Here is a 54,369-nt window from a genome sequence, read left to right as displayed (position 1 = left end):
CTGCTGCTCGCCATGGGCAAGCCCGCGGCCGGGCGGCTCATCAAGTATTTCGAGCCGGACGAACTCAAGCGCATCACCCGCTCGGCCTCGAATCTCGGCGCGGTCAGCCCCGAGCAGCTCGACACGGTGGTGGAGCATTTCTCCGCCGAATTCTCCGCCGGCAACAGCCTGATCGGCACGGCCAGCGAAGTCGAGAAGCTGCTCACCGGCCTGCTGCCGGCCGACCAGATCGCCGATATCCTCGCCGACGTGCGCGGCGGGGCCACCCGCTCGGTGTGGGAACGGCTCGGCACCGTGCAGGAGAGCGTGCTGGCGAGCTACCTCGTCAAGGAGCACCCGCAAACCGCCGCGCTGATCCTGTCGAAGGTGAAGCCCGCCACCGCCGCCAAGGTGATGGGCCATCTGCCCGCGCCGGTGCGCAACACGGTGATGCGGCGGATGCTGAGCTTCAAGCCGATCGTCGACGATGTGCTGCACGCGATCGAGAAGACGCTGCACGAGGACTTCATGATCAACGGCGCGCGTAATTCCGGTGCCGACACGCATGCCAAGATGGCCGACATCATCAACAAGATGGAGCGCCAGCAGATGGACGACGTGCTCTCCAGCCTCGGCGAGTCGCGTCCGAAATCGGTCGAGATCCTCAAGGGTCTGCTCTTCACCTTCGACGACATCGTCAAGCTGGCGCCGCGCGCCCGCACCACCCTGTTCGACGCCGTGCCCAACGACCGGCTGGTGCTGGCGCTGAAGGGGACGGAGGTCGAGTTCCGCACCACGGTGCTCAGCGCCCTCTCGGCGCGGGTGCGCCGCATGGTCGAGCACGAGCTGAACGGCGGCGAGCCGGCGGCCCAGCGCGACGTGCTGGAGGCGCGCCGCACCATCACCGATCTGGCGATGGAGATGGCCGGGCGCGGCGAGATCGAGATCAATCCGGGAGGCGAGGATGAAGCGCTCATCCGCTGATCCGCGCCCCCGGCGTCACCTTCGGCGGGGCTGATGCGTGGCGGACGACGACAAGGAGAGCAAGACCGAAGCCGCCACCGAGCGGCGGGTGCGCGACGCGATCGAGAAGGGCGACATCCCGTTCTCGCGCGAGGCGCCGGTCTTCGCCTCGACGCTCGGCCTGCTCATCGCGCTGGCCCTGTTCGCGCGGGGACAGGCGGCGCAGCTCGCGGGCGATTTCAAGCCGCTCTTCGACGATCCGCGCGGCTTCTCCCTGGAGACCGGCGGCGACGCGATGCTGCTCCTCAGCCGCGTGGCGCTGGCGGCGGGCCGCTTCCTGCTGCCGATCCTGCTGATCCTGGCGGTCTGCAGTCTCACCGCCTCGCTTCTGCAGAACCTGCCGCGCTTCGTTCTCGACCGGATCACGCCGAAATGGTCACGGGTGTCGCCGATGGCGGGTTTCGCGCGGATCTTCGGAACTTCGGGTCAAGTCGAGTTCCTGAAATCCGTCGTTAAATTCCTTTCGGTCAGTGTCGTCGCCCTTCTGCTCCTCCGCTCGGAGCGGACAAGAGCCGTGAACGCCATGTTCGTCGATCCGAGCCAACTGCCCGAACTGATCCTGACGGTCTCGATCCGCCTCGTCTCGGCGGTGGCCATCGCCACCATCGTGATCGTCGCGGGCGATCTCGTCTGGGCGCGGCTGCGCTGGCAGCGCTCGCTCCGGATGTCGCGCCAGGACATCAAGGACGAGCACAAGCAGACCGAGGGCGATCCCTCGGTCAAGGCGCGGCTGCGCTCGCTCGCCCAGGACCGCGCCCGCAACCGGATGCTCGCCAATGTCGACCGGGCGACCGTGGTGATCGCCAATCCGACGCATTTCGCGGTGGCGCTCCGCTACGAGCCCTCCGAGAACCCGGCGCCGATGGTGCTCGCCAAGGGGCAGGATCTCATCGCCCTGCGCATCCGGGCGATCGCCGAGGAAAAAGGCATCGCCGTGATCGAGGACAAGCCTCTCGCAAGGTCGCTGTACGATGCTGTGCAGGTCGATCAGACGATTCCGGCCGAATTTTACCGCGCTGTGGCGCAGATCCTTTTCTTCCTTTTCGCGAGAGCCCGATGACCCCTCAGGTCCAACGTTTCGCGCCAGGACCGTCGGCCGTCCCGCATAGCCATGCGGCGGCCGAACAGATCTTCGCCGAAGCGCTGCGCGACTTCATCGCCGAGCTGTGCCTGCTCGATGGCGGCGTGCTCATCGGCTGGATCCGCGGCGAGCGGCACGGCAACATCGCCGACATCGTCTCCTCCTCGGCCGAATTGTTTTTCAAGGAATCGGTGCTGACCTACGCCGACGCGGCCGATGTGTGCCTCGATTGGGGCCGCTCCATGCAGGTGGTCCTCGATCTCGAATTCGCCGCCGAGCCGGTGACGGTGTTCTTCAAGCTCGTGCTCGATGAGGTGTTCGCGGGCGTCGCGATCCAGCGCATCGTCGCGGAGGAGACGGCGGCGCTCTCCCTCGAAGGCTTCGCACACGCCCTCCGTCAGGCCCGGGTCGGGCACGCCTGAAGCGGCGCGAATGCCACGCGCCCTCGACGAACATCGTCACCGTCTGAAAATATACATTGCAGCAGATTGACCCCCTCGCAGCTGCGCTCCATGACTTGGCTGCGGCAGCGTCTCGAAGCGTTGCGGAGGGCGGCGGAGAGGGTCTTCCGGGGACGCCCAGAACCTGCCCAGATCGCGGCGCAGTGGCAGGCCGATACGGCGGGATCAAGGGGATGGTCGTCGATGTATTTCCTGGTCGATCCGCGCGATACCGTGAACGCGGGTTACAAGGCCAGCTTCGAGCGTGAGGGCATCTCCTCGTTCGCGCTCATCCCCGAAGAGTTCCTGAGTTGGCTCCGCGCGGCCTCTCCCGCCGATCTCGAAGCGATCCAGGGCTTCCTCCTGGGCGATTTCGCGGAGCGGGCGAAATGCGCCGGCGTCATCCGCAAGCAGTCCCGCGCACCGATCATCGCCCTGGCCGATCTGCGCTCGCTCGAACAGACCGTCGAACTGCTGGAAGCCGGCATCGACGACGTGCTGCCCAAGCCCGTCCATGTCCGCGAGATTTTGGCCCGCTCCGAAGCGATCTGGCGCCGGGTCAACGGAGCCGTTCAACGGAGCGAGGCGGAGGGCGAGACCGAGGGCGAGGCGCGGGGGCCGGACCGGCTCAAGGTCTTCCACGATGGGCGCGACCCCGAGATCGACGGCGTGCCGCTGTCCCTGCCGCGGCGCGAGCGGCACATTCTCGAATATCTCGTACGCAACCGCGGGCGCCGGCTCACCAAGACCCAGGTCTTCAACGTGGTCTACGGCGTCTACAGCAACGGCGTCGAGGAGAGCGTGATCGAGGGCCACGTGAGCAAGCTGCGCAAGAAGCTCGCCGAGCGGCTCGGCTACGATCCGATCGAGGCCAAGCGCTATATGGGCTACACCTACGTCGGGTAAGAGTGCCTCACAAAACTCTCGATCTCTGACCGTTCTCCCGTTGGCGAGGACGGCGCAGCGGGAGTGTTGTGAGAGACACGAGAGTCGTATTCGACCTGATTGCATCAGGCCGGCGTCTCTATCCTCTCGTTTCGACGCGCCTTCTTTCGCCGAACCGGCGTCCACTTCGTCGCAAAGCGCTCTAAGCCAGATCTACTGGCAGAACGTCTTCGCACCCGGCGTCCAGTTGCCGAAGCCGGTCGCGACCATGTTGGTGATGACCCGGCAGACATAGACCTTCTGCGCCGGGTTGTTGTTCGGCCCGGCATGGTAGCGCGCCACGGCGAGCGTCCAGCTTCCCTCGCGCTCCTTCAGCTCCTTCAGGAAGCGCGTCGCGTATTCGACGTTCTGGGCCGGGTCGATCATCGCCTCCAGCGAGGCGAATTTCGCCCGGTGATAGTGATGGTTGATCTGCATGCAGCCGAGATCGACCAGGCGCACGCCCTCCTGCTGCGCCTGGGCGAGGCGCTGCATCACGTCGGCGGCGCCGCTGCCGAAATAGGCCTTGCCCCCGATGTTCATGGCGTAGGGCTGGAGCGAGCCGCGGTTGCCGCTCTCCGTCAGTCCGACCGCGTAGAGCATGCCGAGCGGCACGCCGTGCTTGGCCGCTGCCTGCGCCATCTGGCGCTCGCAGATACGCGAGGCGCCGGCCATCGAGGGACGTTTGGAGCCGCCTCGCGCGTCGCCGCCCCGTGTGCCCGTCGGCGCGGAGGCGGCCTCTGCGGCGCCCTCGGCAGCGGTGGAATGCGCGGCCGCCGCAATCGGGACGACGGCGCTAGAGATACAGGCTGCCGCGATCGCGCCCGCGAGAATCCGTCTCATGGTCCTGTTCCTCCGTGGGCGTGGCGGCCGCGTCCGCGCGCGGGGACGGGCGCCGGCCCGATTGGTCGGGCGTCGCTGCGCCCGGCTGTCTGTCGTGCTGCCCGCCCTGCGATCCGCCGAAGGACGCCAAGCCCTGACCGCGCGGCCCGGATTCGCCCGCGCCGGGGCCGCCCGATTGAATCGTCACGGCCTCGGGCTCGTAGCCGGCCTCGCGCAGCAGGCCGGAGAGCAGATCGCCCTCCTTGCGCAGGCGCTCGGCGGTCTCCTCGCGGCTGGTGCGCAGGCTCATTTCCAGCCGCCCGTCCTGCAGGCGCATCCGCACCAGCACCGAGCCGAGGTCGGCCGGATGGAGCTGGAGCGTGAGGATCTTCAGCGGCCCGGCCTCGGTCGAAGCCGGAACGGGACGGGCCGATTGGGTCGCCATCGCCGCGGGTGCCGCCGGCAACTGGGCGGCGACCGCATCGACGATCTGGCGCAGCGGCGAGGCCGGCGCGGGCGTCGGCAGGGCGGCGGTCTCCTGCGGAACGGATGGCGCCAGCGGCATGTCCGGGCGCGGCGCTTCGATCGTCACCGCGTCGATTCCGGCGCTCTCGGTGCGCGCGCCACCTTCGGCCTGCGGCCGCGGCACCGCCACGGCTTCATGCTCCGGTGTCGCATCGGGGCGTGCGATGGCGGCCGGGCGATCCTGCCTCGACTCCGAGTCACGTCGGGTCTGCCCCGGCGTGCCGGGTTGGGTGACGGCAGTCGGCTCGGGGAGGCTTGTGCCCTCCGCTTGGTCGAGGAGCGCAGCGTTGTCCGCCGTGCCGGACGGCTCGGCGCGATCGCTCCGGGGCGCCACGCGTCCACGGGCCGAGAGGCTTCGCGCAGCTTCGGCGCTCGCAGCTTGCGTCGGGGGAGCACCTGCGGCTCGCCGAACGGGCTCGTCCGGTGCCGGCGCAGCGCTCGCCGGGGTCGATTCGGCGGGGCGGTCGGGGCCTGGAACGGGCGAGGCCGGTCGCGCGGGTGTCGTGGCGGCCGGTACCGTCAGCTCGTTCGCAGGCCCGTTCGGTGCCGGCCGATCGGACGGAACGGCCGGCTCGCGAGCGTCATTGCGGGATGGCGGGGACTGCGTCGCGACCGATTCCGGCGCGCGCTGTCCGTCCGGTCCGCCGGCCGGCAATGCCGACGGCACGGTCGCATCGGACGCCGTCGCGGTTCGCGGGGCACCGGGAAGGAGGGCCGTTCCCGGGGGCAGCGGAGCGACCGGTGCGGCGCCGCTGCTGGCGGATGTCGGGACGGTCGGCGGAGCGGATGGCTCGTTCAGGCCCTGCTTGATGGCGGTTTCCGTCGAGGCGGCGGCGGCGGCCTGCGGCCGGACCGGCGCGAAATGCGTTTCCAGGCCGACCATCGAGATCTGCAAGGCCGGCTCTGCCGGGGCCGGGCCGGGCCCTGATCCGGCGCGTGCGGCGGCTCGCTGCACCATGGCCTCCAGGCTAGAATTCGGAGGAGCCGCGATAGCCGGCGTAGCGGGACCGGTGAGCGCCATCAGCGCCTGCAAGGCCGAGCCGCCGATGGTCGTTACCGGCAATGCCTCGGCGGGGAGGGTGGGCGGCATGTCCGTCCCGGCCTCCAGCTGTTCCACCGCGGCCTCTCCGGTCCGTGCCGTTCCGATGTCCGCCGTTCCGCTCTCCGCCGCCCCGTTCTCGAAGGCGCCGAGCATCGCCTCGAAGCCGGGGGGCACGCCCGTGCGCGAGTCCTCGCCCGAAGGGGCGCGACCGGTCTCGGACTTCGGCCGCAGAAGGGGGAGGGTGTCGAGGGACCGCATCACGGGTCGATCGTCCGATGGTTGGAGCGCGGGGAGATTTCAGGGGGTGCGGGTGGTGGCATCCATGGCGCGCTCGGCGCGGGCCAGGGCCTCCTGCGCCCGCAGGAGCGAACCGGATTCCGGAATCGGCCGGCTCGCCGAGGGCGGCGGGGCCGGGGCGGCCTCGGCGACGGGGGAGGGCGTGCGGATCTGCCGGGCGGTTGAGAGCGCGGCGTCGAGCAGTTCGGCGTCGGTCGGCACGAAATCGGCGCGGTCGAGGCCGCGCAGCGCCTCGTAGCCCTCTTCGAAACGCCCCTCGGCGACAATCAGCGCCGCGCCGCGGTAGAGCCGCGCCTGCGCGGCCGGCTGCGAATCCGGCGCGGCGAGCCCCATGGCCCGCTCGGCGGAGAACAGGGCGGTCTCGCGGCGGCCCTGTTCCAGCCCGGCGCGCGCCACCAGCAGGTAGAGGTCGCGCCGGCTCTCCGGCTCGATCTCGTCGAGCATCCGCTCCAGGCTGGCGATGCGGGTGCGGTCGCTGTCGAAATCGAGGCGGGTGAGCGCTCCGGCGAAGCGCTGGCGGAAGTTGCCGGCATAGACCGAGCGGCGGAACCGGCGCAGATACTGGATCGCCAGCGCCTCGAAGCGGCGCGCATCGCCGCCCTGCGCCACGACGAAGATCTGGCGGCGCAGCGCCCCTTCCTCGACCAGCGTGCCGGGCGCCAGAAGCCGGGCGAGGTCGAGGAGTTCGAGCGACTTGACCGGCGCGTCGCGCACCATCAGCGCCGATTGCGTCAGCGCGAGCTGCCCGGCGAGGCCCGCGGGCATCGTACGCGGGTCGATGCCGGCGAGCTTGGCCCGCGCCTCGCGTTCGCGCCCTTCCAGATAGGCCAGCGCCCCGAGCGCCAGGGGCTGCTCCGCCTCCGGCGTCTTGCCGGATCGGAGGATTGCCCGCAGGGCCCCCGGCCCACCACCTGCCAGCGCGAAGGTCACGGCGGCGCGCACGTTCTCCGCTTCGGTCCAGGCCTCGGGATCGAGGGCGATCAGCCGCTGCTCGATATGGCCGAGGAGCTGACGCTGCGCGACATGCGCCTGAGTCGAGCCGCGGGCGATGCGGTCCTGAAGGAGCTGGAGCGTGCGCGTCAGTTCGACCGGCAGGCCGTGCGCCTTCACCGGCAGCGGTTCGATCGGCTTGGCCGGGGCGCCATGGCCGCCATGATCGTCGGCGGCGTGGGCTTCCGCGGGGGGCGCGTGGGTGTCGCCGTGCTCGGCGGCCTTCGCCGGAGCGATGACGAGGCAGAGGGCGAGCGCGGCGGCCGTGAGGGCAGGCCGGGATGCCCCTCCCATGCCCGTCACGGTGCGGGATGGCTTCGCCGGACGCCTCGCGATGACGGCGGTGCGGCCGAACCGGGCGAGAGGGCGCCTCGGAAGCATCCGGAGCGTCATTCCGGCAGCCCCCGCAGCAGGATTTCGATGCGGCGGTTCTCGGCGGCCTTGGGATTGCCGGCGATGCGGGGCTGGCGGTCGGCATAGCCCTCGATGCGGTCGATGCGGGCCTCGTCGAGGCCGCCGCGCACGAGCATGTAGGAGGCCATCTGAGCCCGCGCCGACGACAGACGCCAGTTGTCGTAGGTTTCCGAGCGGAACGGGCGACCGTCGGTATGGCCGCGCACGACGACGCGGCCGGGCCGGCCGTTGAGGATCTTGGCGATGCGCTCCAGCGCCTTGACCACTTTCGGCGTCGGCTCGGCCGATCCGAGCCCGAACATGCTGTAATTGATCTCGTCGGTGATGCTGATGAGCACGCCCTCGCCGGTCCGGCGTACCTCGACCTGCGGGGCGGGCGCGCCGTTGGGCAGCGACGGCACGGCCCGCGCGATCTCGGCCTTCAGCGCCGAGAGCGCCGCGGTCTCGGCCGCCTTCGCGGCTTGATCGGCAGGCGTCGCCGATTCCTTCGCAGGAGGTGCTTCGGCTTTCGCCAGAAGCGTCGGTTCGGGCGGGGCCGGCTTGGCTTCGGCCGGGGACGGGTGCGGTGCGGTCTCTGCCGAGGGCTTGGGGGGCTCGGTGCTCGGAACCACCAGCGCCATCGGCTCGGCCGAGGCAAGCTTGACGCCGGCCTGACGCATGGCATCGCTCAGGCTCTGGCGGGCGATGTCCTTGGCCGTCTCCTTCTGCGGTTCCTTTTGCGGTTCCTTGGGCTTGGAACCGGCGGTCTGGGCACGCGCGTCGAGGCGGGCCTCGGCCGGTGCGGCGGCGGCGGTGTCGAGGGCGCCGGGATTGTCGGTGCGGCGACGCGGCAGGGCGGCGACCTGCCAGTAGAGCGGGTCGAACGGGTCGCGTCCGGTCTCGCCGCCGGCCACGCCCGGCTGTCCGGCTTCGAGGGCGGAGGCATCCGCACTCGCGGCTTCCGGCCCGGCGGCCTCGGCCTCCGCGGCGAGTTTGGCGAGCACCGCGTAGGGGTCCTGGAACAGGGCGGATTCGCGGGCGCGGCTGCCCGGTGCGCCGGCGGCGTCGCCCTTGCCCTCGGCGTTGCCGCCGTCGCCTTTGCCCTTGCCGGACGGGGCGGGGTCGTTGGGCGTGTCCTGCGGGTCGTTCACGCCCTTGCGGTCGTGGGTGACCTCGGCGAGCTTCACCGGGTTGAAGTATTCGGCGATGGTCTGCTTCTGCTCCTTGCTGGTGGAGTTGATCAGCCACATCACCAGGAACAGCGCCATCATCGCCGTCATGAAGTCGGCGAGCGCGATCTTCCAGGCGCCGCCGTGATGGCCGTCCTCGTGGTCGCCGTGGCGCTTGATGATGATGATTTCGTGGGGGCGGTCCGACATCTTACGCCTCCGCGATCGCGGCGGTGATCAGGCGGCTCCAGGCCGCGAGTTCGGTCTCGATCACGGTCTCGCCGGCGCGCACCGTCACCTCCGGCCCCTCGGCCGCCTCAAAAGCGATCCCGGTCGAGCCGCCGAACCGTGCGGCGAGCGCCGCGATCAGATCGTCCGGCCCGCGCACCTGCACCGCGGCCTGCTGCGGCTCGGCCAGGATGCGCTTGAGGGCGGCGCCGAGTTCATCCAGCGCCTGCCGCTGCAGCGCCTGGCCCAGGACCGGCGCGATCAGCCGCGCGACCCGGTCCGAGAGCGTGGCGTCGAGCGCCTGCATGGCCGCGACGAAGCCTTGCGCCAGGATCTCGCCCTGCGCCTCGGTCCAGTCGCGGCGGGCTTGCGCCAATCCCTCCTCGAAGAGGGCCTGCTGCGCCGCGCGCTCGAGCGCAGCTTGCGCCGACCACTCTTCCAGCGCCTCGGCCCGGCCCTGTTCGCGCCCGCGTACCTCGGCGGCGGCGATCAGCGCCTCGCGATCCTCTGCCGGCCGCAGGGTGGCCGCGGCGGTGCGGGGCAGGAAGGGTTCGAGCGCGGCCTGGATTTCGGCCGGAGCCGGTGCGATGGGCTCCGCGGCGGCGGGCGCGCGGAACCACGCCCCCGAAAAATCCGGCTCGCCCGAGAGCGCCGAGAGCGCCGCGGGCGGCGGGGGAGGGGCGGAGAAGTCCGGCAGGTAGCGGGCGAGCACCGCGTCCATCACGCCGCCTCCTCACGCATGAGCCAGCGCTTGAGCACGGCCGCGACCTGCTCCTCGTCGATGTCGATGAGCTGCTCCAGCCGCTTCTGCGGCGAGCGGGCCATCTTGTCCTCCAGTTCCTCCAGCAGGCCGGCGACGCCCGGCGCGGGGAGCTTGGCCGCCTCGCCGGAGCCGGGAAGCGCTGCACCCGGTGCGGCCAGGGCCATCGTGCCGTCGGCCGCCATGCCGGCCGCGAGCGCGGGCACGCCCTCGGGGCCGGCGAGCGCCGCGACTTCGCTCTGAGCGGTCTCGGGCGTCGCCAGGATCGCGCGCAGGGCCGGGCGAAGGCCGAACCAGATCAGCAGGCCCGCCACGACGAGGATCGTCGCCGCGTTGATGAGCGTGCCCGACTGCTTCATCATCACGTCGCTGAGCGAGAGCGGCGGCACCGGCTCCATCGCCTGACCGTCGTTGACGAAGCCGACCGCCGCGACCTTGATCGTGTCGCCGCGCTCCTTGCTGAAGCCCGCGGCCGAGCCCACCAGTTCCTCGATCTCGGCGATCTGCTTGTCGAGGCTGGCCTTGTCGTCGGGCCCGGCAAGCGCGGTCAGCCGCGAGCGGTTGACCAGCACCGCGACCGAGAGGCGGCGGATGGCGTAGCCGTCGCTCACCGTCTGGACCGTCTTCTGGGAGATCTCGTAATTGGTGAGATCCTCCTTCTTCGAGGTTTCGTTGCTCGACTGGTCGTTGCCGTCCGAGCGGGTGCGCTGGTCGGGCAGGTTCTCCTGCGCGCTGGTCGGGCGCTGGCTGTTGCGGTTCTGCGCGTTCTCGCTCTCGCGCACCGAGCGCACCGAGCGCTCCACCCGCTGGTCGGGGTTGAAGATCGTCTCGTTGGTGCTCGTCTTGTCGGTGTTGAGCTGGGTCGCGACGCTGATCTCGAAATTGCCGACGCCGAGATAGGGCGCGAGCGTGCGCCGGATGTTGTCCTGCATCTCGCGGCTCACCGACTTCTCCAGCGTCGCCATCTTGCCGGTGGGCGCCGTGCCGGCGTCGTCGCCCGCCAGCAGCACCGTGCCCTCCGAGCCGATCACGGTGACGCGGTCGGGCTTCATGCCGGGGATCGCCGAGGCGACGAGCTGGCGGATCGCCTGCGCGCCGGAGACGTCGTCGGCGGGCTCGGTGCGCACCACCACGGAGGCGGAGGCCGGCTGCTGATCGCGGCGGAACGAGCCGCGGTCGGGAAGCACCAAGTGGACGCGGGCGGCGCGCACGCCCTTCATGCCCTGGATGGTGCGAGCGATCTCGCCTTCGAGCGCCCGCACGCGGGTCACCTCCTGCATGAAGGAGGTCATGCCGAGCGAGCCGAGATCGTTGAACAGCTCGTAGCCGGACTTGGAGCTCTGCGGCAGGCCCTTCTCGGCGAGCAGCATCCGCGCCTGCGCGGTGTGACCGAAGGAGACCAGCACCGCCGTGCCGTCGGAGGACACGTCGAAGGGGATGCCGTTGTCCTTGAGCACGCCGCCGATGCGCCCGACGTCCTCGCGCGACAGCCCCGTATAGAGCGTCTCCTGCGCCGGACGGCTGAGATAGTAGGCGCCGACACCGACGCCGAGAAACACCAGAAGGCCGACCAGCCCGAGGGCGATCAGCCGCCTCGCGCCGAGATCGACGATGTTGTTCCACAATCTTTCGGCTTGCTCGCGACCGAACATCCCTGGACCAATCCCGCCCGCGACCTGACACGCGTCGCCAGCCTGAATGAGGGCTCAGCCTTGCGCGGGGATTGCGACGCGACACGTCCGCGTGCGGTGCCGGGATCCCGTGAGGTGGACGTGCTCGATGCGAGGCTACGCCTCGCCGACGCCATCGCTGCGATGGAGGCCGGGCGGCATCAGGCCTATCCGGTGCTCGACGCCGCGCACCGCCCCGTCCGCCTCGCCACGCGCGGGCAGGGCCCGCACTGGGCTCTGGAAGGGGGCCGCGGCGAGGAAAGGCTCGGGCGTCGGGAGGGCGCGCCGCTCGCGGCCGTCCATCCCGGCGACGTGGTGGCCCACGCCCTCGACGTCATGACCGAGAAGGGCCAGGGCCGTCTCGTCGTCACCGATCCGGAGAGCGGCGCCCTGGTCGGGCTGCTGACGCGCCGCGACCTGCTGCAGGTGCGCGCCACGACGGTCCGGGCCGAGACCGAACGGCGGGCCTACCGCGCCTTGCTCCGCTTCAGAAGAACGATCGGACCAGCCCACTCACCAAGAGGTTCCAGCCGTCGATCAGGATGAAGAACAGCACCTTGAACGGCAGCGAGATCACCGTCGGCGGCAGCATCATCATGCCCATCGACATCACGATGGTGGAGACGATGATGTCGATCACGAGGAAGGGCAGCACGATCAGGAAGCCGATCTCGAAGCCCCGGCGCAGCTCGGAGATCATGAAGGCGGGGATCAGGATGCGCAGGTCGATCTTCTCGCCGGCCTCGGCCTTGGGGAAATTGCGGCTCGCCAGATCCGTGAAGGTCTGAAGGTCCTTCGGGCGCACATGCTGGGTCATGAACTCGCGGAACGGCTCGACGATCTTGCCGAACGCCTCCTCCTCGCCGATGCGGTTCTCCTGGAGCGGCTTCACGCCCTCGTTCCAGGCGCGGTCGAAGGTCGGCGCCATGACGTAGAAGGTCATGAACAGGGCGAGCGAGACGAGGAACAGGTTGGCCGGCGTGCTCTGCAGGCCCAGCCCCGAGCGCAGGAACGAGAACGCGACGGCGAAACGCGTGAAGCTCGTCACCATCACGAGCAGGCCCGGCGCCAGCGACAGGACGGTGAGCAGCGCGACGAGCTGGATGATGCGCCCGGACGCCGCCCCGTTGCCGGGCGGCAGCAGCGCGTCGAGGCCGGGCACGCCGGTGACGCCGCCGGGCGAGGCACCCTGCGCCAGGGCCGCGGTGGCGGTGAGAGCCAGGACGACCCCGGTCAGCCCGAGGCGCCGAACCATCCGACCGCTCATTGCACCACCAGCGATTCGACGATGAACTCGCGCACCGCCCCCTTGGTGCGGATCGCAACGCGCTCGTTCAGATCCTCGCGCAGGTGCTGGAGGCCGCTTGCGCCCTCGATCTGCGCCATCGACAGGGTGCGCAGATAGGCCAGCGCGTCGGCTCGGATCTCGGCGAGCGTCACATCCGGGTTCGGCAGCGCCCCGGCCTGAAACACGACCGAGGATTCGATGCGCACCCAGGAATCAGCCGGCTCGGCGAGGTTGGCCACCACCGAGCCGACGCTGCGCAAGGACAGGTCGCCGGTGTAGTTGAGCACCTTCACCGCCTTGCCGGCCTCCTCGCGTTGCTTGAGGTCGACCGACTTCTCGACGCTGCCGAGCAGGTAGACGCCGAGCCCGCCCCCGGTGCCGACGGCGACCAGCGTGACGAGGGCGAGCGCCCCGATCCAGCCCTTGCCGCCCTTCTTGGAGTCCTTGGCGTCTGCCATCTCGATTCTCCTGGGTTCGCTCTCATCGCTTCGCGGTGAGAGCGGTTCGCCGCATCGGTGGCGGCGCGCGGTCGCGCTCGTCGCGAACGGGGGCGTTCGCGCAGGCGCGCTCGGGGCGTGCCGTCAGAACGGCGCGACGGTCTCGAAGACCCGCTGGCCCAGGCTCGGGCCCTGCACGTCGGTGATGCGCCCGCGCCCGCCGTAGGAGATGCGCGCCTCGGCGATCTTGTCGTAATCGATGGTGTTCTTGCGCGAGATGTCCCGCGGGCGGACGATGCCGGCGACTTCGAGCACACGGACCTCGTTGTTGACCCGCACTTCCTGCGAGCCCGAGATCAACACGTTGCCGTTGGGCAGCACCTCGGTGACCACCGCCGCAACCGAGAGGCTGAGTGATTCCTTGCGGTCGATCGAGCCCTGACCCTTGGTCTCGGTGCCGGAGCGGATGCCGGTATCGGCGGTCGCCGTGTCCTTGAGGCCCGAGATGCCGTAGCCGAAATCGAAGCCGAGGCTGCTCTTCTGGCTGCGGCCGCGTTCGCTCGCGTTGTCGAACTGCGCCTTGTCGTTGATGGCGATGCTGACCGTGATGACGTCGCCGACGTCGCGGGCGCGCGGATCCTGGTAGAGCGCGGCGCTCGCCGGGCTCCAGGTCGAGTGGTAGCTGTGGCGCGGGCCGAGCGCGCCGAAGGAGGTCGGCAGCGGCTCGCGCGGCGCGTTCAGCCCGGTGCCGATCGGCGTCAGCAGCGGCGGGCGGCCGAGGCGGTCGAGATCGCTCTGGCAGGCGCCGAGCGAGAGGGCCAGCACGGCCACGGCGGCGGAGGAGGGGCGCATCACGACCTCTGGTTCTTCTTGACGGCCGGAGCGGTCGCGTCCTTGCGGCCCGATTCCGACATCGCACGGGCGAGACCGGCGGCACGGGCCGCCTCCATCTCGGAGAGGATGGCGCTCGCGGTGCGGGCGTTGAGCTTGGTCAGAAGGGCGGCAGCCGCCTCGTCGGGCATGTTGGCGAGCTGGAGCGCCGCCGCGTCAGGCCGCATCTTGGCGTAGACCGCGACCACGCTCTCGTCGGCCTTGGCCAGGAACTCGTTGCGGCGCTTGAGCCACGCCTCGTACTCGGCCCGCTTCTCTTCGAGGAGCTTGATGCGCTCCTCGACCTGCCGCTCCATGGTCGCGAGCTGTTCCTTCTGCCACGCGAAGCGGGCATCGGCGGCAGCGTCCGCGATGTTGGCGCAGTAGCCGGACTTGGCCGGCTCCTTGGCGACGAAGTCCTGGGCCGTGACCTCCCTCGGTGCGTCGCGGGTGGCGAGCGCCCGCATCGCGGCGTCCTTGGCCGGGTCGGCATGCTCGCCGCCGGCCGCGAGTGCGGTTCCACCGAGCGCGAGCCAGCACAGGGCGATGCGCAGCGTCCCGTTCATCACTGCACCACAAGCTCCGCCTGGAGGGCGCCGGCGGTCTTCACCGCCTGCAGGATCGCGATGATGTCGGTCGGCTTCAGCCCGACCTGATTGAGCCCGCGCACCAGCGTCTGGAGATCGGAGCCGCCGAGGATGGCGAGCTTGCCGCGCTCCTCGCGCGCCGAGACCTCCGTGCGCGGCACCACCGTGGTCTGGCCGTTGGAGAAGGGCTCGGGCTGCGACACCTCCGGCGCCTCGGTGACCCGCACCGTGAGGTTGCCGTGGGTGACCGCGACCGTGGAGATCGTCACGTTGCGCCCGATCACGACGGTGCCGGTGCGCTGGTCCACGACGACGCGGGCCGGCGTGTCGGGCTGGATCGTCAGATCGCCGATCTGCGCCACGAGCCGGGTTTGGGCCATCTGGCGCCCGCGCATCACCACCACAGCGCGCTGGTCCCGCGCGCTGGCGATGCGACGGCCGAAGGCGCCGAGCGACCAGGCGTTGATCGCGTCGGAGATCTGTGTCGCGGTCTTGAAGTCGGGGTTCTTCAGCTCGAACACGAGTTCGGGCAGATCGCGGAAGGTGCCGGGCACCTCGCGCTCGATCATCGCGCCGTTCGGGATGCGGCCCGCGGTCGGCACGCCTTGCGTCAGCTGCTCGGCCTGGCCCTGCACCGAGAAGCCGGAGACCGCGAGCGGCCCCTGCGCCGCCGCGTAGACGAGGCCGTCGCCGCCGGTGAGCGAAGTCATCAGCAGGGTGCCGCCGCGCAGCGAGGTGGCGTCGCCCATGGAGGTCACGGTCACGTCGATGCGCGAGCCGGTGCCGGTATAGGGCGGCAGGTCGGCGGTGACCATCACGGCCGCGATGTTGCGGGTGCGCAGGCGGGCGTCGCGCACGTTGATGCCGAGCCGGTCGAGCAGCGATTGCAGCGATTGCTCGGTGAACTGCGCGTTGCGCAGGGTGTCGCCGGTGCCCTGGAGGCCGGTGACGAGGCCGTAGCCGAAGAGCTGGTTGTCGCGCACGCCCTTGAGCGTCGCGATGTCCTTGATGCGGGTGCCGGCGGCGAAAACCGGGCCGGTCATGACGGCAAAGCCAAGGCCGGTGAGCAGTCCGAGCAGCACAGCGAGGAGCAGGCGGCGGGTCATTGCGCGCCGATCCGGATGCGGCCGTCGGCCATCACCGTGCCGAGGATGATGCGGTTGGTGTCGGTGTTGCGCACGCGGATCGTCTCGCCGAGGCCGCCGTTCTGAAGCGGCGCTCCGACCGCGGTGATGACGAGGCCGTTCTCCTCGAAGATCATCTGCGTCGGCGCGCCCCGGCTCACGAGGCGGGGATCGTCCACGGCGTTGACCGGCACCGGCTCACCCGGCAGCAGCATCCGCCGGGCGACCCGGCCGGCGATCGCGGCGGAGGCATCGATGACCGCCGTGCGCGCCCGGTAGGTCGCGGGATAAGCCTGCATCCGCAGCATCGAGTCCTTGATCGTGTCGCCGGGATAGATCGTGACGGTCGGCACCGGCAGCATGAGTTCGGCATTCGCCATGCCCTCGACCGCCATGCCCTCGACGGCCTGTGCCGGAGCGATGGGTTGCGCCGAGCCGGCCGCGAGGGCGACGAGCACGAGGCCGCGGACGAAGGTCTTGCGGGGCATGGGGGGCTCGCGCCGAAGGAGGAGGGGAAGACGCGCAAGAGGATGCGCAAAGGGACGCCGACTTGGACGCCGCGCGTGTCAGCGGATGCCCTTGGAGACCGTTCCGGCCATCTCGTCGGCGGCCTGGATCACCTTCGAGTTCATCTCGAAGGCGCGCTGGGCCGTGATGAGGCTGGTGATCTCTTTCACCGGATCGACGTTCGATCCTTCGAGATAGCCCTGCTGCAGTTTGCCGTAGCTCACGTCGCCGGGATTGCCGACCACGGGCGCGCCGGAGGCCGGGGTCTCGCGGTAGAGACCGTTGCCGAGCGGTTCGAGGCCCGAATCGTTGGCGAAGTTGGCCAGCGTCAACTGGCCGACATTCTGCAACGCGACCTGCCCGTCGATCTTGGCGAAGACCTGACCGGACTCGTTGATCGTCACCTGCGTGGTGTTCTGAGGGATCAGGATCGCGGGATCGACCGCGTAACCTTCCATGGTCACGAGCTGGCCGGCGTTGTTCTTGTTGAACGAGCCTGCGCGGGTGTAATGGATCTCGCCCGCCGGGCTGGTGATCTGGAAGTAGCCGCGCCCGTTCACCGCCAGATCGAGCTGGTTGCCGGTGTTGGCCAGCGAGCCCTGCCGGTGGAGGTTGCGGATCGCGGCGGCGCGGACCCCGAGGCCGAGCATCGCGCCCTCCGGCACCGCCTCCTGGCCCGCTTGGTTCGGCACGCCCTGCTGCCGCTCGGCCTGATAGAGCAGATCGGTGAACTCGGCCCGCGCGCCCTTGAACCCGGTGGTGTTCAGGTTGGCGATGTTGTTGGCGATGACTTCGAGGTTGAGCTGCTGGGCGGACATGCCCGTGGCGGCGATGGCGAGCGCGCGCATGGCGAGGGATCCTTCGGGCTAGCGCTCTCCGCCGGAGTGGAGGCCTGTTCGGCGTGAGAGAGCGCGTTGAAACGGAAGCGGCTCGGCCGATCACATCGGCATGCGGCTGAGTTCGAGGTAGGCGGCGACCACCTTGTCGCGGATCGCCACCACGGTCTGGAGGCTCTGCTCGGCGGACATCACCGCCTCGACCACCTGCTGGGCGGTGGCTTTGCCCTGGATGCCGGAGATCGCCGTCGCCTCGCCGGTGCGCAGCGCATCGCGGGCGCTGGACGCGACCTGGGCCATCACGTCACCGAAATCGGTGGGCGCGGGCGGGGCGGTCCCGGCGATGCCCGAGAGGGCGGCCGGGCTGAACATGGCCTTCTGGGTCGGCGCGGCCCCGGCGAAGGAGGTGCCGGCGACCTTGTCGAAGGCGGCGAGCGAGTTGAGGGCTTCGATCATCGCGGGCGGCTCTTCAGGACTTCAGGAGATCGATGACGCTGGCGACCATGGCCCGGGCCTGTTTGATGACCTGGAGGTTCGCCTCGTAGGAGCGGTTGGCCTCGCGCATGTCGGCCATCTCGACGAGCATGTTCACGTTGGGCAGCTTGACGTTGCCGTTCGCATCGGCCGCCGCGTTGGCGGGGTCGTGCTCGGTGCGGAACGGGGCATCGTCGGTGCCGATCTCGCGCAGGCGCACCGAGGCGATGCCCGCCGCCCGGTCGAGTTCGGCCCGGAACGTCACGGTCTTGCGGGCATAGGGGTCTGCGCCCGGGGTCGCGCCCGTCGATTGCGCGTTGGCGAGGTTCTCGGAGACGACCCGCATGCGCAGCGATTGCGCTTCGAGGCCGGCGCTCGCGAGCCGCGAGGCGGAGAGCAGGGGATCGATCATGCGCCGCCCTTCACTGCGGCCATCAGCATGCGATGGAACGACTTCACCACCGCCGTATCGAGGTTGTGCTGGCGGGAGACGTCGCCGGCCTTGAGCATCTCCTGCTCCAGGCTGACCGCGCTCGACGATTGGAGCACTTCCCAGGTCTCGGAGGCTTTAGCCTCGCGCACGGGGATGCCGGTGCCTTGCGTTCCCAGATGGCTCGTGGCGGTCGAGGCCATGTCGAGCCCGGTACGCGCCAGAACCTGGGCGAACGGCATCACGTCCCGCGCCTTGTAGCCGGGGGTGTTCGCGTTCGCGACGTTTCCGGCGATGGTGGCCTGGCGCGTCGCGAGGAAACGCGCGTGCTGCGAGGCGAGGTCGAACAGGTAGACGCCCGTCGTCATGGCAACGCCCCCATCCCAAGGGCTCCTCAAGAAGCGCGGGACGCGGGCGCACCCGGACGGTGAAGCCCGCGTCAGATGGGAGGTTTAGGTAGGCAATCTTGCACGAGGCTGGCTCGTGCCTTGACACGGCCGATCCCGGAGGTAGCGCCTGCGGGTGATGGACCAGATCGATGAGCAGGCCGCTGCGGCCGTCTCCGACGGCGAGGGCGCAGCGTCCCTGCTGCCGGCCGCTTCACGCTATGCCGGGGGCGCCGGGCCGGGCGGACGCGAGGGGCTGCACCGCATCGCACCCAACAACCGCTTCGCGCGGGTGGGCTTGAGCTTTGCCGGTCTGACGCCCGGCACCTGGGCCTGCCTGCGATTCGGTCTCGCCTTCGACGCGGACGAGGCGGCGGCTCTGGCCGTCGACGCCGCCGCGGCCGGATTCGACTTCCTGGCGGCGGACGGTTCCAGCCTCGATCTCGACCACGTGCCCGGGTTGGCCCGCAGCCTGCTCGATCCGCACCTCGCCTGGATTCCGGGGCCGGCGCTCCTCGGTGCGGAGCCGTTCCGCATCGCGTTCCGCGTGCCCGATCAGGCGAGCGGCGTCAGCGTCACCCTGCGCTCCTGGCGCAACACCGGCGACGTCACCGTGGCCGACCCTGTGCTGCGCCTCGGCGAACCCGATCCGGCGCCGGCGCCGCGTCGGCGCCCGCTCTCCGGCGAGGGGCTGCATTTCGACTACGCGCTTGCCGAGGACGTCGCCCTGGTGCTGCGTGGCCAGATCTACGCCGCGCGGGCCGACGAACATGCCGCGCGGGTGCGGCTCGTCTACCGTGATGCGGCGGGAGCGGAGATCGCGCCGCCCTACGCCAACGCGGTCTCCGTGCCCGGCCTCGGTGCGGTCATCAATCTCTCGGCCCAGCCGCAAGCCCGCCGCTTCACCCTGACCCTGCGACCGCCGCTCGGTGCAACGGCCGTCGCACTCGATTTCGGTGTGTGGGAGGATGCCCAGACCGCCTCGGAGAGCGAGCTGATCGGTCAGCCCGAACTCGCGCTCGAAGACGATTTCCGCCTCGAAAGCCTCTGCGACGACGACGTCCTCGATGCGCCGGCCTTCCTCGCCCGCCTCGCCGACCGGCTCGGCCTGTCCGAAGGCGTGCCCGCGTCGTGGCGGGCGGGTTCCGATACGGGCGCCGCGCCGATCCTCGCGCGGGCCCGCGACTTGCGCACCGGGCCGGACCGGAGTGCGCGGATCGAGGGGGAAAGCGTCGTCCTGGCTCTGGCCGGCCTGCCCGATTGGACGTTGCCGGAGGCGCCGGACTGGCGCGAGGATCCGTTCCGTTCGGTGGCGTGGCGTCTCGCCTATCAGTCGCTGACGTGGCTGCTGCCGCTCGCCGCGCTTCCGGACGGCGCGGCCCGCGCCCGGACCATCGCCGCCGCGTGGTCGCGGGCCAATCCGTGGGGCCAGCCGGCGGACGGCCTTAGTCTGCATCCGGCGGCTCTGGCCCCCCGCGGCGACGTGCTGGCGAGCCTGCTCTCGGGCGGCGATGAGTCCGCCCGAGACGAGCCCGTCCGCGCCGAGATCGCCGCGGAGGCTGCACGGCAGGGCTTCGCGCTCGCCGAGATCGTCGGGCAGAACACCTTGGCGCGGGCCCTGCACGGTATCCAGGCGGCGGCGGCGCTCCTCGCCGTCGCGCGGGCGCTGCCCGGCTTCGCATTCGCCCCGCACTGGGACTCTCTGGCGCGCGACAGCCTCACCCACGGCTTCGATTCGCTGCTGTCGGAGGCGGGCGCATTCACCGATGCCGCCCCGGTGCGGCGCCTCGATCTCCTGAGCCATGGGCAGGCGATCGCCGACGCGCTCGGTGAGACCGAACCCGGCCCGACGATCCGCTGCCGCGTCGACGCGGCTTTGCCCGGTCTTGCCGGGCTGATCGATCGCGGCGGACGGCTGCCGCCCTTCGGCGATGCCCCTGCCGGCCTTGACCATGCCGCCTGGATCGCCCGGCTCTCCTCGCGGGGCCATTCTCAGGGGCAGGACCTCGTCGCAGTGCGCGACGCGGCGCCCGTTCCCGAGGGCCGCACCGCCGGCATGCTTGCGCTCCGCCACGATGGGATGGAGCAGGGCTGGGGACATTTCGCCCTCACCCATGCCGCGCAATCACCGCACGGGCATCGCGACTGCACCTCCTTTACCTTCGCCACCGGCTCGCGGCGCTGGATCGTGGAAGGGGGCGGCGCCGAGGGCGTCGAGGTCGGCCCGGCGCGCCACTACCTGCTCTCGCCCCGCGCCCACAACGTCGCCATCCCCGATGGCTGCGAGCCGGTCGCCGGTTCGGGCACGCTGAGCAGACGCCTCACGCTCGACGGTGCCGAGGCCCTGATGCTCTCCACCACCGTGCATGGGCCCGACTACGCCCATGCGCGCCTCTTCCTCGTGCTCGACGATCTGAGCGGGATGGCCGTAATCGACCGATTCGTGCGGGTGGGGCCTTCGCTGTCGTTCGAGGGGCTGCTGCATCTGCCGCCCGATACCCTCGTCGCGCTCTCCAGTCCCCGCCGGGCGCTCGCCCAGCAGGAGGGGCGGCGGCTCGAATTCTTCGCGATTCCGCTGAAGGGGCAGGCGGCCGGGTTGGAGGTCGCCATCGGCCGCAGCGACCGGCCGCACGCGATGCAGGGGTTTTGCGCGACGGGATCGGGCGGGCTGAGGCCGGCGCCGGTTCTGCGCTACGCGTTCACAGGCCGCGACACGGTCTGCGGCGGTATCGTCATCGCCGCGGATGCAGGGGCGGAGCAGCGGCTGGTGCGGCTGCTCGCCGATAACGCGGTGCGGCTTTGGGTGGAGGGATGAGTGCCGGCTGAATGCATCGGCACTCCGGATACGCTAAAGCCGTATTCGACCTGATCGCATCGGTCCGACGTCTCTCAAGCATCGTCCTGGATACCTGATCCAGGACGATGCTTGAGGCTCTTGTTTCCGCATCATCTTTTTTCCGAAAGCCGGCAGCCACCTTTCGGACGATGCTCCAAGTCTTTGTTTAGACGCGCATTCTTGCGCCGAACCGGCATCCGCTTCTTCGGAAAGCGCTCCAGGGTTCAGAGCCCGGCGCCGATGACGGCGACGGCGCGGTCGATCGACAGGTAGAACACGCCGAAGGCCACCATCGCCGCGGCGGCGAATTCGAGGGTCTGGTTCGGCAGGGTCTGGAACCGGCGCATGGTCTCGCGGCCGAAATAGGCGGAGGCCCAGGCCAGGGTCAGGACGGCCGGCATCACGAACAGGTAGGACAGCGTGCTCTCGATCCGCATCGGATCGGACGGGTCGATCAGTGCGCGGATGTTGCGCACCCACGGCGCGGAAGCCGCCGCGTAGAGCGTCGTCAGCCAGGCCAGCCCGACCGCCACGCCGAGGTGGAAGGTGAACAGGCGATGCAGGCGCGAGAAGTCGTCGCGCGCGTCGTCGAGCGTCATGCGGCAAGCCCCCAAACGTTCCGGCCGCTGATTCTTGTGCGATCCGGCCATGGGCCAGGAGATGGGGGGCAAGGTGGAGTTTTTTGTGACACGGGGACGGCGGCCTTAGGGCCGCCGTCCCATGGGCCGTTCTTCCGCCTCAGGCGGCCGTCTCGGGCCGGTTCTCGCGCATCAGCTTCACGAAGCGTTCGAACAGATAGTGGCTGTCACGCGGGCCCGGAGAGGCCTCCGGGTGGTGCTGTACCGAGAAGGCGGGGCGGTCGGTGAGCGAGAGACCGCAATTCGAGCCGTCGAACAGCGAGACGTGCGTCTCGACCGCGGTCTCGGGCAGGCTCGTGGGATCGACCGCGAAGCCGTGGTTCATCGAGACGATCTCGACCTTGCCGGTGGTGTGGTCCTTCACCGGGTGGTTCGCGCCGTGATGGCCCTGGCCCATCTTCACCGTGCGCCCGCCCAGCGCGAGGCCCATGAGTTGGTGGCCGAGGCAGATGCCGAAGGTCGGCACCCGCTCGTCGAGCAGCTTGCGAATGACCGGCACGGCGTATTCGCCGGTCGCGGCCGGGTCGCCGGGGCCGTTGGAGAGGAACACGCCGTCCGGCTTCAGCGCCATGATGTCCTCGGCCGTGGTCGTGGCCGGCACCACGGTCACGTCGCAGCCAGCCTCGGCCAGCAGACGCAGGATGTTGCGCTTCACGCCGTAATCGATGGCCACGACCTTGAGGCCCTGGCCCTGCGCCCGCGAGCCGTAGCCGCCCTTCACCGCCCAGACGGTCTCGGTCCAGGCCGTGGTCTCGCGGGAGGTCACCGGCGGCACGAGGTCGAGACCTTCCATCGGCGCGAGCGCCGCCGCGCGGGCCTTCAGCGCCTCGCGGTCGAATCTTCCGTCCGGGTCGTTGGCGATGACGGCGTTGGGCATGCCGCGGTCGCGGATCAGCGCGGTCAGCGCCCGCGTGTCGATCCCGGTGATGCCGACGATGCCGCGGGCCTTGAGCCAGCCGTCGAGATGCGAGGACGAGCGCCAGTTCGAGGGCTTGGTGACGGCCGAGGCGATCACCGCGCCGCGCACGCCGGAGGCCGGGGCCGCCTCGAGGCTTTCCAGATCCTCGTCGTTGGTGCCGACATTGCCGATATGCGGGAAGGTGAAGGTGACGATCTGCCCGGCATAGGACGGGTCGGTCAGGATCTCCTGATAGCCCGTCATCGCCGTGTTGAAGCAGACCTCGCCGTCGGCGGCGCCGGTCTGGCCGATGCCGAAGCCTTCGAGCACGGTGCCGTCGGCCAGAACGAGCAGGGCCGTCACCAGCGGCTCGCTCCAGGGCTCGGGCGCCTTGGGTTCCGGGTTCGTGCGCGCGGGATCGGCGCGCAGGGTCGCGGGTTCGTCTTGCAGCATGGGTCCGATCCGGCTTATGTCCGCCGCCTCGCGCGGCCGCTCATTCGGGCCGCGGGGCAAGGCGATATCTCGCGGGGCTCATAGCGAGCCGGCCGCGCCTGGGTCAATCTGGGCGCGGAATCAGTCGTGCGCAATGCCCTGGACGTAATCGGACGTCCGCATCGAAACAGCCGACGGGAGTCATAGCATCATGCTGCGCGAGCGCATCACCGCCGAAATGAAAGCGGCCATGAAGGCCGGCGAGAAGCAGAAGCTCTCGACCGTGCGCATGATTCAGGCGGCGCTCAAGGACCGCGACATCGCCGCGCGCGGCGAGGGCAAGGGTGAGACGGGCGAGGACGAAATCCTCGCGCTCCTCCAGAAGATGATCAAGCAGCGCCAGGAGGCGGCGGGCGTCTACGAGCAGGGCGGCCGGCCCGAACTCGCCGAGAGCGAGCGCGCCGAGGCCGAGATCATCCAGACCTTCCTGCCCCAGCAACTGGACGAGGCCGAGACGCGCGCGGCCATCGCCGACGCCATCGCCGAGACCGGTGCCGAGAGCCCGAAGGACATGGGCAAGGTGATCGCCGCGCTGAAGGGCAAGTATACCGGCCGCATGGATTTCGGCCGCGCGAGCGCGCTGGTGAAGGACGCGCTGGCGGGCAAGTGATGTTTCGCCTTGAAGAGCGTGGCTCTTCAAGGCGGCGCGACCCAACGCGCCTTCTCACCCTGAGGCGCCCGCATCAGCGGGCTTTGAAGAGTCTTCCAGAAGGGTCTTCCGGAGGGCGCGCGGGATCCTGGAGGATTCCTCGAGGCTGCTTTGCAGCACCTCAGGATGAGGTCGTGGAGGGGAGACCTGTCTCTCCCGTCACGCCGGCCCGGCATCGATCCGCATGCGGAAGATCGCGTAGGGCGGCTCCTGCCGGTCGATGCCGCCATTATGCTCCGGGCGGCGGTTGGCCTGGGCGGACGACAGGTAGAGCCAGCCGTCCGCCGTGATCCAGAACGTGTCCGGCCAGATCAGGCGCGGATCGGTGGCGATGACCTCGACCCGCCCGTCCCGATCGCGCCGGCCGATGCCGTTGAACTCCTGCAGGCTGAGATAAATCCGGTCGCGCGAATCGGTGGCGAGCCCGCCGGTCAGGCCCTTTTCGCCGAGATCCGTCACCGTTTCCGCGACCGCCGCGTCGTTCTTTCCCGCATCGAGCAGGGCGGCGGTCTCGACCGCGTAGAGGCGCCGGCTCATCAGGGGCGTGTAGTACAGCCGTGCGCCATCCGGGCTCAGCGCGATGCCGTTGGCGCCGCCCTTGATCGGGCTCGTCGTGCCGTCGGCCTCGCGTTTCAGCAGCACGCGGCCCTCGACGATCTTGAGGATGCCGGGCACCGATTGCGTGCTGGCGTGGTCGGCGAGCCGCCGCACAGCACGGCCGCTCGCGAGATCGACGGCGATCAGCGCGCCCGCGCCGGTCTGGCCCTGATCGGTGATGTAGGCCGCCTCGCGACCCGGCCTCACATCGACCCGCAGATCGTTGAGCGAGGAGGTCTCCGTCACGACCGATTGCAGCGGGATCGTGCGCACGATCCCGTTGGTCGCCGGATCGATGCAGACGAGCTTGGCCGCCCCCGGCACCGGCTCCCCCGACGAGGCCATCAGCCCGGCATCGAGCAGCCAGAGGCGGTTCCTTGCATCGAACACGCCATTGGGGACGTGGAACAGCGTCTCGGCCGGGCGCGCCGGATCGGGCCGGTTCGCCGCCTCGCTCGGATAGGGCACGACCCGCCCGTCCGGAAACACCTCGCCCGCGGTGAACACCGTCGTCTCGTCGAAGCGGGGCATGAACAGGAACATCCGGCCGTCTGCGGACAGCGTCAGCCCGGTCGGCGTCGTCGGCGCCTGCGCGGCGACGACGCGTTCGAGGGCGCCGACCGGCGCGGTGGCCGCTTCAGCCTGGGCCGGCCGCGTTGCCATCGTGCGCGCGGCGGCCAACGTTGCGGTGCCGGCGAGCAGCGTGCGTCGCGCGAGGCGGACCGTCATGGGCGGCTCCCTTGTGAGGCGATTGCGGCACCGCGCACCTTGGTCTCGATGGCGAGCACACGCTTCCCGGCGCAGAGGAGCAGCCGCCGTCCGTCCGGCCCGCCGAAGGCGATGTTGGCGCACGGGCCCTCGGTCGGGATGTGCCCGACCGGGCGTCCGTCGGCCGACCAGATCCGCACGCCGTCACCCGTGCCGGCATAGACCCGTCCGTCGGTATCGACCTTCACGCCGTCCGGCACGCCCTTCGAAACGGTGGCGAAGACGCGCTCGTTCGCGAGTTGCCCGTCCGCGACGTCGAAGGCGCGGATCTCACCGGCCGCTCCGTCTCGGGTGCCCGATTCGCAGATGTAGAGAACGCGCTCGTCGGGCGAGAAGGCGAGCCCGTTGGGCTGTACGAACCGATCCGTGGCGACGGCGAGCGACCCGTCGGGCGCGAGGCGGAAGACGAAGCGGCCCTTTTGTTCGGACGGGCGCGGCTTGCCCTCCTCGGGCTGATCGATGCCGTAAGTGGGATCGCTGAACCAGATCGCGCCGTCGCGGGCCACGACGACGTCATTGGGCGAGTTGAGGCGCCCGCCATCGTAACGGTCGGCCAGCACGGTGATGCTGCCGTCGGTCTCCCGTCGCACGACCCGCGAGGTGCGGTGCTCGCAGGTGACGAGGCGACCCTCGGCATCGACGGCGTTGCCGTTGGAATTGTTGGAGGGCTCGCGAAACACCTCGGCGCCGCCGCCCTCGCGGATCAGCATCATCCGGTTGCGGCGCACGTCGCTGACGATCAGGCCGCCGAGGGACGGGACCCAGACCGGCCCCTCGCACCACGCGCCCTCGTCATACAGCGTTTCCGCCTTGGAAGAGGGATCGAGCACCGCCGAGAGGTCGTCGGCGGCCCGCGCCCTGGACGCGAGCGCGCCGAGCAGGGCGAGGCCGAGGAGCGGGCGGCGGGCGATGCCGCGGCGGGGGGGCGAGGGCAATTCCGTCATCGGGCCGGCAACGCATCGCCCCGGCGAAAGCTCCGCGGGACGTCTCATATCGAGGGACCTGGCAACCGCCCGTCACCCCGCCGCCGCGGGGATGTCCGGCGATGACTCGTCGTCATCTCCGAACGGCATTAACAGTCGGTCAGGCCCGCCGCGCTAGACTGCCCGCCGCAAGGCCGGTCCTCGACGTCCACGCGATCCGCTTCCAGCAGAGTCACCGTGCGCTACCCGCCCCACATCCTCGAAGAGATCCGCGCCCGCGTGCCCACCTCCGAGGTGGTCGGCCGGCGCGTGCGGCTGAAGAAGGCCGGCCGCGAGTGGCGCGGCCTGTCGCCGTTCAATTCGGAGAAGACGCCCTCCTTCTACGTGAACGACCAGAAGCAGTTCTACCACTGCTTCTCCTCCGGCAAGCACGGCGACATCTTCAAGTTCGTCATGGAAACGGAAGGCCTGAGCTTTCCCGAGGCGGTCGAGCGGCTGGCCGGCGAGGCCGGCGTCACCCTGCCGAAAATGACGGTGGAGAACGAGCAGGCCGAGGAGCGGCGCAAGGGCGCGCTCGAAGTCATGGAACTGGCCGCCGCCTATTTCGAGGAGCAGTTGCGTGGGCCGGCGGGCGGGGAGGCGCGAGCCTATCTCGACCGCCGGGCCCTGGGCGAGGCAACGCGGAAGACGTTCCGGCTCGGCTATTCCCTGCCCGGCCGCTACGCCCTGCGCGATTTCCTCGCGGGCAAGGGCGTCGATCGCGACCTGATGCTGGAACTCGGGCTGCTCACGGCGCCCGAGGGGGTGAACGTCCCCTACGACAAGTTCCGCGACCGGATCATGTTTCCGATCCTCGACATCCGCGGCCGGGTCGTCGCCTTCGGCGGTCGGGCGATGCAGGCCGAGGCCAAGGCGAAGTACATGAACTCGCCGGAGACGCCGCTCTTCCACAAGGGGCGGATGCTCTACAACCTCCACGCCGCCCGCAAGGCCGCGCACGACCGCAGCCGCATCGTCGCGGTCGAGGGCTACGTCGACGTCATCGCCATGACCCTGGCCGGCTACCCCGAGACGGTGGCGCCGCTCGGCACCGCGCTCACCGAGGATCAGCTCGCCCTGCTCTGGCGGCACGCCGACGAGCCGATCCTCTGCTTCGACGGCGACGGGGCGGGCCAGCGCGCCGCCTTCCGCGCCCTCGACGTGGCCCTGCCGATGCTGGAACCCGGCAGATCCCTGCGCATCGCGATGCTGCCGCAGGGGCAGGATCCGGACGACCTGATGCGCTCCGGCGGTCCCCTGGCGATCGAAGCGGTGCTCTCGGCGGCGCGTCCCCTCGTCGAGATGCTGTGGGCGCGCGAGGCCGAGGCGGCGACCCTCGAGACGCCGGAGCGTCGCGCCGGGCTCGCGCGGACCCTGCGGGAGGCGGTGGCCGGCATTCGCGACGAGACCGTGCGCCGCTTCTATCGCGACGACATCGAGGGGCGGCTGCGGGGCTTGTCCGGCGGGTTCTCCGGCGGACGCTCCGAGCGCCCGGCCGGCGGACGTCCGGCGAGCCCGCGCGGCGCCCCGTTCCAGCGCCGGCCGCGCCCCGGCGATCCGCCGCCGTCGCCCCGCATCACCACCGGCTTCAACCCGTTGCTGAAGACGGCGGCTCCCATGCCGGCGGCGGGCGGGCGGGCGGCCAAGCGCGAGGCGATGATCGTCATGAGCCTGCTCGCGCATCCGGAACTGCTCGGAATCGAGGAGGAAGCGCTCGCGGCCCTCGAATTGGTCAACCCGGATGCCCGCGCGCTTCGCACCCTCCTGCTCGACCGGGCGGCGGAGGCCGGCACCCCGGAGGCCGAGTTGATGGAGGCGCGGCTGCGTCGCGCGGGGCTCGAAGAGGCACATGCCCGGCTGCTCGCCCTGGTCAGTTCCGGCGACCGCTGGATGCTCGATCCGAACGCCGATCCGCAGCGTCTCGAACAGACTCTGCATCAGGCCGTGATCTTGCACCGGCAGACGGGAGCGCTACATAGCGAACTTCACCAAGCTGAGAGAGCTCTTGCCGAGGACGGATCCGAGGCCAATTTCGCGTGGCTCTGCGACGTGCAGCAGCAATTGGCCGTGATCGCTGCGGCCGAAGCGGAAGCGGAGGTCTCTCATGAGGAATGAATTCGCGCCGGCGTGACCGTAGGGTGACGGCGGCGGGGGGCCGACTTGGATAACGGTCGGTCAACGCACGGCAAGTTAGAGCGGATGCAACGAGAATCGGCGCGGGCACTCGACAAGCGCGCCATTCCACGACATTGCGACGGGTCTTTCGCGGAGCGCGGGCTCAGCCTGCGGCGCCGCCACGAGAACAATAGGCTGAGCATGGCAACGAAGGCAACCGAGCGGGACGATGCGGACGCCGCCCAGGATCAACCGACGGACGGCCCGCTCCTTGACCTGACGGATGCCGCCGTCAAGCGGATGGTCAAGCTCGCGAAGAAGCGCGGCTACGTCACCTACGAAGAGATCAACGAGGTCCTCCCGGACGGTCAGGTCGATGGCGACCAGATCGAGGATGTGCTCGCGCAGCTCGACGACATGGGCATCCGCGTGGTCGAGGCGGAGGAATCCGAGGAGACCGCGCCCGAGGCCAAGGCCAACGGCGAGGCCTCCGAGGAGGAGGAGAGCACGGAGGGCGGAGAGGTCGCCGAGACCTCCGGCGGCACCCGCACCGTCGCGGTGGCGGCCCCCACCACCCGCGAGCCGACCGACCGCACGGACGATCCGGTGCGGATGTACCTGCGCGAGATGGGCTCGGTGGAGCTGCTGTCGCGTGAGGGCGAGATCGCGATTGCCAAGCGCATCGAGGCTGGCCGCGAGGCGATGATCGCGGGTCTCTGCGAGAGCCCGCTGACCTTCCAGGCCATCATCATCTGGCGCGACGAACTCGTCGACGGCAAGGTGCTGCTGCGCGACATCATCGATCTCGAAGCCACCTATGCCGGCCCCGATGCCCGCGGCGCGCCGCAGGAGGCCGTGAGCGAGAACGAGGAGACGGAGGAGGCCGAAGGCGCCGTCCCGCCGGAAGGCGGCGACGACGAGGACGACATGGAGAACAACGTGTCGCTCGCGGCCATGGAGGCCGAGATCAAGCCGCGGGTTCTCGAAACCTTCGACAACATCGCCTCGAACTACCGCAAGCTGCGCAAGCTCCAGAACGAAGAGACGGAGCTGAAGACGGGCGGCGGTACGGTTACGGCCGCGCAGACCAAGAAGCAGGCCGAGCTGAAGGACATCGTCGTCACCGACGTGAAGTCGCTCTCGCTCAACGCCAACCGCATCGAGGCGCTGGTCGAGCAGCTCTACGACATCAACAAGCGCCTCATTTCGCATGAGGGCCGCCTGATGCGCGCCGCCGAGCACCACGGCGTCGCCCGCGACGAATTCCTGCGCCACTACCAGGGTTACGAACTCGATCCGAACTGGATGGACCGCGTCGCCACCCTCGGCGGCCGGGGCTGGAAGAACTTCGTCGAGCGCGGCGGCCGTCAGGTCGCGGACCTGCGCGAGCAGATCCTGACGCTCGCCTCCGAGACCGGCCTGCAGATCGGCGAGTACCGCAAGATCGTCGCGATGGTGCAGAAGGGCGAGCGCGAGGCCCGCCAGGCGAAGAAGGAGATGATCGAGGCCAACCTGCGCCTCGTGATCTCGATCGCCAAGAAGTACACCAACCGCGGCCTGCAGTTCCTGGACCTGATCCAGGAGGGCAATATCGGCCTGATGAAGGCGGTCGATAAGTTCGAGTACCGCCGCGGCTACAAGTTCTCGACCTACGCCACGTGGTGGATCCGGCAGGCGATCACCCGCTCGATCGCCGATCAGGCGCGCACGATCCGCATTCCGGTGCACATGATCGAGACGATCAACAAGATCGTCCGGACCTCGCGCCAGATGCTGCACGAGATCGGCCGCGAGCCGACTCCGGAGGAGCTGGCCGAGAAGCTGGCCATGCCGCTGGAGAAAGTGCGCAAGGTCCTGAAGATCGCCAAGGAGCCGATCTCCCTCGAAACGCCGATCGGCGACGAGGAGGATTCGCATCTCGGCGACTTCATCGAGGACAAGAACGTCGTCCTGCCGATCGACGCGGCGATCCAGTCGAACCTGCGCGAGACCACGACCCGTGTCCTCGCCTCGCTGACGCCGCGCGAGGAGCGCGTGCTGCGCATGCGCTTCGGCATCGGCATGAACACCGACCACACTCTCGAAGAGGTGGGTCAGCAGTTCTCGGTGACCCGCGAGCGCATCCGCCAGATCGAGGCGAAGGCCCTGCGCAAGCTCAAGCATCCGAGCCGGTCGCGGAAGCTCCGAAGCTTCCTGGACAACTGATCCAGACCCCAAAACCGGCCGCCCTTCGGGGCGGCCGTTCTCGTTTCAGGCTGGGTGTCGACGCGCCGGGCGCCACGCGCGGCGGGCGAGCAGAGCGGCCAGGGTTCCCGCTGCGCCGACGGGCGCGTAGACGGCCAGGAGGGCGAGCCCCAGGCCGGCCTCCCCGAACAGGTGGTCGCTGAGAAGGCCGACCAGAAGCGGCCCGAGACCGAATCCCGCCAGATTGACCGTTGCGAGGAAGAGGGCGTTGACTCGGCCGCGCAGCCGTTGCGGGGTCAGAATCTGGATGCCGGCCAGTCCGGGTGGACCGGTAAAGCCGAGCAACGCGACGAGTCCGGCGAACCCGAGAAGCGAGAGGGGCAGTTCGGGGCTCAAACTCGCGAGCGCCGTCATCGGCACGGCCAGGATCAGCCCCAGCGCCAGAAGCTGCGGCGCGGCATCCGCACGCCCGGCGCCGCGCAGCCGGTCCAGCACCAGCCCGCCCGCGAAATGGCCGAGCGGTGCGGCAATCAGCACGAGGAGTCCGAGGCGCAGGCCGCTCTCTGCCGGGGTAAGGCCGAAGGAGCGGACATAGAAGGTCGGCGCCCAGGCGATGAGGGTCTGCGTCATGAGGACCGCGGCCGTCGCGGCGGCAACGTGCGGCAGGTACGCCTTCCGTCGCCGCCCGATCCAGGCCAGGGCGCTGCCAAGCGATACGCCGTGCAGCCCGTGCGACGCCTGTGGCGAAGCGGCGGCCCGCGGGGGCGGCCGGATGCGCAGGACGAGGATCACGAGGACGAGGTTCGGCAGTGCCGCGAGGACGAGCAGGGCCTGCCAAGGGGGGAGCGGCTCAAGGCCGGGAAGGGTGAGTCCGCCCCGTGCCGTCAGCCACGCCAGCACGGCCCCGCCCGCGAGCAGGGCGAAGCTGCGGCCGAGCGTGGCTCCGGCGGTGAGCGCCGAGATGCCCCGGCCGAGGCGATCCCGGCGCAGATGCCGGGTCATCAGCGAGAGGGCGGCCGGGCCGAACCCCGCCTGACCCACGCCGAGCGCGACGCGCGCCACGAGAAGCGCGCCGAAGCCGCTCGCGAGGCCGCTGGCGAAGGTCGCCGCACTCCATAAGAAGAGCCCTGCCAGGAGAAGGCCGCGCTGGCGACCGCGATCGGCCACGATACCGAGCAGCGGAAGGGCGAGCGCGTAGGGGAGGGCGAAGGCCGAACCTTGAAGCAGGCCAAGTTGGGTATCGCTCAGGGCCAGTGCCTGCTTGAGCGGGGTTGCGACCAGCGTCAGGAGAAACCGGTCGCTGAAGGCCGCGAACTGGATCATCGCCAGCAAGGCGACCAACGGCCAGCCCGCGAGGCCGGCTCGGGCAACGACTGTGCCCGGCTGCGGGTTCGCGGAAGGGGATGACATTCGTGGGTTCAGGCGAGGGCGCGCGACCACGCGGACATCAGGCTGGCGGCACTTTCGCCGGGCAGTGGCTGGCCGAGGGTGCCCGCGCGCGGGTGGCGCATCTCGGCGCGATAGCGGCCCGGCGGCAAGCCGAATGTGCCGCGGAAGGCGCGGCTGCAATGACTCTCGCTGGCAAAGCCGTGATCGAAGGTGAGGGTGGTGATCGAGCGGGCCTCGACCGGATTGCGGAGCGCCGAGCTCAACCGTTCGAGGCGACGGGTCAGGATGTGGTAGGCGACGCCGCCCGTCGGCTCGAACAGGCGATAGAGCGCACTGCGCGACAACCCCGCCCCCCTTGCGACCATCGATACGTCGAGTGAGGGGTCGCTCAGCCGCGCTTCGATGAAGGCCTCCGCGCGCTGCCGCCGCAGATCGGCAATAAGGGCGCTCGAAGCCTCGTCGTCGAGCCTGACCTGCCCGAGGGCGCCGGCCAGCAACTCGGTCAGGGCACGGGCGGTACTCTCCGCGGTGCTCGGCTCGGTGGCGGCGGCCCGCCGCGCGAGAGATCCCATCAGGTCGCCGAGCAGGCCCGACACCGCTTCCGGCAAGATGTGTCCGTGATAGCGGCTCGCCTCGGGTGCTGCCGCCTCGACCAGTTTCCGGCTCAGGCTCACGGTGACGGTCGATGCCGATTCGACCCGCGTGCGCTGCGGGCGGCACATGTCGAACAGGATGACGTCGCCGGGTGCGAGCCGGCGTTCCGCGTCGATGGAACCGCCGAAATAGACGCCGTTGCGCAGGTACTGGATCACGAAGTGATCGAAGCCGTCGCGGCGCACGCGAGCCCCATCACGCCAATGCCTGACGCCGCTCAAAGTCCGCTCGAAGACGTTGATCGGGCCGAACCGATGCGCCTCTACGCGCGCGTGGAACGGCCCATCGGTCGCTGCGACGTCGGACCCGGCCGAGTAGAGCGCATGGTACCCCTCGAAGCCGTCCGCCTCGGATGTAAAGGTGAAGGATTGGTTCGACACGGGCCAGGGAGCGGGTAAGACTCTGAAAGTTCGAGCCCGCGCTGTTATCGGTATCGCTTCAAACAATCGCAAGCGCGCTATTGTGCAGAAAATACCACGCTCGCGATCTGTTGAGAGGCGTCCATCGATCGATGGCCACAGCGATTTACGACGAAGTTGTGCCCGGTTCGGCGAAGAAATCGCTTCGAAACAATGACCGAGAGACGCCGACCCGATGCAATCCGGTCGGATACGGCTCTACGTGCGGTGCTCTCCGCCGCTCTTTTCGCGCCGTAAGACGCCTCGGGTCGGGCCTACTCGACGACGAAGCGTGTCTCGCCGGCACTGCGGTTCCAGAACAGGGTCACGGTGCTGATATTGCACAGGTTGACGCCGCGAAACTCGGACTCGTCGCCGTCGTTGTAGACGACCTTGATGTCCCACTTGCAGGCGTTCGAGCCGCCGTTGAACGTGATGTCGGCCTTGTCGCCGTTGCCGATCGCGTCCTTGCCCATCACGTCTTCGCCCCAGTGCGACTGGTTGACGGGCCCGACATAGACCTCGTCGATCTGGTAGCCGGTGCGGTTGACGAGCGTGAAATCCTGCTTGCCTTGAGCCAGGGTGAGGCTCGGGGCGAGCGCCGCGGCGGCCAGAAGGGTGAGGCTGAAAGCCGTTCTCAACATGTCGGGTCGTCCTGGCGCCGATCGATCGGCGGGTCCGGCAGGCGTCCTCCTGCCACGCTTCCGCCTTAGCGCAGGGCTGCGCGCTTTACATTGCCGGCTTGCTTCGATCGCTTGATCCAGCGTCCCAATTACGGTCATGCTGGTCGGCCACGCCCGGCCTCCCGCGTCACGATACGGCCAAGCTGGTCCCTCGAGGCACGGAGCGTGCCCGGCGTTCGTCGTCCACTATGGGCCCAAAGCGCCGGTCGTGCCCCGCGCGAAGCCTTGCTTTGAGCACCCGAGAACCCACCTTCCCCAAATGCGCGACGCCGACGCCCCGAAACCAACACCGACGGCTCTCGCCGACGGATCGGAAGCCGAGGACGTCCCGTTCGGAGCGCTACAACGCTGCGTTGGCATCCGCGACTGGCTGCTCGGGGAGGGCGCCCGGTTGACCAAGGCCGAGGACCTGCTCGCGGGGCTCGCCGAGCGTCTCAATGCGATCGGCGTGCCGATCGACCGGGCCTCCACGGCCATCGATACCCTGCATTCCGAGTATTCGGGCGTCGGGCGCGTCTGGACCCGCGGTGCCGGCTCCACGGTACGCCTATTTCCCCACGGCGAGGTTTCCGCGAAGGCCTACCAAGCGAGCCCGTTCTCCACCGTGCACGAGTCCGGCGCGTGGCTGAGCCTCGACCTCGCGGAAACCGCCGAGGACGCCTACGCGATCATTCCGGAGTTGAAGGCCGACGGCTACACGCACTACCTCGTCGCGCCCCTGATCTTCACCAACGGCAACAAGAACGGCATCACCTTCGCCACGCGCGCGAAAGACGGTTTTCGCGATGAGGACATCGCGATCCTGCGCTTCGTCATGCCAGCGCTCGCCGCGGTGATGGAGATGCGCATCCTCAACAAACAGCTCGATACGGTGCTGCGCATCTATGTCGGCGACGAGCCGCATCGCGCGATCCTCTCGGGCGACATCCGGCGCGGGCAGGTGCGCCGCATCCGCTCGGCGATCCTGTTCGCGGACATGCGCGACTATACGCGCCTGTCCGCCGACCGGACGCCGGAGGGTGCGGTCGATCTCCTGAACGCGTTCTTCGACTGCCTCGTGCCGCCGATCGAGCGGGAGGGCGGCGAAGTGCTGAAATATCTCGGCGACGGGCTTCTCGCGATCTTCCGCGAGTCGGGTGACGATCTCGGCGGTGCGGCCAAGAGTGCGCTCACAGCGGCGGAGGCGGCGTTGGCGGCGCTTGCCGAGGCGAACGCAGTCGGGCGTTTCGGCCAGGGCGAGCGGGTGGTCGAAGCCGGCATCGCCCTGCATCACGGGGAGGCGGCCTACGGCAATGTCGGCTCCGGCACACGGCTCGACTTCACCGTGATCGGCCGCGACGTGAACCTCGCGAGCCGCTTGGCGCGGCTCAACCGCACGCTTCAGGAGCCGCTCCTGATGTCGAAGCCGTTCGTGGACTTCCTGTGGGGCGACCCGGAAGCGCTGGGAAGCCATGTCCTCGACGGGTTCGATGAGCCGATGGCCGTGTACCGCCCCGGCCGAAGACGGGCCGCGAAGGCCGCCGCGGCGGAATGAATCGTCCACGAGCGCGGCCCCCGCGTTCGGGCGCCTTCGCCATCCGGTGTGCCGCGTCAAATGATTTGCCCGCTTCGGGTCCCGGGAGGGATTGACCGCGCGCCTGCCGGGGGCCACATCCGATCTGTTCCAGGGAGATCCCCGACAAGGGGCTGAGAAACCGCTATCGCCGTCGCCGGCAGCGCGGAAATCCTTCGAACCTGATCCGGCTCATACCGGCGTAGGGATTGGACCTGATGGGGCGCTCGTTCGAGCGGACCCGCTTCTATCGAAGCATATGGTGCCAATTCCTGCGGGCAGACCCGTGGAAGGCACGTTTTTCGATGTCAGACCTGCTGACCTCCCCGATCGGCCAGCGCCGTAGCCTCGCGATGCGACCGCGCGCGGCGGAGGTGCCGCAGCGTGCCGACGTCGCCGTCGTGGGCGCGGGGCTGATCGGCCTGTCGATCGCGTGGCGGCTGGCGCAGGCCGGCCACGCGGTGGCCGTGGTGGAGCGCGGGAGCGTCGGCAGCGGTGCGAGCCTCGCCGCGACCGGCATGCTCGCGCCGGCCGCCGAGCACGAGCCGGGCTCCGATCTGCTGTTGCCGCTAGCGCTCGAATCCCTGCGCCGCTGGCCGGCTTTTCGCGACGCGCTTCAGGCGGCCTCGGGCCATGAGATCGATTACCGCGCGGACGGCACCCTCGTGATCGCCATCGGCCGCGACGAGGTGGAGCGCCTGCGCTTCCGCCACGACCTGCAGCGGCGCTCGGGCGTTTCCGCCGAGTGGCTGTCCGGCCCGGAGGTGCGCGCACGTGAGCCGCTGCTGCGCCCCAACGTCACCGCCGGCATCCTCTGCCCCCTCGACGCCCAGGTCGATCCCCGGCTCGTGATGGAAGCGCTGCTGCGCGCCTGCGAGGCGGCCGGCGTCGTCATCAGCGAGGGCGTCGCGGTCGAGGGGCTGGAGCGCCGGGGCGGGCGCGTCACCGGCCTGCACGCCGCCGGCCGCACGCTCGCCGCCGACACGGTGATCCTGGCCGCCGGCGCATGGAGCGGGGAGGCGAGCCTGCTTCCCGACGACCTCGCCGTGCCGGTCCGGCCGCTCAAGGGACAGTCGCTGGCCCTGCGCACGACCAGGCGCACCGGCACCCTCTCCCGCATGGTCTGGACCGACGCGGTGCACATGGCGCCGAAGGGCGACGGGCACCTCATCATCGGCGCCACGGTGGAGGATTGCGGCTTCACCAGCGGTGTCACCGCGGGCGGAATGTTCGCCTTGCTGGAGGGCGCGCGGCGGGTTCTGCCCGGTATCGAGGAGATGGAGATCGACGCGGTCTGGAGCGGCTTCCGCCCGACCTCGGACGACGACGCACCGATCATCGAGGAGGCCGCGCCCGGCCTCGTCGTCGCTACCGGCCATCACCGCAACGGCTACCTGCTCGCCCCCGCGACCGCCGACGCCGTGGCGACGCTCCTCACCGAGGGCGCGCTGCCGGACTTCGCCCGCGGCTTCGGACGGGCGCGCTTCTCATTATCGAATCAAACCGGAGGGAGGGCCGTGGCATGAGGCTGACCGTCAACGGAGAGACCTGCGAGCGCGAGGCGGCCGATCTCGCCGCCCTGTTCGCGACCGAAGCCGAAGAGCGGGGCATCGAGAGTTCCCAGGGAATCGCCATCGCCGTCAACGGCCGCGTCGTGCGCAAAAGCGTCTGGGCCGAAACGTCACTCAATGAGGGCGACCGGATCGAGATCGTCCGCGCCATGCAGGGAGGCTGACCATGAACCATCACGACACCACCCTCGCCCAGCCCGACGCCACCGGAGACGACGCGCTGGTGATCGCCGGCATCCGGCTCTCCTCGCGGCTGTTCATCGGCACGGCCGGCTATCCCAGCCAGGAGATCATGGCGCAGTCGGTGCGCGCCTCGGGCGCCGAGGTCGTCACCGCCTCGATCCGCCGGGTCTCGCTCCAGGGGCACGGCTCGGACACCTTTCAGAAGCTGAAGGGCGCCCGCTTCCTGCCCAACACCGCCGGCTGCGAAACGGCCCGCGACGCGATCATGACCGCTGAACTCGCCCGCGAGGCACTCGGCACGTCCTGGATCAAGGTCGAGGTGATCGGCGACCGCGAGACGCTCTATCCGGATGTCACCGAGTTGCTCGAAGCCTGCCGGCACCTCGTCGATGACGGCTTTACGGTGCTGCCCTATTGCAACGACGATCCCGTGATCTGCGAGCGGCTGGCCGATCTCGGCTGCGCCGCGGTGATGCCGATGGGCTCTCTGATCGGTTCGGGGATGGGCATCGCCAACCCGGCCAATATCGAGCTGATTTGCCGCCGGGCCAAGGTGCCGGTGATCGTCGATGCCGGCATCGGCACCGCCTCGGACGCGGTGATCGCGATGGAGCTGGGCGCCGCCGCCTGCCTCGTCAACACCGCCGTGGCGAAGGCCGACGACCCGGTGCGGATGGCCGGCGCCATGCGCAACGCGGTCGAGGCGGGCCGGCTCGCGCATCTGGCCGGGCGCATTCCGCGCCGCGGCCGAGCTGAGCCGTCGAGCCCGCAGCTCGGCCTCGTGGGCTCGTGAGGGCGGGTGACGCTCCCGCCGCTTCTGGTCGTCACCGACCGCCACGGGGCGACGCGACCGCTGACTGAGACCGTTCGGGCGGCGGTGGCGGGGGGCGCGCGCTTCGTCTGGCTGCGCGACCGCGATCTCGACCGCGACGCGCGGCGGGATCTCGCCCGCGACCTGATCGCGCTCCTGCACCCGGTCGGCGGACGGCTCGTCGTCGGCGGTGATGCGGGGCTGGCGGTCGAGATCGGGGCGCAAGGCGTGCACCTGCCGGGCTCCGCCGGGATCGACGGCATCCGCGCGGCGCGGACGGCACTCGGCGCCGCGGCGCTGATCGGGTTCTCGGCCCACTCGGTCGCGGAGATCGCGGCGATTGCGGCGGTGGGCGCCGACTACGCAACCCTCAGCCCGATTTTTCCCACCGCGAGCAAGCCCGGCTACGGCCCCACCCTCGGTCTCGCCTCCCTGCGCGCCGCGGCGGCCCATGGCCTGCCGGTCTTCGCGCTCGGCGGGATCGACGGGGACAACGCCCGCGCCTGCCGCGAGGCCGGGGCGGCGGGCGTCGCCGTGATGGGCGGCGTGATGCGCGGGTCCGATCCGCGCGACGCCACCGCCCGGTTCGTCGCCGCGCTCACTTGAGGGCGGCAGGGCGGCGATGCCAGCTTGGCAGAACCACCACGTCCCGATCGCCCGTGCCGCCTGAGCAGCCGATGGCACCGACGATCCGTCCCTCGACCACCCGAAGGAATCCGCCCGGCGAGGCCGCCCGCTCCGGATCCCGGGTGCCGTAATAGGCCGAACGTTGCGTAGGCGTTGAAGAACACCCGCGTCTCGCGTTGCGCTTGCCCGCCTCAACCTCAACCTCAGCCTCGGCCTCCGCCGCCGCGACCACGCGCCGGCGGCGTCGAGGCCGATCGGCGTGCCTCCGGCGGAGGGGTGCGGCTTCGGCTCGGGCGTCGGGGCGGCCGCACGCACGGTCACTGCGCTCAGCAGGCCGGCGGCGGCAAGGAATCCGGCGATCATCGGGCGGGTTCCTCCGGCGGTGAGCCACTGGCGGGCTCTTCCACGCGAAGGTTACACTCGACCTGTGTGCCTCTCCGGGGCCGGCGCCGGACCCTGCCGGATATCGCCCCTGCGCCGATCACCCCTGGCGCTGTGGCGTAAGGCGTATAGAAGCCCTGACAGAATTCTTTTCCAACAAGGCGCCCGGCCAGGGCTGCGAGCCGAACCGCATGATCAACTCTCCCCTCATGACCGTCATGGTCGATGCCGTTCGCAAGGCCGCCCGCGGGCTCAAGCGCGACTTCGGCGAGATCGAGAACCTCCAGGTCTCCCGCAAGGGCCCCGGCAATTTCGTCTCGGCCGCCGATCGGAAGGCGGAGGAGGTCCTGCGCGACGCGCTGATGAAGGCGCGGCCCGGTTACGGCCTCATCATGGAGGAGAGCGGGATCATCGAGGGCACCGACCGGAGCCACACCTGGCACGTCGATCCCCTCGACGGGACAACGAACTTCCTGCACGGCATCCCGCATTTCGCGATCTCGGTCGGGCTCGAGCGCGACGGCCAGATCGTTGCCGGCGTGATCTACGATCCGGCCAAGGACGAGTTGTTCATCGCCGAGCGCGGCAAGGGCGCCTTCCTCAACAATCGCCGCCTGCGCGTTTCCGGACGACAGGATTTCGCCGACGCGTTGGTCGCCTATGGCACGCCCTATCTCGGCCGCGGCAGCCATGGCCGGCTGCTCAAGGAGGTCGCCGCGGTGATGGCGGTCTCCGGCGGCACCCGCCGCCTCGGCTCGGCGGCGCTCGATCTCGCCTACGTCGCCTGTGGCCGGACCGACCTCTACTGGGAGCGCGACCTCCAGACCTGGGACATCGCGGCCGGCATCATCCTCGTACGCGAGGCCGGCGGCTTCGTCTCCAGCGCGGATGGCGGCGCCGAGCCGCTTGCGGCCCGCTCCGTGGCCTGCGGCAACGAGGTGCTGCACCGTGAGCTGATCGGCCTGCTGCGCAAGGCCGCCGCCTGACGGGCGGGGCTCCCTCGCTCCTCGCCACCGTTCCCATCGAACGCCCTGCATCGCCGTCAACCGAGCACCCCGCATGGAAGCCCGCCGCCACTCCGCTCTGAAGGACTCGGTCCGCTCGATTCCCGACTATCCGAAGCCGGGCATCATTTTTCGCGACATCACGACTCTGCTCAGCGATCCGCGCTCGTTCCGCCGGGCGGTCGATTCGCTGGTGCACCCTTACGCGGGGGGGCGGATCGATCAGGTCGCGGGCATCGAGGCGCGCGGCTTCATCCTCGGCGGCGCGGTGGCGCATCAGCTCTCCTCGGGCTTCGTGCCGATCCGCAAGAAGGGCAAGCTGCCCCACAAGACCGTCTCGACGGCCTACGCGCTGGAATACGGCACCGACGAGATCGAGATCCACGTCGATGCGATCAAGCCGGGCGATCGGGTGATCCTCGTCGACGACCTCATCGCCACCGGCGGCACGGCGACGGCGGCGGTGAACCTTCTGCGCCAGCTCGGTGCCGAGGTGATCGCCGCCTGCTTCGTGATCGATCTGCCGGAGATCGGCGGCGCCCAGCGCCTGCGGGATCTCGGCGTCACCGTGCGCACGCTGATGGAATTCGAGGGGCACTGAGCCCCTCAGGGCTCAGGGGTTTCCCCGGGCTGGCGATGTTCGTCATCGCCAACGTCAGCGCAGCGACCGGCCCTCAGGCTGCCAGGCTGTCGAACAGGCCTTTGCCGTCGGTGCCGCCGACGAGGCCGTCCACGAAGTTCTCGGGGTGGGGCATCATGCCGAGCACGTTGCGCTGCTCGGAGTAGATGCCGGCGATGGAATTGAGCGAGCCGTTGCGGTTCGCGTCCTCGGTCAGCGCACCGCTGGCGTCGCAATAGCGGAAGGCGATGCGGCCCTCGCCCTCGAGGCGGCCGATCGTCTCGGAATCGGCGAAGTAGTTGCCCTCGCCATGCGCCACGCAGACGTCGATCACCTGACCCTCTGTGTAGGCCGAGGTGAAACGCGTGTCGGCGCGCTCGACCCGCAGGAACTGCCGGTGGCAGATGAAGCGGCGGTTGACGTTGCGCATCAGCACGCCGGGCAGCAGGCCCGATTCGCACAGGATCTGGAAGCCGTTGCAGATGCCGAGCACGAGGCCGCCGCGGGCGGCGTGCGCGCGCACCGCATCCATGGCCGCTGCCCGGCCGGCGATCGCGCCGCAGCGCAGATAATCGCCGTAGGAGAACCCGCCGGGTACCACCGCGAGGTCGGTGCCGGCAGGCAGTTCGGTGTCGGCGTGCCACACGCTGACGACCTCCGCACCGGAGCGGCGGAGTGCGCGGGCCACGTCGCCGTCGCGATTCGAGCCCGGAAAGACGACGACGGCGGCGCGCATCAGGCGATCTCGACGGTGTAGTTCTCGACGACGGTGTTCGCGAGCAGCTTGTCGCAGGCGGCCTTCAGCGTCGCCTCGGCCTGTTCGCGGTTCTCCGAGGCGACCTCGAGGTCGAACACCTTGCCCTGGCGTACGCCGGAGACCTCATCGATCCCGAACGACTTCAGGGCTGCCTCGATCGCCTTCCCCTGCGGATCGAGAACGCCTGTCTTCAAGGTGACGACGATGCGGGCTTTCATGGCGGGCACTCGTTTGGGAAATCGGCGGGCCGCGCCGCGCGGGGGCGGCGATGCCGGGGACGGAGGGGATTGCGCTCGATCGCGTACGAGTGAGCCGGATGTTCGAGGCGACCCGAGAGCAGGCGATGAGCGATCGGCCGTATCCCGGAAATCTATCGCGGTTTCGTGAAGACGTCACCGCTAGAGAAGGATCACCGGCGACGGGCCGTGCCGATCGGCTCGGCTTCGGTGGCGCGGCGCCAGAGCTGGACCATGATCCAGGCGGCGACGAGGCTGAACAGCGCCATGAGCACGTGGCCGACTTGGTCGCCGAGATCGAGCAATCCGGCCAGCGCCCAGCCGGCGGCGATGGCCGCAGCGAACACTTCCGTGCCGACCAGCACCATGAGGCCGAGTATCGTGATGAGGTTCCGCATACCCGCGTAAGCCTGTTCCGCTCTTCGAGCGGCGAAATAGCCCGAGGCCGGGGCCTGGCGCAACCGCCCGGAACCAACGAGGACACACAGATAAGGTATGAATGCCTCGGGCACGCGCCTGCGCGGATGCCTCGGCAACGAAAAAGGGCCGGCGGTTTCGATCCGCCGGCCCTTTTCAGCTTTAGCGCGGTGCTCGCTTGGCGAGGATCCGCTGGAGCGTACGCCGGTGCATGTTGAGGCGCCGTGCCGTCTCGGAGACGTTGCGGCTGCACAGCTCGTAGACGCGCTGGATATGCTCCCAGCGCACCCGGTCGGCCGACATCGGGTTCTCCGGCGGGTCGGCCCGCTCGCCCGGCTGCGCCATCAGCGTGCCGTGGATCTCGTCGGCATCGGCCGGCTTGGCGAGATAGTCGAAGGCACCGAGCTTGACCGCCGTCACCGCCGTGGCAATGTTGCCGTAGCCGGTCAGGATCACGCCTCGGGCCTCGGGGCGGCGCTCCTTGAGGCGGGCGATCACGTCGAGCCCGTTGCCGTCGCCGAGCCGCATGTCGATCACGGCGAAAGCGGGCGCTTTGGTCTCGACGGCCGCCACGCCCTCGCTCACGCTCTCGGCCACGTGGACCTCGTATCCGCGCGCTTCCATCGCCCGGGCGAGGCGGGTCGAGAAAGGCTTGTCGTCGTCAACGATCAGCAGGCTGCGATCGCTGAAGGCGGAAAGGGGATCGGCATCGGACAGAAAAGCGGTGTCAGAGCTCGGCACCGTCGTCCCGCTCTGCGTCAGCATGCGGTGCTCCTCGTGGGTTCGTGTCATCTCTTTGCATTATATAGGTGCGGCATCCCGTTCCGTTAGGGGTCTCAGAGAATTGTGCGCAACGGGATGGGGCACAATCACTTCCCTCTCGAAAACGTGACGAGGCCACGTCACCCGCACCAGCGCGCCGCGCTGTCCCGCTTCCGTGATGTTGGACAGCAGGAGCTGCGCGCCGGAGCGCTCGATCAACGTCTTGGCGATGAACAGGCCGAGTCCGAGCCCTCCGCCGACCTCGTCGGGATTCTGCGAACGGTCGCGATTGCGGGTGGTGACGTAGGGTTCCCCCGCCCGCAACAGCACCTCGCTGGGGAAACCGGGGCCGTCGTCGCGGACCGTCAGCGTGACGCGCTCGGCGTCCCATCCGGCCTCGATCACGACCCGCGATTCGGCGAAGTCCACGGCGTTGTCGAGAATGTTGGCGAGCCCGAACATCACCCCCGGATTGCGGCGGCAGACCGGCTCCGGCCCCTCGCCCTGCCGCACGACCTCGACGGCGATGCCGAGCGCCCGCTGCGGCGCCACCAGTTCCTCGACGAGATGACCGAAGGTGACGGTCTGGAGGAAGCTCTCACCCTCCTCGTTCTCCTCGCCCATCGAAGTGAGCTTCGAGAGGATGCCGCGGCAGCGATCCACCTGATCGCGCAGCAGGCTCAGATCTTCGGCGATGGCGGGCGAGGCGGTCGGGCCGAGCTGCCGGTCGAGTTCCCTGGCCACGACCATGATGGTGCCGAGCGGCGTCCCGAGTTCGTGCGCCGCCGCCGCGGCCAGCCCGTCGAGCTGCGACAGGTGCTGCTCGCGGGCGAGAACCAGTTCGGTCGCGGCCAGCGCCCGGGCGAGCTGGCGCGTCTCCTCCGCGACCCGCCACGCGTAGACGCCGGTGAAGGCGGTGCCGAGCAGGATCGCGGTCCAGACCCCCGAGACGTAGAGGAAGGGCAGCTCGATCCGCCCGTCGGCGAACCAGGGCAGGGGGCGGTGGACGAGGGCGAGCAGGGTGGCGAGCCCGACCGCCAGCAGACCGAGCGCGAGGGTCCGCTCCGGCGGCAGGGCGGTGGCCGAGATCAGGACGGGGGCGAGGAACAGGAGCGAGAAGGGATTCTGCAATCCGCCGGTGAGGAACAGCAGGCCCGCGAGTTGCACGATGTCGAAGGCGAGAAGCAGCGCTGCCGAATCGTCGCTCAGGCGGTAGCTCGCGGGAAAGCGGATGCGCAGCGCGAGGTTCAGCCAGCATGAGGTGGCGATGACGAGGAAGCACCAGCCGAAGGGCAGGTTGAGCCCGAGCCCGAACTGGGCGCCGACGACTGCCGCGCTCTGCCCGGTGAGCGCGAGCCAGCGCAGGCGAACGAAGGTGTCGAGCCGCAGGTGGCGGCCCGTCGGGGTCAGGGTCTTGTGGGCCGCGTCCATCATGGTGCGGCTACGATAGGGCTGGCGGGGGGAACGTCCACGGACGCGTTACCGGCCCGTTGTAATTTTGAAGGATTTCGCGGCTTGCAACATTCGATAAGATCGACGGGAGCACGGCCGGTTCGGGAGCCGCGCCGGGGAGTGCCGAAATGGATCTGGCGTATATCTGGTACGAGACGGCCCGCGCGATGTTGACGCCGGCTCGGCTCGCGGCGGACGCGGCTCGGCACAGCCTGGATAACCCCGGAAATCCGCTCGCCTACGGTCCCTATGCCCGCTCGACGGCTGCCGCGCTGGAGATGTTCGAGCGCGTGACCCGCCGCTACGGCAAGCCGGCCTTCGGCCTGCCCACGACCGTCATCGACGGCCAAGGCGTTCCGGTCTCGGAGCGCGTCGTCTGGGAACGGCCCTTCGGTCGCGTGATTGCCTTCGACCGGGCGCTGCCCGCCGGGCATTCGGAGCCGCAGCCCAAGCTCCTGATCGTGGCGCCGATGTCGGGCCATTACGCGACGCTCCTGCGCGGCACCGTCGAGGCGATGCTGCCCAACCACCGGGTTTTCATCACGGATTGGTCCGACGCGCGCATGGTCCCGTTGCTGGACGGGCGCTTCGACCTCGACACGTATATCGATTACCTGCAGGCGATGTTCCGTGACCTCGGGCCGGACCTGCACGTGATGGCCGTCTGCCAGCCCGCCGTGCCGGTCTTCGCCGCCGTCGCTCTGATGGAGGCGGCGGATTCGGCCCACGTGCCGGTCTCGATGACCCTGATGGGCGGGCCGATCGACACCCGCCGCTCGCCGACCGCCGTGAATTGCCTCGCGCAGGAGCGCGGCATGGCCTGGTTCGAGAAGAACTGCATCACGGTGGTGCCGCCGCTCTATCCGGGGGTGATGCGCCGGGTCTATCCCGGCTTCCTGCAGCTTTCGGGCTTCATGGCGATGAACCTCGATCGCCATGTCACCGCCCATACCGACATGTTCCACCACCTCGTGACCGGCGACGGCGATTCGGCGGAGAAGCACCGCGACTTCTACGACGAGTATCTCGCGGTGATGGACCTCACGGCGGAGTTCTACCTCCAGACCGTGCAGACCGTCTTCGTCGATCACGCCCTGCCGCGGGGGCGGATGCGCCATGGCGGACGGCTGGTCGATCTCTCGGCGATCCGCCGCTGCGCCATCCTCGCCGTCGAGGGCGAGAACGACGACATTTCCGGCGTCGGCCAGACCAAGGCCGCCCTCGACCTGACCCCGAACCTGCCCGATGCCCGCAAGGCCTACCACATGCAGGAGAAGGTGGGGCATTACGGCGTGTTCAACGGCTCGCGCTTCCGGTCCGTCATCGCCCCGCGCATCGCCCGCTTCGTACGGGAGATGGAGGGCAGCGCCTGACCGCGACGCGGGCAAGCGTCCGATCAGGTGGATTTCCGGTGAGAGAGGCATTGCTGGGATGGCTGAGCCGGCCGGCTGCGGCTAGGCTCGCGGGCATGACGCGCGCCCTGCTGCGACGGCCGGATCCGGATCACATCGAGATCGCTCATGACGGGCAGACCTTTCGCGTCGCCATTCTTCGGCGGCCGACCGCGCGCCGGCTGACCCTGCGGGTTTCGAGTGCGACCGGCGCGGTGGTTCTCACGCTGCCGACCCGGTCGTCGCTCGCCACGGCTCAGAAGTTCGCGCAGAGCCACGGCGGCTGGATCGCCGCCCGCCTCGCCAAGCTGCCCGAGCGGGTGCCGTTCGCGGAAGACTCGGTCATCCCGCTGCGCGGTGTGCCGCACCGGATCGTGGCGCGGGACGGGCGCGGCATGGCCGAGGCGGATCCCGCGAGCGGGACGCTCGCCGTCCCAGGCGATCCGGCGCACATGCCGCGCCGTGTCCGCGAGTTCCTGATGCGGGAGGCCCGGCGCGACCTGTCGCAATCGGTGGCGGTCTACGCGACGCGCCTCGGCCAGCGGCCGGCGCGAGTGACGTTGCGCGACACCCGCAGCCGCTGGGGGTCCTGCACCGCTCGCGGCGAGCTGAATTTCTCCTGGCGGCTGATCCTCGCGCCGCCCGTGGTGCTCGACTACCTCGTCGCCCACGAGATGGCGCATCTGCGCGAGATGAACCATTCCCCCCGCTTCTGGGCGCTCACCAACGAAATCTGTCCCCATGTGGATGAGGCGGAGCGGTGGCTGAAGCGGCACGGCTCGGAACTGCACCGCTACGGCTGATTCCAAATCCGGTCGATCCCTGCGGATTCGGGCGATCCCCAGGCGCCGCCTCCGGTCCGATCGACCGGAACCGGCTCAGTACTTCGTCACGATCGCCCGGCTGCGGGCAGGCGCGGCCTCGGCCGGCCAAGTCGGGCGCGGATCGACGTGGCCCGGCCACAGGGTGCGGGGCGCGACGTTTTCGCAAACCTCGCGCTGACGCAGGTAGGTGGGGCGGCCCATCGCATCGCGGCGCAGCACGGTGCCACCGTCCCGGCAGAAGCCGGCGATGGCCGCCGCGTCGCCACGTCGGCGCCCGCGCGGATTCCGCTCCACGGGCGGATGCTCGATGGTGAGCGGCGCCTGATGGTTGAGGGAGCGCTCGATATAGGTCGTCGTCGCCTCGGGCGGGAGGTAATCCGATTCCTCGAACGGCAGGGAGAGGGCGGAAGCGCCCCCGCAACCCGCCGCGACGAAGAGGGTCGCGAGGGCGAGGGGGGAGGCGAGGCGGCGCATGGCGGTTTCCTCGGATGAAGGGGAGCTTGACCTTACCTTAGGGCAGCCGGGCGGCGAGGGGTAGCCGCTTTGCCCCATTCCCGACACACCCTCGCCGCGATTGCTTGACACCGGGAAACCTGCATGGTCCCAACGCCCGAGGCCGGGCGGCACCTCCGAACGCCTCGACTGCGTCAGCGCGAGGGGCATCCGCCGGAGCCGGCCACCGTCTCGACAAGCGATCGATCGGAGTTCGTATGAGTCTGTTTGCGGGCGTGGTTCGGGCTTTGCGTCCTGGGGCCGGCCGCCGTCTTGCGCTGGCGGCCGCGACCGCCGCGACGGTGCTGGCCGGGGGCGGCGCCGCACAGGCCCAGGGGACCGTGCGCAAGACCTTCGACGATTGGCAGTTGCGCTGCGAGACGCCGGCCGGTGCCAAGGCCGAGCAATGCGCCCTCGTGCAGTACGTGGCGGCGGAAGACCGGCCGAACCTCAACCTCGTCGTCATCGTGCTGAAGATCGCCGACAACCGCGGCTACCTGCTGCGGGTGCAGGCCCCGCTCGGCATCCTCCTGACCTCCGGCCTCGGCCTCAAGATCGATCAGACCGATATCGGCCGCGCCAGCTTCGTGCGCTGCCTGAGCATGGGCTGCGTCGCCGAGGTGGTGATGGATGACGGCCTGATAAAATCGATGCGCAACGGATCGCAATCGACCTTCATCGTCTTCCAGACGCCGGAGGAGGGGGTCGGCATCCCGGTCTCGATGAAGGGCTTCGGCCCCGGTTTCGACGCGCTCAAGTAGGATCGTCCGGCTCCGGAGCGTTCAAGGGATCGCCGCGAAAGGGCAGGGAACGGTCAGACGATGCGCAGGGCGTTGATCATCCTCGGTGGATTGGTGCTGACCGTGCCCGGCCCGGCGCGGGCCGAACCGGGCAGCTTCTTCAAAAACATGTTCGGCGGCCGCGAGGGCGACGCACCGGCGGTCACCGCGCCGCGGGCGCAGGACCCCGACGACGTCTATTGCCCGCCGGTCTTCGTTCCGGATGGCGGCGCCGCGGTCCAGGCTTTCGCGGGAGCTGCGGGCGACAACCGGCGCCTGCGCCATCAGATCGTGCTCGGCCGGCTTAGCCGGGAGTGCAAGGCGCGGCCCGACGGCTCGGTCGCGGTGCGTGTCGGCGTCGAGCTGCGTGCCCTGCTCGGACCGGCCGGTGCGGCCGGGCGTTTCGACGTGCCGGTGACCATCGGCGTGAAGTACAACGAGCAGCCCGTGATGATGCGCAGCCACCGTGTTGCGGTGGCGATTCCGGCAGGCGCCGCCCAGGGCGAGGCGACGGTCATCGAGAACGATCTCACCGTGCCCGCCGACAAGGCGATGGGCTACGACATCGAGGTGACCCTGGCCGGCGCCTCGGCGCGCCCGAAGCCGGCCGCGCGCCGCCGCAAGCCCGCACCCGCGGCGGCGGCGGCGGAACAGGGTGAGGCCCCGGCCGCACAATGACGGGATTGCCCGCGCAGCATGGCTCGAAACCTGCCGGAGGACGGCATCGCCAAGCCTGATGCAAGGGGAGGCGATGGGCGGGGCGTGTGGCAGGGTCGGGAGACGCCGTTCTCCCTGGTGCCCGCTGACGACCCCCTGTTCGACCGCCGCCTCGTCCTGTCGCCCCCTGAGCGGAGGCCGTGGCAGCGTCGTTGGATCGTCCTGACCTATACGCAGCCCCTGCATGCGCGGCCGCAGAGGCCTCTGCTGCGCCTGCTCCGCGGCGCCGGCCGACGCGACGGCTTCGTGCTGCCGGGTGTTGCCCTCGGCGCCGCGCGCTGGCTCGGCTACCTGCCGGGTGATTGCGAGGGCATCGAGATCGCCGCAGAGCCGGGCTTCGCGCTGGAGCGCGTCGGGCTGCGGAGCAGTGCGAGCGTCTTTGCGGAGGCGCTGCTGAAGCGGCCGGGACGCGCCGCAGCCGCCCTGCGCGCGGCTGTCGCGCGCGACGAGCGGCGCTGGCGCGACAGCCTTCGCGGCGCCTGCGCGGTGTCACCCCTTGTCCGCTATCCGGCCTGGAAGGCGTCGCGGCTGTTTCGGGTCACGCCGGCCGAGCCGAAATCCGGCGCGCAGATCCGCCTCGTTCTCCCGGCTCCCTTCGCGCGTGCCGATGCGGTGGCGCGCAGCGTCGCGAGCCTGCGCGCCCAAACCCATCAAGACTGGTCTCTCCTCATCGCCTGGACGGATGGCGCCCCACCAACGAATCCGGCCATCGACCGGCGCGTCCTCTCCACCCCATGGAATCCGGCCGCGACGCTGCACGAGCTTGGCGGCGGGGCCGACCTGTTCGGCCTGCTCCGCCCCGGCGACATCCTGGCTCCTGACGCACTGCGCCAGCTTGCCAAGAGCGCCGAGGCGGCCGCGATGGTCTATGCCGATGAGGAGACCGGCGGCCGGACGCTCAGGCCGCGCCTCAAGCCGGACTGGAGCCCCGATCTGGCGCTTGCCACGGGCTATGTCGGTGCGCCCGCGCTGATCGCGAGGGATTTCCTCGCCGGCCTGCCCGCCGAGCCGGTGGGCACGCCCGACGCCTTGGCCCTCACCCTCGATCTCGCGGCCGGATCCGCGGCCCGTGTCGCCCACATCCCCCGCATCCTGTGCCGTCGCGAGCCCGTCAGAGCCGATCCGGCTGTCCGCGCGCTCCACCTCGACCGCCACCTGCGCACCACGGGATCGCCGGCGCGTGCAGCGCTGCACGACGGCCGCCTCGATCTTCGATGGCCGCTGCCGGACCCGGCACCGCCCGTCAGCATCATCATCCCCTCCCGCGACCGGCTCGATCTGATCGCGCGGGTCACCGAGGATGTCCTCGAGAAGACGCCCTATCCCGCCCTCGAACTGGTGATCGTGGACAACGGCTCGACGGAGCCGGCCGTGCTCGATCTGTATGAGCGGTTACGCCTCGATCCGCGGGTCCGGATCGAGCCCTATCCGCACCCCTTCAATTTCTCGGCGCTGGTCAATGCCGGCGCGCAGAAGGCGCGCGGCGACGTCCTCGTGCTGCTCAACAACGACGTGGCGGTGCTGCGACCCGACTGGCTCGACGTCCTCGTCGCCCAGGCGGTCCGACCGGAGGTTGGCGCGGTCGGCGCGAAACTGCTCTACGAGGATGGGCGCCTTCAGCACGCGGGTGTCGTGGTCGGGCTCGGCGGCGAGGCCGGCCATATCCTGCGCCGCCGCCCCGCCGACACGCCCGGCCATCTCGATCGCTTGAGCGTGGCGCACGAGGTGTCGGGCGTCACGGCGGCCTGCCTCGCCGTTGCGCGAGAGAAATACCAGGCCGTCGGCGGTTTCGACGAAGAGACCTTTGCCGTGGACTTCAACGATATCGACTTCTGCCTGCGCCTCGGCGCGCGGGGTTGGAAGACGGTGTGGACACCGCACGCGGTGCTGTCTCACCTCGAATCGGTGAGCCGCGGCCGGCCGGTCGGTGCCGCCCGCGCGCGCTTCGAACGCGAGGCCGCTGCCTTCACCGGGCGCTGGCGCGACGTGATCCGGCACGATCCGTTCTACCATCCGGCCCTCTCGCTCACGACTTTCGGCGAGGAACTGGAATGAGCGCCGACGGCTCGCCCCCGGCATGGCCCGACGCCCTGCTCTTCGCCGCCGAGCCCGCCCCGAGACGCCTCGCGCTCCTCGCCCGGGCGCTCCGCCAGCCGAGGCGGGCTCTGCCGATCCTGTCGGCGCGGCTCTCCGGCCGGCGATTGCGGGCGGCGCAGGCTTTCGTCGCGCTGGTCGGCGCCCATCCTCGTCTGGACCGGCCCCGCATCGTGCCACCGCCGAGCGAGCCGCAGGCCGCCCTCGCCGCGGCGGGGATCGAGCGCATTGGGACGGACGCGCAGGGCGCGATCCGCATCACCGCGGACGGACCTCCGATCGTCCTGCTCACGTCCGAAGGCCAGCACATTGCGGCGGGCGCGGCGGCCGCCATCGCCGCCGCCTTCGCCGATCCGGATCGTCACGCGATCTACGGCGACGCGTTGTTCAGCCACGCCGTCCATGGCTCCTGGCTTCCCCTGCTGCGTCCGGCCTTCGATCGGGACTACCTGCACACGGTCGACTATCTCGGCCCCGTCATCGCCTTTCGCCGCGCCAGCGTGATCGGCATCGACACCGTTCCCGGCGCCGCCGCGCTCGATCTGGCCCTGGGGATCGCGGACCGCTTCGGCCCAGGCGCCGTGCGCCATCTCCCGCGCCTCCTGTCCTTCGGACGTTTCGAAGAGAGGGGGGAGGGGCGAACGGCGCGGCGGGAGGCGGTCCGGCGTGATCTCGATCGGATGGGGGAGGGGGGCACGCCCGTCCTCGTCGGGCAAGACGGCGTGATTCGCCTCGACCGGCCGCTGCCGGAGCCGCGCCCCCTCGTCAGCCTGATCGTCCCGACCCGCGACCGGCTCGACCTGCTTCGGCCCTGCATCGACAGCCTGCGTCACCGCACCGACTGGCCGGCCAAGGAGATTCTGATCTGCGACAACGACAGTCGCGATCCCGAGACGCTCGCCTATTTCCGCACGCTCGAGGCGGAGGGCGCGGCGCGGGTCGTTGCCTGTCCGGGCCCCTTCGACTTCGCCGCGATCAACAACCGCGTGGCGGCGCAGGCGCGCGGACGCCTCCTGGCCTTCATCAACAACGACGTCGAGGCCGAGGCGCCGGACTGGCTGGAGCGCATGGTCCGCGAGGCTTTGCGCCCCGATATCGGGGCGGTCGGGGCCCGGCTGGTCGATGGTGAGGGCCGGATCCAGCATGGCGGGATCGTGCTCGGCACCGGCGGTCTCGTCACCCACGGCCACCGCCATTTCGCCGGAGATGCGGCGGGCTATCTCGGCGCCTTGCGCGCCACCCGAAGCGTCTCGGCCGTGACCGCCGCCTGCCTCGTCATTGAGGCGGACAAGTTCTCTCGCGTCGGCAGCTTCGATGCATCGACCTTCGCCATCGATTTCAACGACGTGGATCTCTGCCTGCGGCTGAACGCCGTGGGCCTGCGGACCCTCTATGTCGGGGGCGCCCGCCTCCATCACCGGGAATCGGCGAGCCGCCGGCCCTCGCCGGCGGCGGCCGCCCGACACCGTGCCGAGGTCGAGTCGCTGAGAACGCGATGGGGGCCGCTGCTCGCGCAGGACCCCCATTATCATCCGGGCTTCGACCCGGACCTCTCGACCCATCTGCGCCTTCGCCGAGGTTGGACCGGCATGGAGCCGGCCGAGCCGCGCTGACGACGCTTTGTGTCTCTCACAAAACTCCCGCTGCACCGTCCTCGTCAGAGGGAGAACGGTCGGAGATCGGGAGTTTTGCGAGGCACGCTTACTGCACCAGGCGCGGGCCGCCGGCCTGAACCTTCTCGTTCTCGGACATGATGCCGAGACGCTTGGCGACCTCGGTATAGGCCTCGATCAGGCCGCCGAGATCCTTGCGGAAGCGGTCCTTGTCGAGCTTGTCCGAGGACTTGATGTCCCACAGCCGGCAGGAATCGGGGGAGATCTCGTCGGCGACGACGATGCGCATCAGGTCGCCCTCCCACAGGCGGCCGGTCTCCATCTTGAAGTCGACGAGACGGATGCCGACACCGAGGAAGAGGCCGGACAGGAAATCGTTGACGCGGATGGCCAGCGCCATGATGTCGTCGATCTCCTGGGGTGTCGCCCAGCCGAACGCGGTGATGTGCTCCTCGGACACCATCGGGTCGTTGAGCTGGTCGTTCTTGTAGTAGAACTCGATGATCGAGCGCGGCAATTGCGTGCCTTCCTCGAGCCCGAGCCGCGTCGCCAGCGAACCGGCGGCGACGTTGCGCACCACCACCTCGAGCGGAATGATCTCGACCTCGCGGATCAGTTGCTCGCGCATGTTGAGCCGGCGGATGAAGTGCGTCGGCACGCCGATGTCGTTGAGGTGCTGAAAGACGAACTCGGAAATCCGGTTGTTCAGCACGCCCTTGCCGTCGATCACCTCGTGCTTCTTCGCGTTGAAGGCGGTCGCGTCGTCCTTGAAGTGCTGGATGAGCGTCCCCGGCTCGGGTCCCTCGTAGAGGACCTTCGCCTTGCCCTCGTAAATGCGACGGCGGCGGTTCATAGGCGTGTACCGTGGTTTGAGGAAGTCCATGGGGCCGAGGCTCCTTCGGAACTGGCACTTGAGGCGAAATCCGCGGCGCGGCGGCCCGTCTGGCGGGCAGACGGCCGGATTATGCTTCCCGAGAGAGACATGTCCGGCCGCCTTAGCATCAATCTACCGGAACGAGGTTTGCAGCACAACGCGTTGGCCGGGCAACGCATTGCCGCCGTGGACGCAGACCTGCCTAATCCCCGGATGATATGGGGGTGAGTGCGGTCGTCTTCGAGGGGTAGCGGCACAGATCCGCGATGCTGCAACGCGGGCAATCCGGCCGACGGGCCTTGCAGGTGTAGCGCCCGTGCAGGATCAGCCAGTGATGGGCGTTGAGCCGGAACGGCTCCGGCACCCGCGCCTCCAGCCCCGCCTGCACCTTGTCGGTTGTCGCTGCGGAAACCAGCGGAATGCGGTTCGAGACGCGAAAGATGTGGGTATCGACCGCGATCCGTGGCACGCCGAAGGCCACGTTGAGCACGACGCTCGCCGTCTTCGTCCCGACGCCCGGCAGCACCTCCAGGGCCTCGGCGTCGCACGGCACCGCGCCGCCGTGCCGCTCCAGCAGAATCCGCGACAAAGCGATGACGTTCTTCGCCTTGGTGTTGAACAGGCCGATGGTGCGGATGAAGTGGCGGACCCGCTCCTCGCCGAGATCCAGCATCTTCTGCGGCGTGTCGGCGATGGCGAAGAGCGGAGCGGTCGCGAGGTTTACGCTTTTGTCGGTGGCCTGAGCCGAGAGCACCACGGCCACGAGCAGCGTGTAGGGATTGAGGTATTCGAGTTCCGAACGCGGTTCCGGATCGGCCGCGCGAAGCCGCGAAAAGACCTCGACCAGGGTCGCGTCATCGACAGGTTCGGGCGAGGTTTCGACGCCGGCCGCCAGAGCCGGCATCAGCTTGGCCTTGAGCTTTGCCGGCTTCACTGTCTTCTCGACAGACTTCGCCGACTGACTTTTTACCGCACCAGGGGCAGAAGGGCGAGAAGACGGCTTTTTCGCTGACATCGGCGCGTTATATTCGGCCCATGGCGAGCGGCAACATCTCTGCGCATCCGGACGGGCTCGACCCGGCAACGATGGACCGGCCGGTCTATTCGGCCGTGATCCGGCCTAACCAATCCCTGAGCCAGGACGGCTTCCGGATCGTGATGGGGTTGTGCTGCCTCGTGTCCCTCGTGACCTCGATCGCCTGCTGGCGGGCCGGATTCTGGCTGATCGCCGGATTCTTCGGCCTCGACATGCTGGCGCTCTACGTCGCGCTGAAGGTGAGCTTCCGTCGTGGGCGCTCCTTCGAGGAAGTGGCGATCTCACCCCTCGAAGTCTTCCTTGCCCGCATCGATCCGCGGGGCGTGCGGCGCGAATGGCGCTTCAATCCGCTCTGGACGAAGCTCACCCGCATCGATGACGAGGAGTTCGGATTGCGGACCCTGACGCTGACCTCGCGCCGCGAGCACGTCGTTGTCGCGCGCGACGCCTCGCCGGACGAGCGCGCGATCGTCGCCGACGGCCTGACGCGAGCCCTGGCGCAGGTGAAGAAAGGGTTCTGAGTTCGGCCGGTGCACCCCTGCCGCTGGGTGGCCGATACGTGCATCCCGAAGCCTCCTGGCGGCCGTTCTCACGCTTTCGGCGTTTTTTCGATTGACGCTTTGTTCGGGGGG

Annotated in this window: 55 protein-coding genes and 1 riboswitch (1 of these 56 only partly in view); of the genes, 23 read left to right on the top strand and 32 right to left on the bottom strand. The window is 69.8% G+C overall.

Annotated features, from left to right (window positions below):
* From E4V01_RS16725 to E4V01_RS16710, 4 genes are all read left to right on the top strand, one after another.
* A protein-coding gene (locus E4V01_RS16725; protein WP_060768429.1) for a flagellar motor switch protein FliG crosses the window boundary here: on the top strand, positions 1-963 show its 3' portion. It extends 117 nt beyond the left edge of the window; the window shows 963 of its 1,080 coding nt (coding positions 118-1,080); its start codon lies off the left edge, out of view; the stop codon is at positions 961-963.
* A gap of 37 nt (positions 964-1,000) precedes the next feature.
* A complete protein-coding gene (gene flhB, locus E4V01_RS16720) occupies positions 1,001-2,062 on the top strand; it encodes a flagellar biosynthesis protein FlhB (RefSeq protein ID WP_060768428.1) in 1,062 nt (353 codons plus the stop codon).
* The gene (locus tag E4V01_RS16715) at positions 2,059-2,505 is read left to right on the top strand and encodes a hypothetical protein (RefSeq protein ID WP_060768427.1); all 447 of its coding nucleotides are present in this window, start codon (positions 2,059-2,061) and stop codon (positions 2,503-2,505) included. Before flhB ends, E4V01_RS16715 begins: the two co-directional genes overlap by 4 nt.
* Positions 2,506-2,727: 222 nt before the next feature.
* The gene (locus E4V01_RS16710; protein WP_060768426.1) at positions 2,728-3,429 is read left to right on the top strand and encodes a response regulator transcription factor; all 702 of its coding nucleotides are present in this window, start codon (positions 2,728-2,730) and stop codon (positions 3,427-3,429) included.
* A 192-nt stretch (positions 3,430-3,621) separates the two neighbouring features.
* Here the strand turns inward: E4V01_RS16710 and E4V01_RS16705 are convergent, their stop codons facing one another.
* Genes E4V01_RS16705 through fliF form a run of 6 tightly spaced genes read right to left on the bottom strand, consistent with a single transcriptional unit; the run spans position 3,622 to position 11,325 of the window.
* Positions 3,622-4,290, bottom strand: a complete 669-nt coding sequence (locus E4V01_RS16705; RefSeq protein WP_135299119.1) for a transglycosylase SLT domain-containing protein — start codon at positions 4,288-4,290, stop codon at positions 3,622-3,624.
* A complete protein-coding gene (locus E4V01_RS16700) occupies positions 4,244-6,094 on the bottom strand; it encodes a flagellar hook-length control protein FliK (protein WP_135299164.1) in 1,851 nt (616 codons plus the stop codon). Before E4V01_RS16700 ends, E4V01_RS16705 begins: the two co-directional genes overlap by 47 nt.
* Positions 6,095-6,133: 39 nt before the next feature.
* The gene (locus tag E4V01_RS16695) at positions 6,134-7,516 is read right to left on the bottom strand and encodes a chemotaxis protein (RefSeq protein WP_135299118.1); all 1,383 of its coding nucleotides are present in this window, start codon (positions 7,514-7,516) and stop codon (positions 6,134-6,136) included.
* On the bottom strand, positions 7,513-8,895 hold the full coding sequence (locus tag E4V01_RS16690; RefSeq protein WP_135299117.1) for a MotB family protein: 1,383 nt from the start codon (positions 8,893-8,895) through the stop codon (positions 7,513-7,515). The genes E4V01_RS16695 and E4V01_RS16690 overlap by 4 nt, the downstream gene beginning before the upstream one ends.
* A 1-nt stretch (position 8,896) precedes the next feature.
* Positions 8,897-9,634, bottom strand: a complete 738-nt coding sequence (locus E4V01_RS16685) for a hypothetical protein (protein WP_060768422.1) — start codon at positions 9,632-9,634, stop codon at positions 8,897-8,899.
* Positions 9,634-11,325, bottom strand: coding sequence for a flagellar basal-body MS-ring/collar protein FliF (fliF, locus tag E4V01_RS16680; protein ID WP_060768421.1), 1,692 nt, complete (start codon positions 11,323-11,325; stop codon positions 9,634-9,636). Before fliF ends, E4V01_RS16685 begins: the two co-directional genes overlap by 1 nt.
* On the opposite strand from fliF, the gene E4V01_RS16675 reads away from it, so the two are divergent.
* Positions 11,308-11,889: a CBS domain-containing protein gene (locus tag E4V01_RS16675; RefSeq protein ID WP_245517588.1), complete on the top strand. Its 582-nt coding sequence runs from the start codon at positions 11,308-11,310 to the stop codon at positions 11,887-11,889. The two genes, fliF and E4V01_RS16675, sit on opposite strands and share 18 nt — an antisense overlap.
* On the opposite strand, the gene fliP is transcribed toward E4V01_RS16675, so the two are convergent.
* The 10 genes from fliP to flgB all read right to left on the bottom strand — a co-directional run bounded on the left by fliP (position 11,831) and on the right by flgB (position 18,264).
* Positions 11,831-12,598 (bottom strand): flagellar type III secretion system pore protein FliP, encoded by a 768-nt coding sequence (gene fliP / locus E4V01_RS16670; protein WP_193763216.1) that lies wholly within the window; start codon positions 12,596-12,598, stop codon positions 11,831-11,833. The two genes, E4V01_RS16675 and fliP, sit on opposite strands and share 59 nt — an antisense overlap.
* Before the next feature lie 8 nt (positions 12,599-12,606).
* Positions 12,607-13,089: a flagellar basal body-associated FliL family protein gene (locus E4V01_RS16665; protein ID WP_135299115.1), complete on the bottom strand. Its 483-nt coding sequence runs from the start codon at positions 13,087-13,089 to the stop codon at positions 12,607-12,609.
* Between the two features lie 123 nt (positions 13,090-13,212).
* Entirely contained in the window at positions 13,213-13,920 is a 708-nt protein-coding gene (gene flgH, locus E4V01_RS16660) for a flagellar basal body L-ring protein FlgH (RefSeq protein ID WP_003602007.1), read from the bottom strand.
* Positions 13,920-14,504 carry a MotE family protein gene (locus E4V01_RS16655; RefSeq protein ID WP_060768417.1) on the bottom strand — a complete coding sequence of 195 codons (585 nt, stop codon included), beginning with the start codon at positions 14,502-14,504 and terminating at the stop codon, positions 13,920-13,922. Before E4V01_RS16655 ends, flgH begins: the two co-directional genes overlap by 1 nt.
* The gene (gene flgI / locus E4V01_RS16650) at positions 14,504-15,631 is read right to left on the bottom strand and encodes a flagellar basal body P-ring protein FlgI (RefSeq protein WP_135299114.1); all 1,128 of its coding nucleotides are present in this window, start codon (positions 15,629-15,631) and stop codon (positions 14,504-14,506) included. Before flgI ends, E4V01_RS16655 begins: the two co-directional genes overlap by 1 nt.
* Complete coding sequence (gene flgA, locus E4V01_RS16645; protein ID WP_060768415.1) at positions 15,628-16,137, bottom strand: flagellar basal body P-ring formation chaperone FlgA; 510 nt, start codon at positions 16,135-16,137, stop codon at positions 15,628-15,630. Before flgA ends, flgI begins: the two co-directional genes overlap by 4 nt.
* Positions 16,138-16,215: 78 nt before the next feature.
* Complete coding sequence (gene flgG, locus E4V01_RS16640; RefSeq protein ID WP_060768414.1) at positions 16,216-17,004, bottom strand: flagellar basal-body rod protein FlgG; 789 nt, start codon at positions 17,002-17,004, stop codon at positions 16,216-16,218.
* A gap of 90 nt (positions 17,005-17,094) precedes the next feature.
* Positions 17,095-17,448, bottom strand: a complete 354-nt coding sequence (locus E4V01_RS16635; RefSeq protein ID WP_135299113.1) for a flagellar hook-basal body complex protein FliE — start codon at positions 17,446-17,448, stop codon at positions 17,095-17,097.
* Between the two features lie 13 nt (positions 17,449-17,461).
* Complete coding sequence (gene flgC / locus E4V01_RS16630; RefSeq protein WP_060768412.1) at positions 17,462-17,878, bottom strand: flagellar basal body rod protein FlgC; 417 nt, start codon at positions 17,876-17,878, stop codon at positions 17,462-17,464.
* Entirely contained in the window at positions 17,875-18,264 is a 390-nt protein-coding gene (gene flgB / locus E4V01_RS16625; protein ID WP_060768411.1) for a flagellar basal body rod protein FlgB, read from the bottom strand. Before flgB ends, flgC begins: the two co-directional genes overlap by 4 nt.
* A gap of 157 nt (positions 18,265-18,421) precedes the next feature.
* On the opposite strand from flgB, the gene E4V01_RS16620 reads away from it, so the two are divergent.
* Positions 18,422-21,097: a heparinase II/III family protein gene (locus tag E4V01_RS16620; protein ID WP_135299112.1), complete on the top strand. Its 2,676-nt coding sequence runs from the start codon at positions 18,422-18,424 to the stop codon at positions 21,095-21,097.
* A 245-nt stretch (positions 21,098-21,342) separates the two neighbouring features.
* On the opposite strand, the gene E4V01_RS16615 is transcribed toward E4V01_RS16620, so the two are convergent.
* The gene (locus E4V01_RS16615) at positions 21,343-21,717 is read right to left on the bottom strand and encodes a hypothetical protein (protein ID WP_060768409.1); all 375 of its coding nucleotides are present in this window, start codon (positions 21,715-21,717) and stop codon (positions 21,343-21,345) included.
* 139 nt (positions 21,718-21,856) lie between these two features.
* Entirely contained in the window at positions 21,857-23,107 is a 1,251-nt protein-coding gene (gene carA / locus E4V01_RS16610) for a glutamine-hydrolyzing carbamoyl-phosphate synthase small subunit (protein WP_060768408.1), read from the bottom strand.
* Between the two features lie 190 nt (positions 23,108-23,297).
* On the opposite strand from carA, the gene E4V01_RS16605 reads away from it, so the two are divergent.
* On the top strand, positions 23,298-23,756 hold the full coding sequence (locus E4V01_RS16605) for a GatB/YqeY domain-containing protein (RefSeq protein ID WP_060768407.1): 459 nt from the start codon (positions 23,298-23,300) through the stop codon (positions 23,754-23,756).
* 198 nt (positions 23,757-23,954) lie between these two features.
* Here the strand turns inward: E4V01_RS16605 and E4V01_RS16600 are convergent, their stop codons facing one another.
* Both E4V01_RS16600 and E4V01_RS16595 read right to left on the bottom strand, forming a co-directional pair.
* Complete coding sequence (locus tag E4V01_RS16600; protein WP_135299111.1) at positions 23,955-25,121, bottom strand: L-dopachrome tautomerase-related protein; 1,167 nt, start codon at positions 25,119-25,121, stop codon at positions 23,955-23,957.
* Entirely contained in the window at positions 25,118-26,104 is a 987-nt protein-coding gene (locus E4V01_RS16595) for an SMP-30/gluconolactonase/LRE family protein (RefSeq protein WP_135299110.1), read from the bottom strand. The genes E4V01_RS16600 and E4V01_RS16595 overlap by 4 nt, the downstream gene beginning before the upstream one ends.
* A 216-nt stretch (positions 26,105-26,320) precedes the next feature.
* Between E4V01_RS16595 and dnaG the strand changes: the two genes are divergently transcribed.
* The gene (gene dnaG, locus E4V01_RS16590; protein WP_135299109.1) at positions 26,321-28,237 is read left to right on the top strand and encodes a DNA primase; all 1,917 of its coding nucleotides are present in this window, start codon (positions 26,321-26,323) and stop codon (positions 28,235-28,237) included.
* Positions 28,238-28,438: 201 nt separating this feature from the next.
* Positions 28,439-30,442: an RNA polymerase sigma factor RpoD gene (rpoD, locus tag E4V01_RS16585; protein WP_135299108.1), complete on the top strand. Its 2,004-nt coding sequence runs from the start codon at positions 28,439-28,441 to the stop codon at positions 30,440-30,442.
* 45 nt (positions 30,443-30,487) lie between these two features.
* On the opposite strand, the gene E4V01_RS16580 is transcribed toward rpoD, so the two are convergent.
* The 3 genes from E4V01_RS16580 to E4V01_RS16570 form a co-directional block, all read right to left on the bottom strand.
* Complete coding sequence (locus E4V01_RS16580; protein WP_135299107.1) at positions 30,488-31,831, bottom strand: MFS transporter; 1,344 nt, start codon at positions 31,829-31,831, stop codon at positions 30,488-30,490.
* A gap of 8 nt (positions 31,832-31,839) precedes the next feature.
* On the bottom strand, positions 31,840-32,844 hold the full coding sequence (locus E4V01_RS16575; protein ID WP_135299106.1) for a helix-turn-helix domain-containing protein: 1,005 nt from the start codon (positions 32,842-32,844) through the stop codon (positions 31,840-31,842).
* A gap of 293 nt (positions 32,845-33,137) precedes the next feature.
* Positions 33,138-33,506 (bottom strand): hypothetical protein, encoded by a 369-nt coding sequence (locus E4V01_RS16570; protein ID WP_135299105.1) that lies wholly within the window; start codon positions 33,504-33,506, stop codon positions 33,138-33,140.
* A 298-nt stretch (positions 33,507-33,804) separates the two neighbouring features.
* Between E4V01_RS16570 and E4V01_RS16565 the strand changes: the two genes are divergently transcribed.
* The 5 genes from E4V01_RS16565 (at position 33,805) to E4V01_RS16545 (ending at position 38,268) form a co-directional block, all read left to right on the top strand.
* Positions 33,805-35,079: an adenylate/guanylate cyclase domain-containing protein gene (locus tag E4V01_RS16565; RefSeq protein WP_135299104.1), complete on the top strand. Its 1,275-nt coding sequence runs from the start codon at positions 33,805-33,807 to the stop codon at positions 35,077-35,079.
* Between the two features lie 122 nt (positions 35,080-35,201).
* Positions 35,202-35,324: riboswitch (TPP riboswitch) on the top strand.
* 78 nt (positions 35,325-35,402) lie between these two features.
* On the top strand, positions 35,403-36,623 hold the full coding sequence (thiO, locus tag E4V01_RS16560) for a glycine oxidase ThiO (RefSeq protein WP_135299103.1): 1,221 nt from the start codon (positions 35,403-35,405) through the stop codon (positions 36,621-36,623).
* Positions 36,620-36,832, top strand: coding sequence for a sulfur carrier protein ThiS (gene thiS / locus E4V01_RS16555; RefSeq protein WP_060768398.1), 213 nt, complete (start codon positions 36,620-36,622; stop codon positions 36,830-36,832). The genes thiO and thiS overlap by 4 nt, the downstream gene beginning before the upstream one ends.
* Before the next feature lie 2 nt (positions 36,833-36,834).
* On the top strand, positions 36,835-37,644 hold the full coding sequence (locus E4V01_RS16550) for a thiazole synthase (protein WP_135299102.1): 810 nt from the start codon (positions 36,835-36,837) through the stop codon (positions 37,642-37,644).
* Between the two features lie 6 nt (positions 37,645-37,650).
* Positions 37,651-38,268 carry a thiamine phosphate synthase gene (locus tag E4V01_RS16545; RefSeq protein WP_135299101.1) on the top strand — a complete coding sequence of 206 codons (618 nt, stop codon included), beginning with the start codon at positions 37,651-37,653 and terminating at the stop codon, positions 38,266-38,268.
* Here E4V01_RS16545 and E4V01_RS26695 read toward each other — a convergent pair.
* Positions 38,261-38,521 (bottom strand): heme-binding protein, encoded by a 261-nt coding sequence (locus E4V01_RS26695; protein ID WP_210234753.1) that lies wholly within the window; start codon positions 38,519-38,521, stop codon positions 38,261-38,263. The two genes, E4V01_RS16545 and E4V01_RS26695, sit on opposite strands and share 8 nt — an antisense overlap.
* Before the next feature lie 340 nt (positions 38,522-38,861).
* Here E4V01_RS26695 and E4V01_RS16535 point away from each other — a divergent pair, with 340 nt between their 5' ends.
* Positions 38,862-39,656: an inositol monophosphatase family protein gene (locus tag E4V01_RS16535; protein WP_060768395.1), complete on the top strand. Its 795-nt coding sequence runs from the start codon at positions 38,862-38,864 to the stop codon at positions 39,654-39,656.
* A gap of 73 nt (positions 39,657-39,729) precedes the next feature.
* A complete protein-coding gene (locus tag E4V01_RS16530) occupies positions 39,730-40,275 on the top strand; it encodes an adenine phosphoribosyltransferase (RefSeq protein ID WP_060768394.1) in 546 nt (181 codons plus the stop codon).
* 73 nt (positions 40,276-40,348) lie between these two features.
* Here E4V01_RS16530 and purQ read toward each other — a convergent pair whose 3' ends face one another.
* The 5 genes from purQ to E4V01_RS16505 form a co-directional block, all read right to left on the bottom strand.
* Positions 40,349-41,029 carry a phosphoribosylformylglycinamidine synthase subunit PurQ gene (purQ, locus tag E4V01_RS16525; RefSeq protein ID WP_012252364.1) on the bottom strand — a complete coding sequence of 227 codons (681 nt, stop codon included), beginning with the start codon at positions 41,027-41,029 and terminating at the stop codon, positions 40,349-40,351.
* Positions 41,029-41,268, bottom strand: a complete 240-nt coding sequence (gene purS / locus E4V01_RS16520; protein ID WP_060768392.1) for a phosphoribosylformylglycinamidine synthase subunit PurS — start codon at positions 41,266-41,268, stop codon at positions 41,029-41,031. The genes purQ and purS overlap by 1 nt, the downstream gene beginning before the upstream one ends.
* A 191-nt stretch (positions 41,269-41,459) precedes the next feature.
* Positions 41,460-41,684 (bottom strand): hypothetical protein, encoded by a 225-nt coding sequence (locus tag E4V01_RS16515; RefSeq protein ID WP_135299099.1) that lies wholly within the window; start codon positions 41,682-41,684, stop codon positions 41,460-41,462.
* 181 nt (positions 41,685-41,865) lie between these two features.
* Positions 41,866-42,468 (bottom strand): ActR/PrrA/RegA family redox response regulator transcription factor, encoded by a 603-nt coding sequence (locus E4V01_RS16510; RefSeq protein ID WP_060772116.1) that lies wholly within the window; start codon positions 42,466-42,468, stop codon positions 41,866-41,868.
* A gap of 36 nt (positions 42,469-42,504) precedes the next feature.
* Positions 42,505-43,899 carry an ActS/PrrB/RegB family redox-sensitive histidine kinase gene (locus tag E4V01_RS16505; protein ID WP_060768391.1) on the bottom strand — a complete coding sequence of 465 codons (1,395 nt, stop codon included), beginning with the start codon at positions 43,897-43,899 and terminating at the stop codon, positions 42,505-42,507.
* A 146-nt stretch (positions 43,900-44,045) separates the two neighbouring features.
* On the opposite strand from E4V01_RS16505, the gene E4V01_RS16500 reads away from it, so the two are divergent.
* Entirely contained in the window at positions 44,046-45,290 is a 1,245-nt protein-coding gene (locus tag E4V01_RS16500; protein WP_060768390.1) for a polyhydroxyalkanoate depolymerase, read from the top strand.
* A 95-nt stretch (positions 45,291-45,385) separates the two neighbouring features.
* Complete coding sequence (locus E4V01_RS16495) at positions 45,386-46,111, top strand: M48 family metallopeptidase (RefSeq protein WP_135299098.1); 726 nt, start codon at positions 45,386-45,388, stop codon at positions 46,109-46,111.
* A 75-nt stretch (positions 46,112-46,186) separates the two neighbouring features.
* Here E4V01_RS16495 and E4V01_RS16490 read toward each other — a convergent pair whose 3' ends face one another.
* Complete coding sequence (locus E4V01_RS16490; RefSeq protein ID WP_135299097.1) at positions 46,187-46,606, bottom strand: hypothetical protein; 420 nt, start codon at positions 46,604-46,606, stop codon at positions 46,187-46,189.
* A gap of 236 nt (positions 46,607-46,842) precedes the next feature.
* On the opposite strand from E4V01_RS16490, the gene E4V01_RS16485 reads away from it, so the two are divergent.
* From E4V01_RS16485 to E4V01_RS16470, 4 genes are read left to right on the top strand one after another with little or no spacing between them, the layout of a single operon-like run.
* Positions 46,843-47,385, top strand: a complete 543-nt coding sequence (locus E4V01_RS16485) for an invasion associated locus B family protein (protein WP_060768387.1) — start codon at positions 46,843-46,845, stop codon at positions 47,383-47,385.
* 60 nt (positions 47,386-47,445) lie between these two features.
* Complete coding sequence (locus E4V01_RS16480; protein ID WP_135299096.1) at positions 47,446-48,081, top strand: hypothetical protein; 636 nt, start codon at positions 47,446-47,448, stop codon at positions 48,079-48,081.
* 45 nt (positions 48,082-48,126) lie between these two features.
* Positions 48,127-50,175, top strand: coding sequence for a glycosyltransferase family 2 protein (locus E4V01_RS16475; RefSeq protein ID WP_135299162.1), 2,049 nt, complete (start codon positions 48,127-48,129; stop codon positions 50,173-50,175).
* Positions 50,172-51,827 carry a glycosyltransferase gene (locus E4V01_RS16470; RefSeq protein WP_135299095.1) on the top strand — a complete coding sequence of 552 codons (1,656 nt, stop codon included), beginning with the start codon at positions 50,172-50,174 and terminating at the stop codon, positions 51,825-51,827. The genes E4V01_RS16475 and E4V01_RS16470 overlap by 4 nt, the downstream gene beginning before the upstream one ends.
* 88 nt (positions 51,828-51,915) lie before the next feature.
* Here the strand turns inward: E4V01_RS16470 and purC are convergent, their stop codons facing one another.
* A complete protein-coding gene (purC, locus tag E4V01_RS16465) occupies positions 51,916-52,710 on the bottom strand; it encodes a phosphoribosylaminoimidazolesuccinocarboxamide synthase (RefSeq protein ID WP_003605938.1) in 795 nt (264 codons plus the stop codon).
* Positions 52,711-52,903: 193 nt separating this feature from the next.
* The gene (gene nth, locus E4V01_RS16460; protein ID WP_135299161.1) at positions 52,904-53,605 is read right to left on the bottom strand and encodes an endonuclease III; all 702 of its coding nucleotides are present in this window, start codon (positions 53,603-53,605) and stop codon (positions 52,904-52,906) included.
* A 131-nt stretch (positions 53,606-53,736) separates the two neighbouring features.
* On the opposite strand from nth, the gene E4V01_RS16455 reads away from it, so the two are divergent.
* Positions 53,737-54,258, top strand: coding sequence for a DUF2244 domain-containing protein (locus tag E4V01_RS16455; protein ID WP_135299094.1), 522 nt, complete (start codon positions 53,737-53,739; stop codon positions 54,256-54,258).
* Positions 54,259-54,369 lie beyond the last annotated feature (111 nt).

This window comes from Methylorubrum sp. Q1 (assembly GCF_004683995.1).
GTDB lineage: Bacteria > Pseudomonadota > Alphaproteobacteria > Rhizobiales > Beijerinckiaceae > Methylobacterium.
Note: the sequence above shows the minus strand (reverse complement) of the source record. Positions and strands in the feature narration are given on the sequence as shown.

Excerpts from the sequence above, each read along its gene's own strand:
- E4V01_RS16715 (WP_060768427.1), top strand. The coding sequence starts at position 2,059 with ATGACCCCTCAGGTCCAACGTTTCGCGCCAGGACCGTCGGCCGTCCCG.
- E4V01_RS16710 (WP_060768426.1), top strand. The coding sequence starts at position 2,728 with ATGTATTTCCTGGTCGATCCGCGCGATACCGTGAACGCGGGTTACAAG.
- E4V01_RS16705 (WP_135299119.1), bottom strand. The coding sequence starts at position 4,290 with ATGAGACGGATTCTCGCGGGCGCGATCGCGGCAGCCTGTATCTCTAGC.
- E4V01_RS16700 (WP_135299164.1), bottom strand. The coding sequence starts at position 6,094 with ATGCGGTCCCTCGACACCCTCCCCCTTCTGCGGCCGAAGTCCGAGACC.
- E4V01_RS16695 (WP_135299118.1), bottom strand. The coding sequence starts at position 7,516 with ATGACGCTCCGGATGCTTCCGAGGCGCCCTCTCGCCCGGTTCGGCCGC.
- E4V01_RS16690 (WP_135299117.1), bottom strand. The coding sequence starts at position 8,895 with ATGTCGGACCGCCCCCACGAAATCATCATCATCAAGCGCCACGGCGAC.
- E4V01_RS16685 (WP_060768422.1), bottom strand. The coding sequence starts at position 9,634 with ATGGACGCGGTGCTCGCCCGCTACCTGCCGGACTTCTCCGCCCCTCCC.
- fliF (WP_060768421.1), bottom strand. The coding sequence starts at position 11,325 with ATGTTCGGTCGCGAGCAAGCCGAAAGATTGTGGAACAACATCGTCGAT.
- fliP (WP_193763216.1), bottom strand. The coding sequence starts at position 12,598 with ATGGTTCGGCGCCTCGGGCTGACCGGGGTCGTCCTGGCTCTCACCGCC.
- E4V01_RS16665 (WP_135299115.1), bottom strand. The coding sequence starts at position 13,089 with ATGGCAGACGCCAAGGACTCCAAGAAGGGCGGCAAGGGCTGGATCGGG.
- flgH (WP_003602007.1), bottom strand. The coding sequence starts at position 13,920 with ATGCGCCCCTCCTCCGCCGCCGTGGCCGTGCTGGCCCTCTCGCTCGGC.
- E4V01_RS16655 (WP_060768417.1), bottom strand. The coding sequence starts at position 14,504 with ATGAACGGGACGCTGCGCATCGCCCTGTGCTGGCTCGCGCTCGGTGGA.
- flgI (WP_135299114.1), bottom strand. The coding sequence starts at position 15,631 with ATGACCCGCCGCCTGCTCCTCGCTGTGCTGCTCGGACTGCTCACCGGC.
- flgA (WP_060768415.1), bottom strand. The coding sequence starts at position 16,137 with ATGCCCCGCAAGACCTTCGTCCGCGGCCTCGTGCTCGTCGCCCTCGCG.
- flgG (WP_060768414.1), bottom strand. The coding sequence starts at position 17,004 with ATGCGCGCGCTCGCCATCGCCGCCACGGGCATGTCCGCCCAGCAGCTC.
- E4V01_RS16635 (WP_135299113.1), bottom strand. The coding sequence starts at position 17,448 with ATGATCGAAGCCCTCAACTCGCTCGCCGCCTTCGACAAGGTCGCCGGC.
- flgC (WP_060768412.1), bottom strand. The coding sequence starts at position 17,878 with ATGATCGATCCCCTGCTCTCCGCCTCGCGGCTCGCGAGCGCCGGCCTC.
- flgB (WP_060768411.1), bottom strand. The coding sequence starts at position 18,264 with ATGACGACGGGCGTCTACCTGTTCGACCTCGCCTCGCAGCACGCGCGT.
- E4V01_RS16620 (WP_135299112.1), top strand. The coding sequence starts at position 18,422 with ATGGACCAGATCGATGAGCAGGCCGCTGCGGCCGTCTCCGACGGCGAG.
- E4V01_RS16615 (WP_060768409.1), bottom strand. The coding sequence starts at position 21,717 with ATGACGCTCGACGACGCGCGCGACGACTTCTCGCGCCTGCATCGCCTG.
- carA (WP_060768408.1), bottom strand. The coding sequence starts at position 23,107 with ATGCTGCAAGACGAACCCGCGACCCTGCGCGCCGATCCCGCGCGCACG.
- E4V01_RS16605 (WP_060768407.1), top strand. The coding sequence starts at position 23,298 with ATGCTGCGCGAGCGCATCACCGCCGAAATGAAAGCGGCCATGAAGGCC.
- E4V01_RS16600 (WP_135299111.1), bottom strand. The coding sequence starts at position 25,121 with ATGACGGTCCGCCTCGCGCGACGCACGCTGCTCGCCGGCACCGCAACG.
- E4V01_RS16595 (WP_135299110.1), bottom strand. The coding sequence starts at position 26,104 with ATGACGGAATTGCCCTCGCCCCCCCGCCGCGGCATCGCCCGCCGCCCG.
- rpoD (WP_135299108.1), top strand. The coding sequence starts at position 28,439 with ATGGCAACGAAGGCAACCGAGCGGGACGATGCGGACGCCGCCCAGGAT.
- E4V01_RS16580 (WP_135299107.1), bottom strand. The coding sequence starts at position 31,831 with ATGTCATCCCCTTCCGCGAACCCGCAGCCGGGCACAGTCGTTGCCCGA.
- E4V01_RS16570 (WP_135299105.1), bottom strand. The coding sequence starts at position 33,506 with ATGTTGAGAACGGCTTTCAGCCTCACCCTTCTGGCCGCCGCGGCGCTC.
- E4V01_RS16565 (WP_135299104.1), top strand. The coding sequence starts at position 33,805 with ATGCGCGACGCCGACGCCCCGAAACCAACACCGACGGCTCTCGCCGAC.
- thiO (WP_135299103.1), top strand. The coding sequence starts at position 35,403 with ATGTCAGACCTGCTGACCTCCCCGATCGGCCAGCGCCGTAGCCTCGCG.
- thiS (WP_060768398.1), top strand. The coding sequence starts at position 36,620 with ATGAGGCTGACCGTCAACGGAGAGACCTGCGAGCGCGAGGCGGCCGAT.
- E4V01_RS16550 (WP_135299102.1), top strand. The coding sequence starts at position 36,835 with ATGAACCATCACGACACCACCCTCGCCCAGCCCGACGCCACCGGAGAC.
- E4V01_RS16535 (WP_060768395.1), top strand. The coding sequence starts at position 38,862 with ATGATCAACTCTCCCCTCATGACCGTCATGGTCGATGCCGTTCGCAAG.
- E4V01_RS16530 (WP_060768394.1), top strand. The coding sequence starts at position 39,730 with ATGGAAGCCCGCCGCCACTCCGCTCTGAAGGACTCGGTCCGCTCGATT.
- purQ (WP_012252364.1), bottom strand. The coding sequence starts at position 41,029 with ATGCGCGCCGCCGTCGTCGTCTTTCCGGGCTCGAATCGCGACGGCGAC.
- purS (WP_060768392.1), bottom strand. The coding sequence starts at position 41,268 with ATGAAAGCCCGCATCGTCGTCACCTTGAAGACAGGCGTTCTCGATCCG.
- E4V01_RS16515 (WP_135299099.1), bottom strand. The coding sequence starts at position 41,684 with ATGCGGAACCTCATCACGATACTCGGCCTCATGGTGCTGGTCGGCACG.
- E4V01_RS16510 (WP_060772116.1), bottom strand. The coding sequence starts at position 42,468 with ATGCTGACGCAGAGCGGGACGACGGTGCCGAGCTCTGACACCGCTTTT.
- E4V01_RS16505 (WP_060768391.1), bottom strand. The coding sequence starts at position 43,899 with ATGATGGACGCGGCCCACAAGACCCTGACCCCGACGGGCCGCCACCTG.
- E4V01_RS16500 (WP_060768390.1), top strand. The coding sequence starts at position 44,046 with ATGGATCTGGCGTATATCTGGTACGAGACGGCCCGCGCGATGTTGACG.
- E4V01_RS16495 (WP_135299098.1), top strand. The coding sequence starts at position 45,386 with ATGACGCGCGCCCTGCTGCGACGGCCGGATCCGGATCACATCGAGATC.
- E4V01_RS16490 (WP_135299097.1), bottom strand. The coding sequence starts at position 46,606 with ATGCGCCGCCTCGCCTCCCCCCTCGCCCTCGCGACCCTCTTCGTCGCG.
- E4V01_RS16485 (WP_060768387.1), top strand. The coding sequence starts at position 46,843 with ATGAGTCTGTTTGCGGGCGTGGTTCGGGCTTTGCGTCCTGGGGCCGGC.
- E4V01_RS16480 (WP_135299096.1), top strand. The coding sequence starts at position 47,446 with ATGCGCAGGGCGTTGATCATCCTCGGTGGATTGGTGCTGACCGTGCCC.
- E4V01_RS16470 (WP_135299095.1), top strand. The coding sequence starts at position 50,172 with ATGAGCGCCGACGGCTCGCCCCCGGCATGGCCCGACGCCCTGCTCTTC.
- purC (WP_003605938.1), bottom strand. The coding sequence starts at position 52,710 with ATGGACTTCCTCAAACCACGGTACACGCCTATGAACCGCCGCCGTCGC.
- nth (WP_135299161.1), bottom strand. The coding sequence starts at position 53,605 with ATGCCGGCTCTGGCGGCCGGCGTCGAAACCTCGCCCGAACCTGTCGAT.
- E4V01_RS16455 (WP_135299094.1), top strand. The coding sequence starts at position 53,737 with ATGGCGAGCGGCAACATCTCTGCGCATCCGGACGGGCTCGACCCGGCA.